Source organism: Acinetobacter baylyi DSM 14961 = CIP 107474 (assembly GCF_000368685.1).
GTDB lineage: Bacteria > Pseudomonadota > Gammaproteobacteria > Pseudomonadales > Moraxellaceae > Acinetobacter > Acinetobacter baylyi.
On sequence record NZ_KB849627.1, the window covers coordinates 313,319 to 370,989 of the forward strand.

The following is a 57,671-nucleotide window of genomic DNA, read 5'->3' on the forward strand; positions in this document are numbered from 1 at the left end:
TAAACGTAACTTAATATCACTTGCCTGCGGTAACAACCATGCCAGTACATGATAGGTTTTGTCGTCTAAATCTTCACTGTCAACTGCATAGGTTTCAGTCACCTGAATAGGTGTAGCAAGGCGTTTTTCAGGCTTAGAATATAAAGTTGTGCCTTTTTCAAATTTGGACAGTGCCAGCTTTTCAAATTGCTCCTGCAAATCATAAGCATTTTGATTGCCAAAAGTCATAAACACAGCATTACTGGGATGATAATGCGACTTATAAAAATCAACCAATTGTTCATAACTTAGGTCTGGAATATCTTTCGGATCACCACCAGAGTTATAGTGATAAGTCGTTTCTGGAAATAAATGATACGCCAACTGATGATACAGCTGATCTGAAGGTGCACTCATGGCACCTTTCATCTCATTAAATACCACACCTTTATATACAGGCTCGCCATTTTCAAGCTCAATGCGAATTCCTTCTTGAGCGAAATCAAGCGGATTCAAATTGGCAGCAAAAGCAGCATCCAAATAAACAGACAATAGATTCTGAAAATCTTTTTTATTTTGTGTTGCAAATGGATAAGCAGTCCAGTCTGCCGATGTGAACGCATTCATGAAGGTATTGAGTGAGCGGCGGATCATCAAAAAGAATGGATCACGCACTGGAAACTTTTCTGAGCCACACAGCGCAGTGTGCTCAAGAATATGGGCCGTGCCTTTTGAGTCCATAGGTTGTGTACGAAATGCAACCAAAAAGACATTTTCATCGTGAGATGTAGCCAAGTGATAATGCACAGCACCCGTCACTTTGTGAGCATATTCAGAGACCAAAATATCTAAGGCCTCAACATGGTGTTGACGTACCAACTGAAACGCAGGATGGACAGTTTGATTAATGGTTTCAGTGACATCGACAGTCATGTGATCTCCTACAATTTTCTAAATTTTAACTTGATGCCATTATAGCCTTAGTCTTTATACGAATTGCTATTTTTAATCCGACTCAATTGCTTTGTTTTGATTTTTTTTGTGCAAATTTAATAAAGACTATACAAATAGATCGCGATTAGCGGCTTTTTATAATGACTGTATTCATTGAATAACGCCTGATATCCTATTTTTGAATCAAACTGTACATCAAACTCTGAGATGAATTTAATTCATCAATATACTGCTATTGTGAGCAATAGTGTAAAATTCGCGTTTTTAAATTTAGATGTGAATATAACATGGCAACTGTTGATCTTTTTGCAATTGGTAATGCGCTTATTGACCAAGAATTTAAAGTGACTGATCAATTTCTTGGTGAAGCAGGTTTGCAAAAAGGCACCATGCAATTGACAGATGGTGAAACACAGGCAGCGCTGTACGAAAAATTACAAGCCACACAAGACTATAAGGGTCAGGCAAGCGGCGGTTCGGCTGCAAATACCACGGTCGCCTTCAGCTCACTCGGTGGCTCAGCATTTTATGGATGTCGTGTTGGAAATGATGAACTTGGCGCAATTTATCTCAATGGTTTGAATGATGCAGATATCGTAACGTCTGAAAAATCACTAACTACAGGCACCACTGGAACGTGTATGGTGCTGATCAGTCCTGATACCGAACGAACCATGCATACCTATCTTGGTATTACCACTGAATTATCAGAACAGCAAATCGACTATACATCACTAAAAACTGCTCAATGGCTTTATATCGAAGGTTATCTTTCAACCAGTCCTACGGCCCGTCAAGCTGTGAAACAAGCGCGTAAAATCGCGCGTGAACATGGTGTAAAAATCGCACTTTCACTCTCAGATCCAGCTATGGTTCAATACGCACGCGAGGGTTTGGATGAAATGATCGATGATGGTGTCGATGTATTATTCTGTAATGAGCAAGAAGCCTTGATGTACACCGAAACTCAAACACTCGATGAAGCTTTTAGTCGTTTAAAACAAAAAAATCATACTGTGGTTGTTACACAAAGTGCAAAAGGTGCATCTGTTTCAAATCCACATACACATTTTCATTTGAGTGGTCGCCGTGTTACTGCAATCGATGCCAATGGAGCAGGCGATGCGTTTGCGGGTGCGTTCTTGTTTGCCTTGAATCATGGCATGTCTCTTGAAGATGCTACTCAGCTTTCTATTCTGATTTCAAGTGAAGTTGTTTCGCAGTATGGTCCACGTTTGGCAGTTGAAAGTTATGCTACACTGCTCAGAAACTTTCTAACTGAATGTGCTTAAAATGGAAAAGATTTGCATGACGGAAGACATTCCAGAACGTGAAGCGCGTGCATTTGATCATGTACACGGAGAAACCTTTTTTATTACTCAGCGTGATGGCATGTTTTATGCCTATCAGAATGTATGCCCACATCTTCATGTCGAACTTGAATTCCTTGAAAATCAGTTTTTAGATCAAGATCAAGAATTTATTCAATGTTCGACTCATGGTGCATTATTTGATGTTGAAACGGGTCAATGTATTTCAGGCCCATGTTTGGGAGAAGCTTTAACCAAAGTCAATATTAAGGTACATTCTGACGGCGGTATATATCTGGCAGAATAAAAGGATTTTCGGTCATGATTGAGTTTTTGCTGAATTATTATTTCATGCCTTTTAATTTGAGTGTGATTGCTCTTCTCATCCTCAGCATGGCCGAGACGATTGGAATTTATATTGGATTAAGACCCAGTACTTTTCTTAAAAAATTTTTACCCCGATGGCTATCTAACTCGCCTTTAGTCAATGTTAAATTTTCAAAAGTTCTCATTCTGGTTTTTTTTCTCATCAACTTTAGTTTTGCAGGTTACTTTTTACAACTGTGTGTATTCGCTCAACAGCAGTTTTTTATTTCACCTTTTTACCTGATTATTCCTGCGCTCATTATTGGAATTTTTTTTACTGTATTTATGATTCACTGTCTGGATCAAGTGATCAAGCCTCAGGTTGAGCATCAATACAGCAGCTTGCTTGGTCGTTTGGCTACGATCTCAAGTGGCAGTGCTCGTCCTGGTTTTTCGGCACAAGCCCGTGTACGCGATGAGTTTGGACAATTACATTATGTACAGGTAGAACCTGAGTTTGGAGAGCTAGAATTACAGTCTCAGGTGATTCTGATTCGTTTTAGACAGACGCACTATATTGCCAAAAGAATCTCTGCTTCTAATCACCTGTTTACTCCAGAATAATAATTTCAGATATGATGTGAAGAAACAGCAATCCATTCATATCTTTAAAATTGTCAACTCTCTGTTTGAATTAAGAAATATTCATAATAAAAAAGGAATACCAAAGTATTCCTTTTTTATTAATCTGTTTTATTTAGCGTTTGGGCAAAGGAATATACTGTGAATCCTGATTTTGCGTCTTGCGCTCACCTACTTTTACACGCAGATTTTCACGTTTACTATTACGCTCGACTTCAAGTGTAATCATACTTGCTGGCTGCTGTAGAGCAACATAATTAATAAGATGAGAAACTGACGTGATTTGCTCATCATTCACTTTAAGAATCTTATCACCAATTTTCACGCCACCTTGTGCCGCTGGTCCATTTTGTAGAACATCAGCTACCACCACACCCGCCTGTTTCGGTGCTAAAACGTCGTCTTGTGTAGGTGCAACCAGACTAATTCCTAGCCAGCCACGTATCACACGACCATCTTTCAAAATTGAATTTAATACCTGTTGGCAAACACGAGCTGGAATAGCAAATCCGATACCCAGTGAACCACCAGATTGTGAGAAAATCGCCGTATTGATCCCTACCAAATTTCCGGCAACATCAATCAAAGCGCCACCAGAGTTGCCTGGATTAATTGCAGCATCAGTCTGGATAAAGTCTTCATACGTATTAATGCCCAGATCTGATCGCCCTGTTGCCGAAATGATACCTTGTGTGACAGTTTGTCCGACACCAAAAGGATTCCCAATCGCAAGTACTACATCCCCAACTTCATTTCCGCTCAATTTGAATGGCAAGACTGGTAGCTTGTCCAAGTCAATCTTGATGACAGCCAAGTCTGTATCTGGGTCTGTACCAATCACTTTTGCTTCGGCACGTCTACCATCATAAAGCGCCACAACAATTTGATCGGCCTGAGCAATCACGTGATTATTTGTTAGGATATAACCATCTGCACGCACAATCACACCAGAACCCAAACTATTTTCATTTTTTTGGTCAAGCTGATTTGGAACTTGATTGCCAAAGAACTCACGAAACGTTGGATCGTTCAATAAAGGATGATCGAGCTTCTTCACTTTCTGTGTGGTAAAAATATTCACGACAGCAGGTGCAGCAACTTTTACAGCCGCACTGTAAGACACCACTCCTCCCGACCTTGAAGTATCCACCAGCGATTCAACCTTTTCGGCTGGCATCTTTACGCCATCAGCCGCAATGGTAGGTTTTGGCTGCTGTGATTTTTGCCATGCAATGAAGCTCAAAATCACAATGATGAGCAACACCCAAGGTAACCATATAAAAGTACGACGCACGTATACATCCTCTAAATATTTTAATGTGTTGAAGGAAATATATTTTTCGTTATTTTAAAGCATATCATCTAGGATGGTTTAAACACCTAAAAAAGATTTGTCTAGCTTTAGTTACATTTGAAAATATGCTGTTATAAGATTTGGTTTAGGTTAAATATCAGATTAAGGTTAGTTTCATGGCCCATCTTAATGAAATCGTACAATGGTGCGATCAGACACTCAGTTCAAATCAGTTTAAAGACTATGCTCCAAATGGTCTTCAAATTGAAGGTGCCAGTGAGGTCAATCATATCTTATGTGCTGTGACTGCATCAGATGCTGCTATTGACGCGGCAATTGAAGCAGGTGCCAATGTATTGCTTGTCCATCATGGTTATTTCTGGAAAGGCGAACCTTACCCCATTACTGGCATGCGTGGTCGACGCATCAAAAAACTGATTCAACATAATATTTCCCTACTCGCCTATCATTTGCCCTTAGATGCCCATCCATCTTTAGGCAATAATGCAGCCATTGCAGACTTACTCGAACTTAAACATATTGAGGCACTAGATCCAAACGAAAAATTTCCAATTGGCAATATTGGTGATCTAAAACAAGCACTTTCCCCAGAAGCATTCAAAGCAAAATTACAAGACGTATTTGATTTCAATATCATCCACTTACCTGCACAAGTTGAATCGATACAGAAAGTGGGTTTTTGTACGGGTGGCGCTCAGGATTTTATTCATCAGGCAGCCGTGCAAGGTTGCGATGCCTATATTTCTGGTGAAGTCAGTGAGCGTACTTTCTATGAAGCGCAAGAATTAAATGTTCATTACTATGCCTGTGGCCATCACGCAACTGAACGTTACGGCGTGCAACGCCTTGGAAAAGCTTTAAGCGAACACTTTTCACTCGAATACACTTATTTTGAGTTGAATAATCCCATTTAAGACGTATTTATTACAGGTAAAGCTTTATACGTATTAATTCGAGCTTTATTGTGTATTGTTATTTAAATCGATGCCCTATTGCATAAATAATCATTTACAATAGAGCCACTAAATCAAGGGACTGTGAGCTTTTTGCTCAAAAAATACTTTATTAAGAAAAGTATCAGCAGTTCCTTAAATACCCAGCTAACGCAAGGAAATTAGACATGACAACCATTACTTTACCTGCATTACCTTATGCTTACGATGCGCTTGAGCCACACATTTCTAAAGAAACTTTAGAATATCATCACGATAAGCATCATCAAACTTATGTGACTAACCTCAACAACCTGATCAAAGGTACAGAGCTTGAAGGTCAGGAACTTGAAGACATCATTAAAGCAAGTGCAGGTGATTCATCTAAAGCAGGTATTTTCAACAATGCTGCACAAGTATGGAACCACACGTTCTACTGGAACTCGATTGCTCCAAACGGTGGTGGTAAACCAACTGGCGCACTTGCTGCAAAAATTGATGAAGCGTTTGGTTCATATGAAAAATTTGCAGAAGAATTCACCACTGCTGCAACCACTCAATTTGGTTCAGGCTGGGCTTGGTTAGTCGCTGACGAAATCAATGGTAAACTTTCAATTACTAAAACGTCTAACGCAGATACTCCACTTGCACATGGTCAAGTTGCTGTATTAACGATTGATGTATGGGAACATGCTTACTATATCGATTACCGTAATGCACGTCCTAAATACATTTCGACTTTCCTTGAAAGCCTAGTCAACTGGGATTATGCGAATGCTAAACTTGCAGGCCAACCTGCTGGTGTAGAAAAATAATTTTATTATTTTTCAAAAAGACCACTCTTTATTGAGTGGTTTTTTTACATCAGAAAAACAAAAGATGGATAATAAAACACCACAACCCACTGTTTTGTTTATAATTAAGTCAATCAACAACATAAATTAAAACATTTGCTTGACCAAGTAAAAGCTTCTGCATAAAATGCGCATCAGATTCTCCAATAGCTCAGTCGGTAGAGCGACGGACTGTTAATCCGCAGGTCCCTGGTTCGAGCCCAGGTTGGAGAGCCACTGCTAATCTCCCATAGCTCAGTCGGTAGAGCGACGGACTGTTAATCCGCAGGTCCCTGGTTCGAGCCCAGGTGGGAGAGCCAGATTCAAAACCCTCATATTGATTCAATATGAGGGTTTTTTAATGCTCTTTTTCCTACATAAAAAAGCAGCGCGTTAGACACTGCTTCCTTGTCTCTCGTTTAGGATTAAACGACATAACGATCTGGGCGATGATTTAGCGTTAAAATCAGATTTAAAATCACAGCTCCCAATATTGAAATCAATAATAACGGAAAACTAATGAATGCCATCGAAGCCACTAGAATACAAATATCTAACCCCATCTGAATTTTTCCAGCAGGAATTTTGTAGCGTTCTTGAAGAAATAAAACCAATAAATTAAAACCACCCAAGCTAGAACGATGCCGAAACAAAATCAAGAAACCCAAGCCCATAAAAACATTTGCCAAAATAGTGGCATATAGAGGAGATAATGCATCAAGATGAATAAATAGAGGATGCACTTCAGTTAAAATGGATAACAATCCAACAGCCAAAAAGGTTTTAATGACCATCGGTGTACCAAGTCGCTTGAAAGCAAGATAATAAAATGGAATATTGATCGTAAAAAAGACCAATCCAAATTTTATTCCAGTCATGTAATGAATCAAAAGTGATAATCCAGCAGTTCCCCCTGTCATGGCTCCTGCTTTTTGCATCAACATCATGCCAAATGAAATAATAAAGGTCGCAATGACCATCGCCAGCATATCTTCAATCGATGAATGCGATTTTTTAGGAATAGTCACTAGAAAATCATTGGGTTTAGCCATGTGTGTCATTTGACTTTCCTGTATTCATCATCTGATGATTTTCTTTAATACGCTCTAATACAATAGAGGTATTAAAGTTCCCAATACTAATATTGAGTGACATTAACTGATTGATTAACTGACTCATCTGATTCAAATCTTCTACCGTCACTTTGAGTACATAGTCATAACTTCCCGTCAGCTTATACACCTCACGAATCATTGATTCATTTTTCACAAAATCCAAAAATTTTTCTAAAGTTTCCAAACTATAATGCTGTAATTTAATCTCGATCATCCCCATAATGGGTTGTTTCTCTGCTTGTGGATGAACCTGCGCAAAATAACCAATAATCATGCCCTTTTGCTCAAGTGCAATCCGACGACGCGAACATTGTGATGTTGATAAACCAATAATCTCTGAAAGTTCCTGATTACTCAAACGCCCATTGCTTTGCAAATGCCGTAAGATTTTATAATCGTAATCATCCAAACCTTGACTCATTTAAACTACCTCAAATTAACTGATCAGTGATTTATTGATCCAATACAGACTCAGTCATCTTACTGGCTGGTGCCTTAAAACGATAAAAAATATAAAGAATTCCTAGCCACACAGGAACCAAAAATACAGCGATACGCATCTCTGAGGTGTAGCTCATGATCAGTAGAATAAAAAATACAAATGCAATTGTAATATAATTGGTAAATGGTGCACCCAAACTTCTAAAAATTGGTTTACGGCCTGCTTCTAGCATGTATTGACGAAATTTAAGATGAGTAATCGAAATCATGAGCCAATTAATCACCAGAGCAGCAACTACCAGCATCATGAGAAGATTAAAAGCTTTCTCAGGCATTACATAATTCAACAATACGCAAAGCGCCGTTACCATTACTGATGCATACACTGCATACACTGGAATACCTCGCGCATTCACGCGCTTTAACAGCTTAGGTGCATTGCCCTGTTCGGCCAACCCCAAAAGCATACGACTATTACTATATACACAACTGTTATACACCGATATTGCGGCAATCAGTACAACCATATTCAAGACATGTGCCACGCCCGTATTATTTAAAGACTGGAAAATCATCACAAAAGGACTTCCCCCTTGTGCCACTTGATTCCAAGGATAAAGACTCAACAATATAGCAATTGCACCGATATAAAAGATCAGAATCCGATAAACAATTTGATTGGTTGCTTTCGGAATAGTTTGCGTTGGATTTTTCGTTTCTGCTGCTGCTATACCCACCAATTCCAGGCCACCAAAAGCAAACATGATGAATGCCATAGCAATGATTAGCCCTGTCCAACCATTGGGCATAAATCCACCATGTTGCCACAAGTTTGCAATTCCAGCATGAGCCCCTGCTGTTCCACTCAGTAGTAAATACGCACCAAATCCAATCATGCTAATAATCGCAATAATCTTAATGCACGAAAACCAGAACTCAAGCTCACCAAAAAATCGAACATTAATAAGATTGATAGCATTGATTAAGACAAAGAAGACCAATGCTGTCAGCCAAGTCGGAATTTGCGGCCACCAAAATTGCACAAAAATACCAATTGCGCTCAGCTCCGCCATACTTACCAATACATACAGCACCCAATAATTCCAACCAGACATGAAGCCTGCCATAGAGCTCCAATATTTATGTGCAAAATAACTAAATGATCCACTTACAGGCTCTTCTACCACCATCTCCCCTAACTGTCGCATAATTAAAAATGCAATCATCCCCGCAATCGCATACCCCAACAGAACAGCAGGTCCAGCCAACTGAATCGTATGTGAAATACCTAAAAATAATCCTGTACCTATAGCACCACCAAGTGCAATCAACTGGACATGTCTATTTGATAGTCCTTTCTTTAATTCATGCGCATGCTGATCTGTCATTCAAATTTACCCTAATTATAGCAATGCAATAAATTTGCAATTTATGTGCCATATCAGGATGTATACTCATTAAAAATACATATTAGCAATAATTTTGCAAAAACATTAACAATTACAAAATTCGTGCATCAAAATAACGCATCCGTATTTCTATCCTGCACCCAATATACCCAATCACATGCAAATTAAGGTTTGCGAATAATTTTGCTTATTTTTAAGGCATTCAAATGTTTTTTTGAATTATTTCATTATTATGGGTTGACCAATGTTAGCTAGCCCCCTAGAATGCGTTCCAGATTCTCCCATAGCTCAGTCGGTAGAGCGACGGACTGTTAATCCGCAGGTCCCTGGTTCGAGCCCAGGTGGGAGAGCCAAGATTTTGAAAACCCACTCATTTGCGAGTGGGTTTTTCTTTTGGGTGATATCAATACGGTGTTTGGTCTGGTTCAAATATTCTTTATTATTGTTGGTTGTCTAACCACGCTTGCGCTTGTTTTACTTGTTCTAAAGTCTGTTCTTTTTAGAAAAAAACAATTTTTTGCTCGTCCCGTAATTACAACATTTGAATCTAAAATGTTTTTCCAGCTCAAACAAGCTTTTCCTCAACATCATGTTTTAGCACAAGTCGCATTTAGCGCACTTATCACCAGCGATCAATACAAAGTCAGGCAGCAATTCAATCGCAAGGTCACTGATTTTGTGATCCTCAACGAAAAACTGATTGTTATCGCTATTATTGAGTTAGATGATCCGAGTCATCTAGATAAGGTAGAACAAGACCGATTACGTGACCAGATGCTGAATGAAGCAGGCTATCGTGTACTCCGCTATACAGAGATCCCATCGATACGCCAATTATCTAAAGACCTCTCAAAATAACCTCATGGCTGGGTTATTGTGAGTCAGATTGCTTTTTCTGTGCATGTCGCTGAGCAATTTCTTCATGTTGCTGCTTGTAACGTTTCTGGTTTTCTGCATCACTTTTTGCAGCCAAAAATGCCAGAGCAATGATCGCAATAGGAATCAATAACCCCAGTCCCATTAATAGCCATGGCACTTGCTTTTTTTTAGAAATGGTTTGATTTGTATTCATCAAGCCTGTATCGCCCTATTACTCAATATAAACCCAACCAATATAACAAACTCTTTCTTCAATAGAAGCTATCCTGCCCAAAAAAGGCTGATATCAAATACAAAAAAGCCTGCTTATGCAGGCTCTCTATTATCGTGACTTAATCACACAACGATAATTTCAATTTATGAATGACCTGTCGTACTCACAGGCACGATGTCATCTACGATATGCGCATCTTCAATCACTTCATCATGCTCATGTGCTTCAGTTTTAGCAACTACTGCTGTCGCAATACTGTTTCCAATCACATTGGTTGCAGAGCGGCCCATATCCAAGAACTGATCAATTGCCAAGATCAATAAAATACCAGCTTCTGGTAGCTTAAACATAGTCAAGGTCGCTGCGATGACAACAATCGAAGCACGAGATACACCTGCAATTCCTTTACTGGTAATCATTAAAGTCAGTAGGATCATAATTTGCTGTGTAAAACTCAAATCAATATTGTAGGCCTGTGCAATAAATAATACTGCAAAGGACATATACATCATCGACCCATCAAGATTGAACGAATATCCTAAAGGAAGCACAAAGCTCGAGATTCGTTTAGGTACACCAAACTTGTTTAAACCTGCAATTATTTTTGGATAAGCAGATTCGCTGCTTGATGTCGCAAAAGCAAGAGCAGCGGGTTCACGCATAATTCCCAATAAACGAAATACATCTTTTTTCAGGAAAATATAACCCACTGAAATCAAAACCAACCACAACAATGCCAGACCCGTATAAAACTGACCAATAAATACACTGTAATCAATAATTAACATTGGACCTTTAACCGCGATTGCAGCAGCAATTGCAGCAAACACAGCCACTGGAGCAAAAGCCATGACATAGTCAGTAATCTTGAACATAATTCTGGCGAGCTCATCAATCAGGCGCGCAATCACCGTACCTTCTTTGGTTTGATGGTTGACATAAGCCAATGCTGCACCAAAGAAAATAGAAAATACGAGAATCTGCAAAATTTCATTGTTTGCCATAGCTTCTGCAAAACTACGCGGGAAAATATGCGTAATGAAATTCTGTAATGTCAAATTGGCTGTGGTTACACCAATATCCACATGCTCAACAGGAATGGCAAGATTCATCCCTGCGCCTGGCTGAAAGAAGTTTGCCAAGCCCATACCCAGTAACAAGGAAATAAGAGAAGCACCGATGAACCAGCTCATGGCTTTTAATGTCACTGAGCCTAAAGATGAAGATTTACCCATTGAAATCAGACCAGATACAATGGTTGCAAAAACCAATGGACCGATGATCATTTTAATTAATCTTAAAAATACATCTGTCACAATTTTAAAGTACGATGCGATTTCTGCAGTTTGAGTTTCATTTAATGCACTGTGACATGCCCACCCAACAAGAATCCCTGAGACCATTGCAATCAAAATATATTTGAGCAATTTTTTCTGATTCATACATTATTTCCTTTTAGCAATCACTTTTCATCGAAGAATCTAAAGATATTGCATAACTTTCTTCGATGAACATTCCATGTTTATCAAACCACGTAATCACTTTTAAATTGCTTACGAAATATTCGATATCACCTATTTTTCGCAAGTTTTACCTCTTTTGAATTAAAAGAAAAATGCAAAAAACAATTTATCTATGCAAAAAATGCATAGTTGATTATTAAATGTATATTTAAAATGCTATATGAATGACAAATTTTTAAATTTTGAGCTTGGTAGTCTTATAAAAATAGAATTATATTTTTTATAGGTTTTTAGTAAAGCATTTAAAAACAAACTGAAATACTAAAGCAGTGTTTTTTAAGTCCAAACACTATCTAAACAAACACATTGATTTATCACACAACTTTTCAACAATTTTCTAAAAACTCAATACATAATGGGCTTACCATTTTTTATTGAACGACATAAAAAAACCCACCATAATTATGGTGGGTTTTTATGCCATTTAACTCTGGCTAGAGTAGATAAAGTTAAGATTTACTTTACCTTTATATGGTGGGGGCGAAGAGACTCGAACTCTTACACCTTGCGGCGCTGGAACCTAAATCCAGTGCGTCTACCAATTTCGCCACGCCCCCAAAACTGGGTTTTACAACAATATCTGGCAGAGGATCAAGGACTCGAACCTTGACGAACGGTTTTGGAGACCGTCATGCTACCATTACACCAATCCTCTATCACTTTGATCTTATTCAGATCTTTAAAGCATATATTTTGCTTTAAAATTGGTGGGGGCGAAGAGACTCGAACTCTTACACCTTGCGGCGCTGGAACCTAAATCCAGTGCGTCTACCAATTTCGCCACGCCCCCGATGGCTGTGTATATTATTGATAAAGCTTCCTCATGACAAGTCTTTTTTTGAAAAAAACATTTGGTTGTTTAAATAAAAAACAAATCAAGGGTTTATGTTTATTATATCGACAATTTAAGCTGTTCAAAGCTTATTTTTGCCTGTTTGACTGTCGCGCAACGTTGCTCTTTTTGCTTTGCAAGCAAGATTTTAAATAATGGAAGAAGATGCTGATATCGCTCAGGTAACACGGGATAAAATTTCTGACAATGCAAATATGCCCAATCCCGATAACCTTTTGCATAAAGACGTGTTTCGCTGAGCCATTCATACAAAATAATGCCAAATGCATAAAGATCACTCTGTATCGTCTTATAACTTCCATGAAATAATTCTGGAGCCATCAAACGAGGCGTTGCCGTCATTTCTTGCAATGCAATATGACATGACGGATAAATTGCCTGTTCAAAATCAATTAAACATACGCTTCCATTAAATTTAACGAAATGCTCTGCTTTAAGATCACCATGAATACAATTTATACCTTCAAATTCAGCCAGAGCGCCTAACATCTTATCTATAGTTGTATAAATTTCTTTTAAACTTAGTTCAGAAGCAGGTAGATGAAATACGGGTTCTGCATGTGGTAAAACAATGGCGTAAGGTTCTATAGGCTCGCTATGTTCGATCTGGGTCTTATCAATGATTTGAACAGGTAAAATATGCGTGAGGTATTGCTCTGCCCATTGATAAAAAGACAGTTCGTTATAAAACGAGCGTTGAGTCGAACTCTCTCCCCGACTACATTGCAACTTTAACCAATATAGTTGATTCTGACGTTCGAATGTATATAAGCGGCGCCCAAGTGCATAACGCCGAGCTTTTGTTGTTAAAGTCAAATTTTGTAATACAAACATAAATTAAGCACTGGCTTTTTCAGCTTGTATATATCGATTTTTTTGATAATCCAGTACCTCGATACAGTGCTGAATCGTTTTACCAATCCGAGCATGTGTTTCAATGGCAGAAATTTTTGGCCATGTGGCACGCTCTCCCTGCTGTTGAAGTAACTTAAATAAGTGTGGTCGAGGGTTTTGCAGCATATATGCATACTGCCGCAGATTGAACGGCGCAATGATATTGACGTCACCATAATACCTCTGCCCCACTATGCCATAACCATGATCAAGCAAGCGTCTGACTGGCGGAACATTGCCTAATCGTTCACGGGTAAAATCCATGATGCCTAATGAAATCACTTTACCTTGACGACGTAAAATACGTTGCGGCCAACTCAGAATATCCTTTCGATAGCGTGATGCATCGCTCTGCATAAAAGGAACCACATGCGGATTGACTTGACTGGCAATCGTATAATTCAAATTATATAAACGCGCCATTTTTTCCTGTGGAAAATCACTTCTAACGCTGCCATCTACCCATTTAGTATTGGCCATATAAGGCGTATGGCTACCGTCACGTTTTTTACTGGTCAGACGTACAGGCGGAAATAAAACAGGCACTGCACATGAAGCCAACACAGCACTCCAGACCAAAAGATTAGGTGCAGTGTACGCATTTAAGATTCTTGCATTTTGCGAGCCATCATAAGGAGCAACAGCAACATTAATATGCAATCCAGATCTTTCATACGCTTCTGAAAAGGTTAAGTCGCCCAGATTTTCAATCAAAAACTTTTTCAGATATTTCACATCCGCAAAACCGCCATTTCCTTTAAGCAGGTCTCTGACACCACGAAAATGAAAAGCCTCACTAAAAAAGTTTTCGCCTAATAAAATTTTCTGAAATTCTGATGCAGTTGAAGTACCAAGCATACCAGCCATAATCGCACCAGCACTTGAGCCTGATAACACTCTCGGCATCAAATCTTGCTGGATCAGAGTTTTACATACTCCACTATGAAACAAACCCAAAGTAGCACCACCTGAAAACATGAGTGCTGGCTGTCCATAGGTCTTTTGACAATTTTTAAAGAATTTGAGTTTCTCTGCCACCGTTAAGGTCTGACATTGACTTGCCGCAATAAATGCGAGTGATAAAGATACTTCCTCAATATAGTCCTCGATAATTTGCTTGGTTCCAACATAAGTGGCTGCAAAAAGCATTGGATGTCCAATGTTGGCAATATCATGCGTTAATCCCTCCTGTAACAGATATACAGAATCCATGACGCGCTGTTGCAGGCGATATTTACGTAATAAATTGAGTCGGTATGAGATCAGCTCAGCATCAAAATAGGCAGAACAGTTATCATATTTCCATTCTTGCAAACCCGTTTCTTCATCGAGTTGCAATGCGGTAGATTTCCACTCTTCATAGCTTTCGGCATTTTCAAGCTGGTATTTTAATTTTTTTATGCGATGAGCTTGATAAGGATTCATATCTGACTTTTTTATGCCTAACATACGTTGTCCTATGTTGGTTTCCGTTGTAGAAACTATGCAATGCTTAAAGACCGAGATCAATTGCGAAAATGTTCTGATCTTCTCTGATTTAAGATAGCCCTTCCAACAAATGATGAGTACATATACTCTATAGCTTATCTTTTGTATTGTTGTGAATGTGAAGACACATGGCTAGCTTAGATTTACCTGATCATTTAATCCACACCTTATCACAAGTTTTAAATCAGCTACATGAGGTTCTACCAAAGATTCGTCAAGAACCTGATTTCTCAGCACCTGCATTTAAATGGCAAGATAAACAACTTAAGCCCATTTTTGACCCCAAAAAATTTGATTTGGATGATTTAAAAGGGATCGAAACACAAAAGAAAAAAATTATTCAGAATACCTTACAGTTTTTACAGGGTCTGCCAGCTAACGATATTTTACTTACTGGATCACGCGGAACAGGCAAATCAACCATTGTTCGAGCACTTTTGAACACGTACCAACATCAGGGATTAAGGCTGATTGAAATTGAGCGTGATGATTTACGTGACCTCCCCCTCATTCAGAACATTATTGCAGATCGCGCTGAAAAATTTATTGTGTATTGTGATGACTTGGCATTCAATGCCGAAGATGAAAACTATCGTAGTTTAAAAAGCGTACTGGATGGCTCACTACAATCTGGTTCCAGTAATTTTATTATTTATGCAACAAGTAACCGTCGTCATCTTTTGCCAGAATTTATGCACGAAAATACCCCAGTTACCAAGGTAGATGTCCCTCAATATAAAGAATTACATCCACAAGAAGCGATTGAAGAAAAAATTTCTCTTTCAGACCGATTTGGTATGTGGCTGTCTTTTTATCCAATGGATCAGGCACTTTATCTTGAAATTGTGGAGCACTATATTACACAAGCCAATCTGATTTTTAATGACGAAGTACGCGCAGAAAGTTTGCGCTGGAGCCTAGGACGTGGCCAACGTTCTGGACGTGCAGCCTATCAATTTTCAAAACACTGGATTGGATCACAGCTTTTAAACAAAGAATTGTCAGACAATCAAAGTTAAAATACGTCCTGTTTTGACCAAAAACTGACTCAATTCACCCTGTAGCCTATCTTATAAAACTCATTACACTGAGAAGTATAATTTATAACAAGATAGGCTTTAAGCTATGAATATTTTTCCTCCTCCCAAGTTTTCATCCAAGGCAGAATGGTTAGCAAAAACTATTCATCATTTGGCACCGTTATTGAATCAGGCCTCTACGCTCACACCTCAATCTTTTCAACATGATCATATACTTCGTTTTCATACAGAAGACGAATTTTACTCCTACACACACTATCGATTTTGTTTTCCAGATTTGCCAGAACCGCTTGACTACCTAAACATTAATGTGGTTCTAGGAACTGCAGGTTTTTTATGTTTTGATCAGAATGATTTATCTGGCAACGAACCACGCAAAAATGCAACGCTATGCTGTAGCTCAGGTTTGTCTGAACATCATCATTTAAAAGCTTACCTTCTCGATCATCAACAAGTCATTTTAACTCATGACAAAATACTAATGGGACAAGAACTTTTAATTCAAGGGAGTTATCCCTATTTTGTAGTTAAGGGTGAATTTCCAAACATGCAATTCGAGCTCAAGCTTCATATAAGTAAACAAGCGTCTTGGTATGCAAAGACAATGGTCTATGATCATCTGAGTTTATTGATGCAATATGAAGGACAAATCAGTACTGATGGAGAAGTACGGTCTATTTCAGGATTAGGATCTTTTGAATTTGCTCGCAGTGCCACCCCACATTCTTTATACAGCCAGCATTTAGAAATTCTGGATAAACTGCCGATTCACTTTGCCACGCATCAGGTGATCAATTTAGACGATCAAACACAATTGCTGTTAGATCGTGTCGACCTGGCAGGAAAACCTTTACTTTATTGTGCTCATATTCGACATTCAGGCGGATTTTGTGAAACATATTCAGATGTCGCATTCAACATAATCAAATATCAACAGCACCCCACGCTGTCGCCTTTTGGACAATATACGCTACTTCCCGAACAATTCGAATGGTTAATCTATGACAATAATGGTGATGTACATCTCAAACTCATGGCCGAAATACATGAAAATCCTAAATTTGGACATGGATTAGGCTATAGCGCTGGATTTAGCTATCAAGGAGAATATGCAGGCACATTGATTTCGGGAAAAGGCTATCTTGAATATGTTGATGTCGTAGATCAGAACGAGATTCTGGAAAAATTTTGTATAGAGTCATCACAAGGCCTTCTAACTCCACCAAGCACACAGACATCATCGACAATCATACATTAAATCAATCCTGACGAAGCTGTGGATCAACTTCGTCAAACATGTTTTGATTTATTCGATTATCTCTGCTGGACGACTCAATTCAGTCATTGGCCAGCGCGGTGTGGTAGTGACCACCAAATCATCACATTGCCCAGCCTTTAAACGTTGATAGCCTGCAAATGCAATCATTGCACCATTATCTGTACATAATGCAGGTTCAGCATAATAAACTTGTGACTTGATTTTTGATAATGAATGCTCAAGGCGCTCACGTAATCGCTGATTGGCACTCACACCACCCGCAATCACTAGACGTTTTAAACCTGTCTGCTTTAAAGCCTTCACAGATTTCTTCACCAATGTATCGACAATCGCCTCTTGGAAAGAAGCCGCAATATCAGCATCACGATTTTCTTCACCCAATTTTTTGAGCTGAACAGAAACTGACGTTTTTAGGCCGCTAAAAGAAAAGTCTAAGCCTTGATGAAGCATGGGGCGAGGAAATTCAAATGTTTCTGGGTTCCCCTGCAAAGCTAATTTTGCAATATTTGGTCCACCCGGATAAGGTAATCCCATCATTTTAGCGACTTTATCGAATGCCTCACCCGCAGCATCATCAATAGACTCACCAAGCAACTCATATTGACCGATACCATAAGCAGCCATGAGTTGAGTGTGACCACCCGATACCAATAAGGCAACAAATGGAAATTCTGGTGGCGTTGCAGAAAGTAGCGGTGCAAGCATGTGACCTTCCATATGATGAACACCAATGGCAGGTTTATTGAGTGCAAATGCCAGAGTTCGGCCAAATAAAGCACCTGTCATGAGGGCGCCCATCAGACCAGGCCCGCGCGTGTACGCCACTGCATCAATCTGAGATTTTTTTACTTGGCTGTCGTTTAAAAGCTGATCAAGAAGTGGAATCATTTTTCTGACATGATCACGAGACGCAAGCTCGGGAACTACACCACCATATTCAGCATGCAGTTTAATCTGACTGTAGAGTACTTGTCCGAGCAAGCCCTTTTCACTGTCATAAAGCGCCAGACCTGTTTCATCACACGATGTTTCAAGACCCAAAACAATCATTCAACCGCCTATTTGATGCTACTAAAATTGTGTCAACGCTATTATAGACTTGTGATATCAGTTGTAAATGAGTAAAATACTGACCTTCACTTGTCATCTAGCGCAATGGTGCGTTAGATGTTATCCATAATCTAGAGGATTTTACATGCCACAAGTTAAGTTGAAAGAAGGCGAACCAGTTGACGTAGCTATCCGTCGTTTCAAGCGTTCATGCGAAAAAGCAGGCGTTTTAGCTGACGTTCGTAAGCGCGAGTTCTACGAAAAACCGACTCAAGAACGTAAACGCAAAAAAGCTGCTGCTGTTAAACGCTACCAAAAGAAATTGGCTCGCGAATCTGTACGCACTACTCGCCTTTACTAATTAATTTGTGATTGACTGCCTAAAAAAGATGACGACGATGACTTTAAAAAACCAGATTACTGACGTATTAAAAACTTCAATGCGTGCCAAAGAAATGGCTGTAGTAACGGTGATTCGTGGTCTTCAGGCAGCAATTAAGCAAATCGAAGTCGATGAGCGCAAAGAGCTTGACGACGCGCAAGTTCTTGCGGTCATCGAAAAGCAAATTAAACAGCGTAAAGAATCGATCAAAGCCTTTGAAGGCGCTGGTCGTGATGATTTAGCTAGTAAAGAGCAAGCCGAGATTGAGGTTATTTCTCAATTTCTACCAGAAGCTATGACTGAGGAAGCGCTTGACTCTCTCATTGAGCAAACGATTTCTGCTCAAGGTGCTACTAGCATGAAAGATATGGGTAAGGTGATGAATTCTCTACGTCCGATCATAGCCGGGCGTGCCGATCCTGCTCAAGTATCTTCGAAAATTAAAGCCAAGCTTAGCTGATTTTATTGATAATCAGTTCTTTTCAGATTTTAATTCATATTAAATGAACTAAAAGTTACATTGAATATTATATTTCTTTAAGATCTGCATTTCTTTAGACATCATGACTTGTTGTACGAGTGATTCTTTTGTCATATTTGCATATGACAATGGTAACTCTGAGCGATATTGATTCGTTACCTCATATAAATCCTGTACATAACGATTTACGATTGAACAGTATTGTTGCTGCTGTTGTAAAGAAAATTGCGTTTGTCTTGGGTTTAATGTACTTAAAAAATTACGCATTTGGGAATTATAATTTTCAGATATTTTTTCTACCGAACGCACATACCGCTCAGGTACAGCCGCATGCAATAATGATACAAACAAACCGCAAAGTATCAGCAGCACAATCATCTTTTTATTCATTTCATATAGGTTAAAATTTTAATCTCTGTCATTTATACAACGCTATTCTATTTTTCTCAATCTTTATATGTATACAGGCCTAGATTTTCATCGTGTAATCTGATTGCATCTGCTTTAAGCGACTATCAATTCTGGCAGATAAGGACTCATTTCCTTTAGCAAGGCGCTGCGCATGCAATAATGATTTAATTGCATTTTCCTCATTGCCCGACCAAAACTGCACTTCCGCACGGTATCTAAGTGTATTAACTGTCTGTACAGGAGATATCCGATCAATTGAAGAAGCCTGTTGCATTAATTGCCACCCTTCTAAATCTCTCGGATTTCGATTAACAAAGGGTTGTATTAACTGCAAAGTATCTCCTGCTTTACCTTGTAAAATCATGACCTCTGCAAGTTTATAGGCCAATGCTCGACTTTCTGGCATTGCACGTTGAATGTTAACAATAGACGAATATGCCTGATCCAATTCATTTTGTCCCAAATAAATATTGGTCTGTATTAAACAATAAAGAGTATTCTCATTAAACTGAGATTTTATATCATCTAATTGCTTCTGCGCTTTTACGAAATCACCTTGCCCAACATAATAAGCACCTAGCGCCAACTGCGCCTCTTTATTGCCTTGTTTAACTACATTTTCTAATATTTTTTCTGAAGATGGATCTGAGACTGCCAGCGTATACCATTTTAATAATTGGAAATTCGGGTCATAAAGCTTAGTTTCAACTTTTGGAAGCTGATTGGCGCGTAAACGGGCCTCGCTCATACGTTCAGTTGTGAGAGGATGAGTCATCCAGAAATCAGGCATGAAGCTTGAGCCTACACGTGACCGCTGCATTGTTTCAAAAAAGTCTGCCATACTTTGAGGGTTGTAACCCGCCGCATACATATATTGCATACCAATACGATCAGCTTCACGTTCCTGATTACGGCTGTAGGTCAGTTGTCGATCCATAAGTGCAGCCTGAGTGCCTAACATCACCGCAGAACCAACATCAGCATTTGATGTTGTCGCAACAGCAGCGCCCACCAGTATACCGGCTAAAGCGAGTAAACCTTGTCCCTTAAAGGCTTCTTGTGAACGACTGTAATGACGTTGTGTAACATGAGCTACTTCATGCGCCATTACCCCAGCCACCTCATCAATATTTCGTGCATTTGCGATTAAACCTGTATTTAAGGCAAATAACCCACCTGGAACAGCAAATGCATTAATTTGAGGATCTTTAATAATGACCAATCCTACTGGCTGAGTAATTGAAGTTTGAGCTAAAACTCTTAAAAATATCTGGGAATATTGCTCTTGAAGCCACGGATCATGCACAACAGGCATCTGCTTTTGTATTTCTCGAAATACTTTTTCGCCGATTTGTCGTTCTTTTTGCTGATCAATCAGACCAACACCACCTCCAATTTCAGGTACATGAAACTGGCTATCCACATTGCGAACATCAAAATCAGAGTGAGCTGATACAGTTAACATCATACAGCTCATAGCACATGCCAAAAGGCTTCGTTTCAATATCGCACTCTATCTAGCTGAATTTCAAATACTATAACATTCCAGAATTTTCAAATTCGAAATAAAGTGTTATGAAATTTTAAAGTATCCCAATACTTTCTAAAAATAAAAACCTTAGCGCTTAAAGATGATTAAAAATCTGGATTAACTAAATAACGAGGCGTTTTACCTTCTAAGGCATCAACCAGATTTTTATAGGCCAGTTGTGACATCTTCAATCGTGTCTCTGCTGTAGCGGAGCCTACATGTGGCAATGTCACCACATTATCCAGATCAAACAATTCAGATGCTTGCAACGGCTCTTTTTGATATACATCCAAACCAGCAGCAAAAATTTGCTTTTGCTTAAGCGCCTCAATCAATGCGCTTTCATCAACCACAGAGCCTCTTGAAATATTTACAAATACAGCATGTGACTGCATCTGCTCAAATTCTTGAGTACCAATCAGTGCTTGAGATTCAGTATTTAAATCTACCGCAACCACGATAAAATCTGAACGTTGAAGTAAATCTTGCATTGAACAGTATTCAGCGTTTAAAGGCTGAGCCAGCACCAGTTTTTCATGACGGTTATGATATAAAATATTCATATTGAAGCCATACAAACCACGTCGAGCAATTGCCGCACCAATATTACCCAGACCAATGATACCAAGTGTTTTACCAAAAATATCCTGCCCAAATTGAGCTGCACCTACCGTTCTTTTCCATTCGCCAGCTTTGGTCCATGCATCAAGTTGCGGAACTTTTCTTGCAGCACTCACGAGCAAAGTAAAAGCAAGGTCTGCTGTAGTCTCAGTTAATACATGAGGAGTATGTGCCAACCAGATTTTTTTCTGATTAAGATACTGCACATCGTAGTTGTCATAGCCAACGCTGACTGTAGAAACAATTTTAAGATGCTGTGCAGGAGCAAGGTTGTTTTCATTGAGTAAACGCCCTGCACCAATCATGCCATCTGCATCAACTACTTCTTGACAGATCTGTTCATTGATATCACCTTTTTTAGGATCCAGAACAACAACCTGATATTGCTGCTTTAATTGCTCTAAAATACGCGGATCTATCTGACTAAATACAACAACCTTTTTTTTCATCATCTTCCCTTTAAGCGGACTGCATCAATGTCCATAACCGTTTTTTCAGTCTTGGCTGCTCGAGCATTTCTGCCAAGCTTGCAAGCGGCATCAATTGCGCATGTCTAACAAATTCTATTTGCCCTAAACATAGTATTTTTTTATCTAATGTTAATGCATCTAAAAACCCTTGCACATAAGCACCAACGCCACGATTATCTCTAAAATTTAATAATGGAAATGGCCAGTTTAATTCCGCATAGGTGCCAGAAAGTGCAGATTGAATATTCGTCCATAACTTACGCTCGGCATCACTCAATGTAGTGGTTTCGACCAGTAAAACACTCTGTCTTAACACAAAAGCTTCCAGACGAAATTGGCTTAAAGTGATAGATATCTCTAAATCAATCGTCTTATGTTGTTTAGTTACTGGATTCTGTATGGGTTGTTGAACAATTTCAATAACATCTGGTTGCACTAAAATAGGTTCAGAAGAAGAATCTTTTGGAGTATGTTCAACACTCTCTTTAGCTGAAATAGGAATTAAAGGCTGATCATACTGCTCTACGCTCTGATCTCGCCATAATGAACTCTTTGTATTTTTCTGGACAGCAACATGACGTGGGATCCATACATCCACACCCATGGTTGCTAAAATATTTCTCCGCTGTCCAATCATGATTTACTTGTCTACCACTTAAATTCCAAGCCATTTTAGCCTGTCTGTTCACATTTTGCAGTCTTTTATATGCTCACAACAGCGACTGCATTTTAAATAATCATAAGACTGTTTTTCTTTTGCATTTGCTCCACAATATTGTCACTTTCGAAGCCAAAACGCCAGTAAAGCAGTTCAAGCACATCCATTTCATCCTGAGTAATAATACGATCACCCCATAAACACATTTCTGCTACGCCCAAAATACTTAAACGATCACGTAATAGTAAGCCAGCAATATCATTAAGTATTTCAGCCAGATCAATTGGCTCATCTGAAATTTCGCTATATTGCTGGATTTCCTGCATGGTTAAAATACTTTGTAAAATTCGCTCCCGAACTTCAAGCTGATTCGGACTATTAATTTGTTGGACATGTAATAAAGCATCAATCAAACGTACAATTTGCGGCTTAACATCCTCCAAAGCAGAAGGCGTATGCATTGGCATCAGATTCAGCTCGTATTTAACCCGCTCTAACAACAACGCATCGAGCAAACCAATTTCACCATCCTCTTGAATAATTAAAGCCAATCTTGTTAAAAATTGGCGTGCAATGCTGGCTGGCATATTACCAATATTGCCACATGCCTCATGGAAAATTTGCACGTGAACACGACCATCCATATTCAGTAAAGCATCTATAATTGCCTGACTCACTGCTGCATCTGGCGGGATAAACTCTCGGTACTGGCGAATCATTAGAATCGCAACCATCACTTCACGAGAACCCGTAGCGGTCTGCAATGCTCTTTGTACTAATTCTGGACGAGAAATATTATGCCGAATTTCTGGATTTAACGGCTTAATTGCATCATTGAGCGCAAAACTAATTGGAGACAATCTCAATAATGGTAGAGGTTGTGGTGAAGTCCAACTTACATGAAATTCATCTTCATACTCATCCATTGGCATAAACAAATTAAATAAGTCACGACTTTGCAATTTCTTTAAATTTTCAAGCTGTGAGTCCTGTAAAATTAAAGGATTCAAGCGATGAATACGATCTTCAATATTTGGATGAATATTCATCCAGCTTTGAGGGCTCAAAGAATTGGCAAAGCACATATGCGCAATTGCTTCTGAGTAAACACTATGAATTTGTGACCCCGCATGGTGTACATAGATGCGCAATAATGTCTGGAGATTGGCATGACTATCAATCAGTTGCATCGTTTTTAAGTCATTACGAAATGTGCGACGGCTTAAGGTGAGATATTTTATAAAGCGGGTGATCAAAATGCCCATACTTCCTGTGAGCCAGATCACACCACCAATTGCCACCAAAATTGTTTCAAATTTATGCCGTTTATTTTTTTGATACGGCTTAAAACCTAGTTTGGCAATTTTACTTCCCCATTGGCTAAATGTAGTTAACCCACTATATAGAATCTTGAGTTTAGTATTTTCGATAGCTTCACCCGAGAGTATCTGGTTAAACTCATGTGCCATTAAACCATGTAGCTCCAACTCATCCAGATTCTGCAAAGCTCCCCATGTCAAAATAATCACAATATCTTTGGAGTGAAACCCTGCGGTTAAAGCATTTACACCCACTTCATCAGGTAATACATAAAGCGATGGTGTTTGCAAAGCAAATTTTTCTGCCAATTGATCTGTAATTTTTAAAGCAGCACTTTCTTCTGGTGTACTTTCCAATAGCAACAGTTTACGAGCATTGAGCTGTTTTGCCAATGAATGCCCACCCTCACGAAATACATAAAACTCGTAAGCCGCAGATCCACCAATAATGAGTAACAACAATATCAATAAATATGGACTTAAAACATGCCAAAGAATTGATTGAGTATAATCAAAAAAATGAACAGCCAAACCTAGCGTAACATTGAGAATAAAAATGGTTAGTGTCATAGCCAATAAGCACATGCTGATTGACCACATCATATTTTTATTTTCAATCAAATAATGACGAACTTCTCTCAAAGTCAAACAATCCTAGTGATATTGTTTTGTCCAATCATAAAATAAAAAAGCGGGAAAAACCCGCTTTTTCATCAACAAATCTTATAGCTCTCGAATTCCAGTCAAATCCACAGAAGCAGCATCGATATTCACATCAATATAACTATCCGCTGCATTTTTGGCAGTATCGTTGCGCTTCTTCTCAAGGTTTTCAAGATAAGCCTTATCAATCCCACCTGCCACATACACTCCATCAAAAACAGAACTATCAAACTCTGTCAGATCAGGTACTTTGGTGGTACGTACAGCACTTTTTAGATCATCCAGGTCTTGGAAAACCAAACGGTCTGCACCGATAATTTCACGAATCTCTTCAACACTACGTTGCGAAGCAATCAGTTCTGTCTTGGCAGGCATATCAATACCATAGACATTTGGATACTTCACCATAGGTGCAGCAGAGGCAAAATATACCTTTTTAGCACCAGAATCACGCGCCATTTGAATAATTTCATTACAGGTGGTACCGCGAACGATTGAATCGTCTACAAGCAATACATTTTTACCTTTAAATTCAAGCTCAACTGGGTTCAGCTTTTGACGTACCGATTTTTTACGTTGTTGCTGCCCTGGCATAATAAAGGTACGTCCGATATAACGGTTTTTCATAAAACCTTCACGGAATTTCACACCTAGAATATTCGCCAGTTCAAGTGCTGATGTACGACTTGTATCTGGAATTGGAATTACGACATCAATTCCGTGATCTTCACCCCACTCGCGCAAGATTTTATTTGCCAGCTTCTCACCCATCTTTAAACGGGCTTTATACACAGAAATACCATCAATAATGGCATCTGGACGCGCAAAATAAACATATTCAAAGATACATGGGCGATGCTGTGGATTTGTAGCACATTGCTTTGTAAACAATTCACCCTGATCATTGATGAAAATTGCTTCGCCTGGCTGAATATCGCGTTCAATTTTGAATCCGAGTGCTGTAATTGCAACAGACTCAGAGGCAATAATATATTCAACGCCCTTTTCAGTTTCACGCGAACCATAAATTAATGGTCGAATCCCATTTGGATCACGGAAACCAACAAGACCATGTCCAGTGATCATCGCAACTACGCCATAAGCACCCTTGCAGCGCTCATGCACACGAGAAACCGCATGGAATACATCTTCTGATGTAGGCGATAACTTGCCGCTCTTTTGCAATTCGTGCGCAAACACGTTAAGCAAAACTTCGGAATCGGAATCTGTATTCATATGACGCAAATCTGTTTTAAACAGATCATCGTGAATTTCTTCAGCGTTGGTCAGATTACCATTGTGTGCAAGCGTAATTCCATAGGGTGAATTCACATAAAAAGGTTGTGCCTCAGCACTACTTGAGGAACCCGCAGTTGGATAGCGCACATGACCAATACCGTAATTACCGATCAAAGCACGCATATGACGAGTATGGAATACATCACGCACCATTCCATTGTCTTTTCTGAGAAATAAACGGCCATCATGGCAGGTTACAATCCCAGCTGCATCTTGCCCCCGATGCTGCAACATCGTTAATGCATCAAACAACATTTGGTTAACTGGCGCTTTACCGGCTATACCAACTACTCCACACATAGCAACCTCGCAGACAAGCTAGGATTAATAAAAAGGGTTTTGCGTCGAGTGATCCGAATGATCTTTTTCATGATCAGATTCGGCCACTTCATTTGAGGATCGATGAAAAAAACGACCTTCGGATGTTACTTCTCGTATGGCTTCATTGGCGACGTCTTTCGATAATTCTGTAGCCAATGGTGCATAAGGCAATAAAATTTGAATAAATTTAGATTGTTTCCAGTGAGGAGAGCTTTCAACCCAGGGACCCACGCCTTGCATGGTGATCAAAACGATCATCAGACCTTTTAAAGTACCAAATGCCCCACCAGCCAAACGATTAACTGGACCTAGCTTGATACTTCTAAGTAACATGTCCAACAGGGCAGTCACAATCCAAGTCAGAACAATAATTAATAAAACGATAAATGCAAATGCAGCAATTTTTTGCACAACAGGATCATGACTCAACATCATCATACTTGGTGCCAACACATTGGCGTATTTTGCGGCTACAATGAGAGCAAATATCCAGCCAATCAAGTTCGCAAAGGCTTTAATAAATCCTTGTCGCAAACCGTTGAGCCCTCCAATGAGCAAAAATATCAGAATGATGATATCAAGCGTATTCATCGTTTAAGTAATAGCACTCACGCATTCTTTGATTAAATCTGGTCCAGTATATATGAGGCCACTATAGATTTGTACAAGGCTGGCTCCTGCATCTTTTTTAGCTACAGCATGCTCACCTTGAGTAATACCGCCAACACCAATTAATGGAATCTGATCATTTAAAACTTTTGCAAAGCTACGTAAACATTCGGTACTTTTTTCAAAAACAGGAGCGCCTGACAAACCACCCGCTTCATTACCAAAAGGCAAATTTTCTACACCTTCACGAGACAAAGTCGTATTGGTCACAATCAGACCATCAATTTTAAAAGTCAGTAACTGCTCAGAGATAAACTGAATATCTTCATGGGTTAAATCTGGTGCAACCTTGAGAACTAAAGGCACATAATGATGATATTGCTCGGCAAGTTCTAACTGACGTTTCTTCAGCGTTTCAAGTAACTCCGTTAGAGCATCACCACTTTGTAAGCTACGGAGGTTTTTGGTATTTGGAGATGAAATATTAACAGTGATATAGGAAGCGTAGTTATATACTTTTTCCAGACAAATCAGATAATCATCAACTGCATTTTCGACAGGTGTATCGGCATTTTTACCAATATTGATCCCTAAAATACCTCTGAATTTTGCAGCTTTGACATTTTCAACCAGCTGATCAACCCCCTCATTATTAAACCCCATGCGGTTGATGATTGCTTTTGCTTCTGGGATTCTAAATAATCTTGGTTTTGGATTACCCGATTGAGGACGAGGAGTAATCGTGCCTATTTCAATAAAACCAAAGCCTAATCCAGCTAGAGCGTCAATATATGCGCCATTTTTATCTAGACCCGCTGCTAAACCTACTGGATTTGGGAATTCAATCCCCATACAAGTGACAGGCTTTGGTTGAATAGTCTGGCGTAACATTCCCATTTTATGGGCTGTTTTTAACATAGACAAAGTTAATTCATGTGCACGCTCGGGTGCCAAAGAAAACAACATAGGGCGAGCAAGCGAATATAACATAGTCGATCAAAGTCTTTAGCTTTTGAGGTGCACCTATTATAGGCACAGGTCTCATAAAACACCATGCTTGTGAACGCTTTATTTTAAAGACTTAATGTACTGTCGCCGTTAATTTAATCTGATTATTTGCAGAAACTAATTCCATCTTTTCAACACTTAACCCCATTTGGCTGAGCTGCATTAAAAAATTTGCCAAGACTGCATAGCTCTGATGTTCAGCAACGATTTGTAACTGTTCTCCAACCTGTTGAGAAGAAACACTCAATCCTTGCTGCTGTGATATGCGCTGAACTTTTTCAGCCACACTCAATTGCCCCTCTCCTTGCGGCTTCATGGTGACTGCATTGCTCTGCATCCAGACCATTTGATCTTTTAAATCAGTTAATCTTTTTTGCTGTTCATCGGCGAGTCGATGCATACTCCATAATGCCCACCCAACCCCAACGACAACCACAAAAACTGTGGTAAATACCACCATATACCGCTCACGCACCGACATTCTTTCTAGTGCTTCATTCAAACGCTCAAGTTTCTGGTCCAGTGTGAGCTGAAAACGATTTAATCTATTATTCATTATTGTACTTTCACCATCCCAATCGAGCCTGCTCCATTGGCCTGAACTTGCCCCAACTCTGCTTTAAATCCTTGCTGATTAAGTTGCTGCGTCAAACTTTGTAAACTGTCTGACGAATTTGCTTTTAATTGCATGGTTAAAATATTGGCTTCATAATTGACTTGCTGCGCTGTGACTTGTCGCTGCATCAAAATCGGCCCAATCCGGCTTAACAGATTTAGAGCATTTGTGTCTCCAGCCTGATTCATTCTTAATTGGCTTTGAAACATACTTTTAATATTTTGCTCAGTCACTCGGCTGTTTTCCCCAAACCAGTCTTTATATTGACTAATTGATTGAGCCACCGTTTGGTCTGCCACTTTCTTGAGTTGGATCCATCTTAAAAGATCATAACTAAACTGAACCATTAATAACAATACAAAAACTACAGCACAAACTTTCCAGTAACTAGAAACAGCCAAATCTTTCTTAGGTTTTGGTAAAACATTAAAGGGATGCTGCTTGGCTTTTACTGTCGGCTGAAACTGATAATCATAATTTTCACACTGCTCTTCTGTCGTGATCAACTTCAGCGCATCCAGTTGAAGTGACGTCAGGTTACTGTAGCGATAAAATTCAGCGACTGGATTCAACTCTAAATATACAGCAAGATCATCCGTACTTGTGCCTCCCCATTCATCAAATCGAATTAAGGTCTGATGCTGAATATGAGCAATCACGGTCTGATTTTTAACAGGGACAGGCAACAACAAAAAGTCTGGTAATAATGCAATCAATTTAATTGGAAGTAAGCTAAGCGACTGCTGCCACATCGTAATTGTCGACTGTGACACGCCCAATACTGTAAGCCGATCTGGCGAATGAAAATGATGCATGACATGCACTTGATCAATAGGTAATGTCATGTATTCTTCGAGCAAATACCGAATACCCTCTTGCCCAAGCTGTTTATAATGCGCTTTGGAGATTTTTTGTTGTATCAACTGTATATAACGACTTGAAAAATAAACAGTGGTTTCATGGCCTTGATATGGTTGAATATCGTGTATTAACTGTTCGATACTAACCGCAGCCACCCAGTTTTCACCTGCTGACCAATACCAGACTCCGTCTGTCTCAGGCATCCATAAATACAGCATAAATCTGACACTACCGTTTTGATTTTATTTATATGGTGGGTATAAAACTTTTTTCTTGAGTTGACAAGCCATTTGCAATAACAGATTGTGTATAAATACGCGCCTCAGCCAAAGCAAACGGATTAAAATTTTCATGCGTGAGTTGTTCTGCGATATGACCAACCACATTCATATGACACACCACTACTACAGAGTCAAAAGGAAGCTGTGATAACCAATCAATGGCTTCTTTTGCATCATCCTCTGGTTTAATTTTGTCACAGAGTAATACAGGAACGTCAGGGAAAAACTTCTGGATATGTCCGAGCGTCTCTTGTGCACGTAACAATGGACTCACCACAAATACATCTGGCACAATCAATTCTTTTAGATACTCGGCCGTTTGTTTTGCCTGAGCATGACCTCTTGCTGTTAATGGTCTTTTGGTATCATTTCCATCAATCGCTGGTGAAGCCTCACCATGACGAACAAGCGTAAGTTGCATAAAATTTCCTTGTTTAATATCGATTGATTATAACGATAGTTTGTTACATTTATCCGTCAAACTTGATGATGTGGCAATACAAATTCCACATCACTGCGATGCCCATTTTTCATCAATGCCAGTGCAATATTGAGCGGTGGTGCGCCCTCAAAAATAACTTCATACAATGCATTGGTAATTGGCATATACACATCTAGTTCGATTGCTCTCGTCCGTACTTGAACAATGGTATTAATCCCCTCAGCCGTTTGACCTAAAGCTTTAATGGCCTGATCAAGTGTTTTGCCAGAACCCAATGCATATCCAATTTGATAGTTACGACTCAAAGGACTATTACAGGTTGCAAACAGATCACCGACACCTGACAAACCTAAAAAGGTCAATGGGTTAGCACCCAACTTAACTGCGAAACGGCTCATTTCTGCCAAAGCCCGTGTAATAATCATACTTTTGGTATTTTCACCAATATTATAAGCGGCTGCCATGCCCATCGCGATCGCGTAGATATTTTTAAGCGCTCCACCCAGCTCAACACCATGTACATCATCACTGCCAAATACACGGAATAAAGCACTGTGTAGCGCATGCTGAACAGCATAACGAACCAGCTCAGAATCACTTGCAATAACCGTACCCGAAGGCATACCTGCCACAATTTCCTTAGCCAAATTTGGGCCAGACAGCACACCGTAAGGCACTTCAGGCAATTCTTCGCGAATAATATCGCTCATAAAACTAAACGTATTTGCCTCAATACCTTTAGTCAGTGAAACAATAGTCTGTGCCGTGATATAAGGTGAAATCTGTTTCACCACCTCACGAAATGAATGACTCGGAATAGCCACAAAAATAATATCGCGATCACGTACAGCCAATTCGAGATCACTCACCGCCTTTAATTCTGGCTCTAAATTAAAATCGGGTAAATAGCGCTGATTAAAATGCGTTTGATTAATTTCGTCTGCCATTTTCTGATCACGTATCCAGATCATGGTATTACAACCATTACGTGTTGCCAGATTAGCCATAGCAGTGCCAAAACTACCACCGCCCAGCACAGTAACACGCAATGCTGTCTTTTTATCAATTACGACAGGTTCAACGAGATCAGTAAATTTTAAATCGGTCATTCTTGTTCCTAAGTGTTCTGGCAATTTATTTTATTGTGCTGACCATTGTTTTACAAAATTATGTAGATCAATTTCTGTACGGGGTGCAATTGCTTTGGCAGCCGTACCAACATAAATAATTCCAGAAATAATATCCCTTTCATTGAGACCGAAGTGCTGCTTAAACCATGAAGATTCAATGACTGCACCTGAGCGCCACATGGTCGCAAAACCCTGAGCCTGTAAAGACAATAAAAAATTCTGTATCGCTGCACCAGTACTTAAAATCTGCTCAAAAAATGGAACTTTAGGATGATCTTGTAACTGAGTTGCCGCAACCACTAAAAGTGGAGCACGAAATGGATGATGCTTGACTCGATCAAGCTGTACAGGATCTGTTTCTCCCAAATCTTTCAATGCCCCAGTCAACACTTCTCCAAACGCAGCGCGTTGATCGGCGCCTATTACAAAGAAACGAGTCGGTTTTAAACGATGATGATCGGGCGCGGTCAATGCAGCAGAAAAAGCCTGATCTAGTTGTTGTATAGAAGGTGCTGGCTCAATGAGCTGCCCTATCGATTGACGTTGATAAATCACTTGATGGACAAGACTTGCATCTAATTCTGGCATTGGCATTATTAATCTAAATCAAAAACTCACTCAAGTTAGATTAGCATATTCCTGTTTATTTCCAACACATCCAATTACAGGTTTTCATAAGTTTTAAAATGACACTGACTTACAGATGCATAACCCCATCAAAATCTATACAACTTAGCCTATCTGCACCTGAGTAACTATGATCAAATAAAAATCTATCTTAAAACAAACAGGTGGATAATGAACTATAAATTATCAGCAAGTGTAATGGGTATAATGATGTTGACTTTGGCTGGATGTGCCTCAAACCCTACTTCGACTAATGCAATCCAGCTCGAAAATAATCAATTTGAGGTCACTGGCTTAGGTAAAACTAATGTAATTTCAAAAAATAATGCAATTACTGCTGCTAATAAAACCTGTGGTCGCAATACACCTGTCGTAACTAATGAAAAGACAGACTACAACGGTGTATTAAAAGGTGTGGTAGATGAACAAACAGGAAGAATGGTCGAAGCTGCTGCGGGGGTGATTGGCACATTTACAGGTAAGAATGCATCTTTAGCGAAAGATGATGACTACCACACGACTCTCACCTTCTACTGCAAGTAAATTGACTAATTACCCAGATACAAAAAAGATCCCTAAAATGGGATCTTTTTCATAATTAACGAAGATTAACAGTAACCTTCCAAACGCGTTAAAGGAAGTTTTTTCCCAATCGCTTTTTCAATTTCAGGCAAGTAAAACGCATCATCTTCAGACAAAAAGCTAATACTAACGCCTTGTGTACCTGCACGCCCAGTACGACCAATCCGATGCACATAATCATCTGACTGTTCTGGCAAAGTAAAATTCACAACATGCGAAACGCCGTCTACATGAATGCCACGACCAGCAACATCGGTCGCGATCATGATGTTGTTTTTACCCTGCTTAAACTGCTCAAGCATTTTAAGTCGTTTATCTTGTGCAATTTCACCAGATAACATTCCTACTTTATAACCATCTTTTTTCAAATGATCATAAAGACGACGAACCTGATCGCGACGATTCGCAAAAATCATCACCTTATCAATCGGTTCATCTCTAAGAATGTCTTGTAAAAGACGATATTTGTCTTGTTTTGCAACCATGTACACACGCTGCTCAACGTCATTGTTGGTTTTTTGCTCTGGTTCGATTTCAACCGTTACTGGCTCAAACAACCATTGTCTTGCCAAGTTAAGCACATCATAACTAAATGTAGCAGAAAACATGAGCGTCTGACGTTGTTCTTTGCGCGGTGAAAACCGAACAATTCGTTTTACTGAGGGAATAAATCCCATATCGAGCAAACGGTCTGCTTCGTCAATGACCAGAAACTCAATTTGATCTAACCAGACTTCTTTCTGCTCAACAAAATCAATCAGACGTCCAGGTGTTGCAACCAAAATGTCGATAAACTTTTCATTCAGCGGTTTTTTCTGTTTATCAAAATCTACTCCACCCACAAGTGTTAACACATTAAGATCTGTAAATCGAGTTAACTCTCGTGCATCACTCTCAATTTGTAGAGCCAACTCTCTTGTAGGTGCTAAAATCAGCGCACGCACTTCACCACGATAGCGTTGTTCTTGAATAGGATTATTGAGTAAATCATTGATTACGCTAATGAGGAAGGCTGCTGTTTTACCTGTTCCGGTTTGTGCTCGCCCAATCGCGTCATGTCCTGCGAGTGTATATTTTAAAACCTTTTGCTGAATTGGGGTCATTTGTGTAAACCCTAATGCATCAATCGCTTGTTTAAGTTGCGGATGTAAATTCAAGGTTCCAAAACCAGATGCCATAAACTGTTGCTCTAACGTTAACCACTCAGATGTGGACTATAGTATAAAACAAAAACGCTCCAATTTAAAAAATTGGAGCGTTTCTCAATCTAAAAGATTGATTAGTCTAAAGGCTGAACGTTTTCAGCCTGAAAACCTTTTTGACCTTGAACAACACTGAATTCAACGCGTTGACCGTCACGAAGTGAACGGTGACCGTCACCCATGATTGCACGGAAATGAACAAATACGTCATCACCACCGTTACGTTGAATAAAGCCAAAGCCCTTGGTATCGTTAAACCACTTTACTACACCTTGTTCACGAGCTGTCATAAGTCAATCCTCAGAAGTTAAATTAAAGGACCTTCCGGTGTTGCAAACAGCATAGCAAACAAGATTCGAAATTCTTTGTTATTTCAAAGCTTGTAATCATTCTGTAAAACTATCAACAATTTCCCGGTTACATCCATTTGTTATAGGGTTAATAACAATTATTTTTGATAACGCAATAAATCCTAAAACCATTCGAGATTAACATGGGTTGATGACAATTAATAGAATTATTTTTGCTAATTTACTTGGTTTTTCGACTATTTTTTGCTGTTTAGTTTGACTTAAAAATCTTTCTTAGCGAGTTTATGTTTTGCGTTTAATTTTTTTTTGGTAGGATATCTTTTTTATATGCAACGTAGTCCTTGAATTGAATGAATGAGCAACCTTACTCAACTTCAACAGATGTCGTTGAAATCGACGCAATGGGTCAACCCTGCCCTATGCCGCTTCTTATGTTGAAACGTCAACTAAAAAAATCAACCAGTGCTCAGATGTTTTGTCTTAAGTCATCAGATCCGCATAGCGAGATTGATGTCACACGCTATTGTCAAATTCACGATTTAAAGTGTACATTCAGCAAATTATCTGAACATGAATTTCATTATTTGATTGAATCTTAATTATTTATTGCTAAAATTAAAGATTGGATCGCTTATAAAACTTTACATTTCTCTACCCAATTTTTCTTAATTATGAAGATGCTTCACATTAAGATGTTTATATTGGTTATACCATCCTACAAGGAGAACTCATGAGTGACAGCAGCAATCAGTTGATGCCCCTGTCCTTATCTGCGCCCGGTGTAAATCTTGGTGCCTATATCAGCACCGTTAATCAAATTCCGATTTTAACGGCTGAGCAAGAGAAAGAGCTTGCTGAGCGTTATTATTATGATCAGGATCTTGATGCAGCCAAAATGCTGGTCATGTCTCATCTTCGATTTGTAGTGCACATTGCGCGTAGTTATGCAGGTTATGGTTTACCTCAAGGCGACCTGATTCAGGAAGGCAATCTCGGCTTGATGAAAGCCGTAAAACGTTTCGATCCAAATATGGGCGTGCGTCTGGTTTCCTTCGCAGTTCACTGGATTAAGGCTGAAATTCACGAATACGTGATTCGCAACTGGCGTATTGTCAAAATTGCGACCACCAAAGCTCAACGTAAATTGTTTTTCAATTTGCGTAGTCTAAAGAAATCAAGTAAAAAGCTGACTTTAGAAGAAGCACAATCGATTGCAAATGATTTAAACGTAACCCCTGAACAAGTTCTGGAAATGGAAGGCCGCTTAACCGCTTATGATGCAGCCTTTGAAACGCAAGGTGATGACGACGATGACTCATCAACACATGTTGCACCAGCATTGTATCTTGAAGATAATCGTTATGATCCAGCGCGTTTGGCTGAAAATGACGATTATGAAGAGCAAAGTTCAACAGCTCTGCATGAGGCTATGAATCAACTTGATGATCGTTCGAGAAATATTTTACAGCGTCGCTGGCTAGATGATGACAAATCAACATTACATGAGCTCGCTGCGGAATATAACGTTTCTGCCGAACGTATTCGACAGCTTGAAAAAAATGCCATGGAAAAAATCAAAGTTGCGATGTCCGCAGGCTAAATTATTTCGTTTAAGTCATATAGAAACTTAAGGGCATCATGCCCTTTTGTTTTGTTTAACTATTTTTAGCCAACCTGATTTGTGCTAATGTTCTAGCGTCTTTTTTAACGATCATTGCGCTTATGTGGATCGCAGTTTCAGCCGTTAATCTGGCCCTGGCCGTTATATTGGGTGCATTTGGTGCTCATGGTTTAAAAGCATATGCTTCGCCTGCAAAACTGGCCTGGTGGCAAACAGCTACAGATTATTTTTTCTATCATGCATTAGGATTACTCGTTCTTGGAGTAATTTCTAAAACCTATACTGTACTTCCAATCAAAAGCTCTTTTATCCTCATTCAAATTGGAATTCTGTTTTTCTGTGGTTCTTTATATTTGATGGCGCTGGGTTTGCCTCGTGGATTTGGTGCAATTACACCGATTGGTGGTGCATTCATGATTCTAGGATGGATCGTCTTGGCTTGGAACGCGGTAAAATACGCAAAATAATCAGGAACAGGAATGCAGATTTATTTGAACGGCGAGCTGATCGAAACAGCTTGTCAAAATCTTTTGGAACTTACTCAAAACCTTACACTTGAGGGAAAACGTTTTGCGGTAGAGCAAAATGAACAAATTATTCCCAAAAGTCGGTTAGCACTCACCCCTATTTCCGATCAAGATCGTATCGAAATTATTCATGCTGTCGGTGGCGGCTAAAACGGAGTTTTTCATGCAAGATTCACCTTTAATTATCGGTTCACGTCAGTTTCAATCTCGCCTTTTAGTCGGTACAGGCAAATATAAAGACCTTAATGAAACTGATCTTGCAATTCAGGCGAGTGGTGCTGAAATCGTGACTGTCGCCATACGTCGCGTCAATATTGGACAACATGCAGATCAACCTAATCTTCTTTCTGTAATTCCACCAGAAAAATATACGATTTTGCCAAATACTGCAGGTTGTTTTGATGCAGATAGTGCAATCCGAACTTGTATGCTGGCACGTGAACTACTCGATGGCCATAATTTAGTCAAGCTTGAAGTATTGGGTGATCAAGACACGCTTTATCCGAATATCACGGAAACATTAAAAGCAGCACGTACACTGATTGATGATGGTTTTGAGATCATGGTATATACATCAGATGACCCAATTGTTGCCAAAGAGCTCGAAAGTATGGGATGTGTTGCCATCATGCCTTTGGGCAGTCTGATTGGTTCTGGTTTAGGTATTTTAAATCCACATACCATTTCGATTATTAAGGAAAATGCCAAAGTTCCCGTGTTAGTTGATGCAGGCGTAGGAACTGCTAGCGATGCTGCAATCGCAATGGAACTCGGCTGCGATGGCGTGCTGATGAATACAGCAATTGCAGCAGCTCAACATCCAGTTTTGATGGCATCTGCCATGAAAAAAGCGATTGAAGCAGGCCGAGAAGCCTTTTTAGCGGGTCGTATGCCACGCAAACGAATGGCGAATGCCAGCTCTCCAGAAACAGGCTATTTCTTTAAATAACGCATACTATTATTATATTGAAAAGTTTCAAAGGATTCTTCGGAATCCTTTTTCATAAAAACAATGAGAGCAAGCGCAAATGCGAAAAATAATGATTGGTCTTTTAGGTGTAAGTTTTACAACAGTTGCTTTTGCTAATTCTGATCAAAAAAACTATCAACAATTTGTACCTAAAAACTGGAAAATCATCGAAACAGCTCACGGTGATTTAAATCATGATGGCATGCAAGATCTCGTCTTGGTGATTGAGGAAAATAATCGCAAAAATGTAATTACCAATGATGGACTTGGAAACCCTAAACTCAATACCAATCCCAGAGCTTTGTTGGTGTTATTCAAAACAGCTCAGGGTTATCAATTGATCAGCAAAAACGAAAAACTTCCTAGTGAAAATGATGCAGACTCGCGTTGTCTTGCCGACCCACTCGAAGATGGTGCTGTGACGATTGCAAAAGGTATTTTAAAAATCAATCTACATTATTGGCTCAGTTGCGGCTCGTGGTATGTGACCAACAATACGTTTAGCTTTCGCTACCAAAATCAAAGTTTCAAATTAATTGGTTTTGATCAAATGAGTTTTCATCGGGCTTCTGGTGAGAAAAGTTCATTGAGCATTAATTTTTCAACTGGAAAAGTGAAAGAAATCACAGGTAAAAATGAGTTTGAGGAGAGTACTCAACCTGCAAAAACTGAATGGAAAAATCTAAAAAAACAATATGATTTAAAATTGCAATCTATCAATTTTAAAGAACCACCAGAATTTGAATAGAAAAATACCTCAATTACTTGAGGCATTTTTTCTGCGTGAAGTTATGCAATCAAGCCTTCATCGCGCATTGCAATTTGGACAGATTGACGTGCTGCAACCTTATCACGGATCGCATTGATATTTTGATAAGGACTCAAATCATGCCCAATACTTTTTGACCAATTGGTAAGCACAAACAGATAAGCATCTGCTGGACCAAAATTATCGTCTACAAGATATTCATTTTCAGACTCACCAATCGCCCGATTGATATAGTTCAGCAAGCGGTCTACTTCTTTATAGGCTTTTTCTTTTGCTTCACCTTCTAACGGCGCACCAAAGAAAACAGCATAAGCATCATGCAACTCAGAATTAAGATATCCCAACCATTCTAAAACTTTGGCACGCCCCATGCCCGATGGTGGAATCAAATCCTGTTTTGGATCATGCTGTGCCAGAAAAGGCAGAATCGCAACATTTTCAGTGAGGATCAACCCTGGATTAATTTCAAGTGCTGGTACATAGCCTTTCGGATTGACTTCATAGTAATCTGCGCCTTTTTCTGTTTTATGTGTTTTAAGATCAACTTTTTCTAGATCAAAATCGACATTAATTTCATTGAGAATGATATGTGCTGCCAATGAACATGCGCCTGGTGAGTAATACAACTTCATATTGGATCCTTGTTATCAAACTATTTTATGTTCTAAAACGCTTCTAGGTAACATGCAAGGATTATATAAACTTCCTTACAAAAGTAAAGCCAAGATAATCTTTATCACTCTACTATTAATAAAAAAGAATTTCCCTTGCAAGTGATATTCCTGTGTATTTGTTCAAAATATGAATGAACACACTCAAAATTTGTTAAAAACTCAAGTACGGGTAAAAAGTTGAGCAATCCAGTCTAACAGTTGCTGAATAAAATTCAGTACGCCGCCTTGCTGCGCACTTTCTTTCAAGTCCAGATCGACGATTACTGGGTCATGGTCAGATGAGCGATAAGCATCATCTGCATAAAATAATGTTTTTTGCTCGTCCGTTTTATATTCTTCATTATAATCAAGTGCGGTAGGCTCATCTGCATTGATATGCCACACAAATGCACGTTTTACAAAACGATACAGATTTGAATCTGCAATTGCATGATCAATATTGCCTGCACCACCATAGCCTAACGCATTACTGGAAACACCAAATACGTAGCTATATGCCTGTTTACCCTGACCGATTTTTTCATCGTTTAATAAAACTTTATAATTGGCTTTTTCAAAAGCTAAAATTGGATCTTCTTTGGCATAACTATTCATATCACCCAGAAATAGAATATTTGGCTGCTGAACGCGTGTTGGATTTTTTGCTGCCCACTGAATCAATTGTTCAACTGCTTTAACCCGTGTTGGGTTCCAGCATCCTTGGCCATCCAACTGATCTGCATCAGTTGAGGCTGTATCCTCAGGACAGCTCCCTTTAGATTTCAAATGGTTTGGAATGACGGTAAAGAACTTACCACCATGAATCGGTTGAAATGTCTGTGCCATGGTCACACGATTTTTTTGACTCTGATCATCAAAAACAACCGCCGCATTAACGGGTTTGACACGTTTGGCGTTATATAATATTCCAACAGCGATGACATCTGAACCCAGTCGATTCATATTAGGTGGAGTAATATATTTCCAGTCTGGGCCAAGAGATTTGGTCAGATAAGCAATTGCACTTTTTTCATCATAACCATTGTTTGCTATTTCCATTAATCCGTATACATCAGCATTAATTGCTTTTAATGCAGTGACAATTTTCTGATGTTGACGACTAAATTCTGTTGCTGTTGTTGCACCACGATCCGTTGGAAAACCCTTTTCTGCTCCATTGTCATAATTGAGTACATTAAATGCCGCAACACGAATATTCTGGCCATTTTTTGCTGCTATAGTTTGACGAGGGTTTGTATCTTCAACAATTTGAATATTATGTTGGTTTGGAATGGGCTGAATGCGCCAACTGTTAAATCGGTATTCCAGAATCCCTTCTACATTTTTCAGTTGATAACCCGATCTAAGTGTATGTGCAGCACTAAAATTTTGAGGCAACCAAGGCGTTCTATTTTGATTATTATAGCCATCGTCCAGAATAATCCTGGAGAGCAGGTTTTTCTGTGCTAATGCTTTTGCATCACTTGAGTTTGCAGGGTATAAATTGGTTGGAATATATAAGCGGCCCAAGCTTAGAGATAATTCTCCAAATCGACCATAATTATAATTTTCACTCACTGTCAAATTCTGTGCAAACTTGACGAGCATCCCCTGATAACGCTGAGGAACATGACCTTCGTTTCCTGTTAAAGCTGTAAAAGGCAACTGAATGATCTGTGGCTGGATTTGGTTTTGGGCAGCAGTATTACAGGTCTTGATATCTTGCGAGAGCTGATCAATCTGTTTTTGATTTTGATACGTCGTTAAACGTCCTCGAAGAATCACCTCCTGACCAACCTCACCACCTTTGATCTGACTACTTGCAGGAATATAGACAAAGATCGCATTACTTAAACCAGCTTTGGCTTGACTATCTGGTGTTTGAATATAAAAGCCAGAAAAACCGTTACTGTAACGATAATCGGCTGTGATAATACCTCGAACAGTGTAATACTGATTTTGTGCCGCGCTTTGAAGATCTGCAATAGGAGTGTCTTGGCTAGAACAACTCACAGCTTCAGTGGCAGGTGGCGTTGCGGTGGTTTGAATATTAGAAAAATCATTACGATTTGACCAAGCTGCCCATGACTGGTCTAGATCAAAAGCGGCGGTAGCATCAATACTTAACGCAGAATTTTCAGTCTGAATTCGTTTAAAACTATTACCGATACTTGAAACTGCATTACCCCACCCTTTTTCAGGACGTTCTCCAATCCGACCAAAACGGTCGACCGCAACACCTCGATACAACAGTACAATCGCATCATCACCATTAAAAGATAATCCTGCAACCTGATTTACCTTTGCCCCAAGCTCTGCCTGTAATTCTGAACGGCCAATCACAAATTTTTGTTTACTTGCCAGATTTCCCTGCAAACTCACAGTTAAAGATTTGGCTGTACCTCCATTATTAAATTGCTGTACTTCATAATCTGACAAATTAACAGAACTATTGTCAGGATTATAAATCTCAAGACCTTTTCGATTACTGCTGCCATCAATATATTGGCTAAACATCAACTGCGCATAAATAGAAGATGACGTAGACAATGCCCCAACACATAACAGGGATAGACTTAATAAATTCAGTTTAGAAACCTTCATAGTTTTTAGCCTTTTATTTAATTTTTATCTAGAGTAGATAATCAAAATGACAAGCACATGAAGAAAAAATGAAAGTTGATCTATATGACTGCATCAGAAAAGATGGTCTAAATGATTATTCAGAATAGGTTTGACATCATTTCTCAAGTATTTACAATACGGCATCTGGATTTTTGAGTCATACCAAAATTATGTCGACTGATCAGTTAGAAACGCAGATTACTGAACTGGATAATTTGCCTGAACACCGCGAAATTGTGACATTTATGCGTCGCTCTGCGCCGCTTAATACCTCGCAGCGTTCCGCTTTAGAGCAATATCAAGATTTAATTTTGGAATATCCCGTTGGTGATTTACGCCAGCACTTTGAACACCCTGAACACCCATTAACGGTTGAAATCGGTTTTGGTATGGGCCGTTCTTTAGTTTTGATGGCCAAAGCTCATCCTGAACGTAATTTTGTAGGAATTGAAGTACATGTTCCTGGAATTGCACAATGTGTTTATGAAGCAGGCATGGCTGGCCTAAAAAATTTACGTGTACTGGATGCCGACGCTATTCAGGTACTTCGTGAAATGCCAGACAACAGCATCAACTGCGTACAACTTTATTTTCCAGATCCGTGGCAGAAAAAACGTCATTTTAAACGCCGTTTCGTTATTCATGAACGTATGCAACTGGTCGAGCAAAAATTAGAACTTGGCGGAACTTTTCACGCAGCGACCGACTGGGAACCTTATGCAGAATGGATGCTTGATGTCCTAGATAATCGCCCTGCTTTAGAAAACCTGGCAGGTAAAGGCAATAGTTACCCTCGCCCAGAATGGCGTCCACAAACTAAATTCGAACGTCGTGGTATCGAATCTGGTCACAAGATCAATGATTTTATTTTTAAGAAAATTGGATCATAAGCTGATTAACACCTAGCTGATACCATATTTAATCGCATTAAATATTAACTGTTTAATGCGATTTTTATTTTTTTACAGCGTGGTGATTTTCTACGCTTAATCAACTTTCCTCATCTACATGCAGATTTGCAACTCGCTGATCAAGATGTCCAACACTGCTAAACGATTCTATTGTGATCTATTCCATCTAAATTTAAATGAATATTCTGAACCAGTATCTCAATCATACGCTGTTTCGCCTCTTCGCTTGCCCATGCGATATGCGGTGTAAGCAATATATTGGGTAATCCACTCTTTAAAAGTGGATTATCTCTAGGAGGAGGTTCTTGGGTCATGGCATCTGCTCCATAGCCCGCAATGCGGCCTGTACGAAGTGCAATGAGTAAATCGTGCTCATTTACTAACCCACCTCGACTGACGTTTATAATAAAACTATTCGGTTTCATTAAATTTAGTGTTTCTTGATTAAGCATATGCCGATTGTCAGCGTTTAGTGAACAATGCAATGACAGCACATCTGCAATTTGAAGTGCTGTCTGAAATGGAATATATCCCTCTCTACAGCCTTCTTGATTCGGGCGTTCAGAAAAAAATACCTGCATTCCAAACGCTTGTGCTTTTAATGCCAAGGATTGTCCTATTTCACCTCGACCTACAATCACCAATGTTTTGTCTTTAAGATCATAAATTGGAAAGTGATGATCTTGATAGCAAAAACAATTGCTGTCACTCCATAATCCTGAAACAACTGAATTCTGATAAAACTGCAAATTTTTAACCAAATTCAGCATGAGTAAAAAAGCATGTTCGGCGACGGTATCGCCTGCATATCCCTTAATATTACACACTTTTATATTTCTCTGTTTTGCTAACCCAATATCGACATGATCAAAACCAGTCGAACAGAGTGCAATCAATTGAAGCTCTGGATTGTTATCCATCACTTGCTGATCAACTTTTAAATCATTTACGATTAAAACATGCTGATCCTTCACTTGATCATAAAATTGCTGTTGGGTTAACTTTTCAAATTCGGTGTAGTTCACAGGAAAATTAAATCTGAACGTTTGATTCCCCAAATACTGTTTTTCAGTACATGTTATTCTGACGTGCTGCATATCACTCATCTCAATTTTAATAATTTAAAACATCAGTTAAATGATCAATACTGATCGCTAACGGATGATTTTTTTAAGCCACGCTTGGTATAGATCGCGTTTTTTTAATTGAAGAAGTTAAAGTGAAACTGCATGAAGCATGATCATGATAATACTCACAAATAAAATCTTTACAGTAGCTCATAAATTTTTCTGTAACTTCATTCGAATTGACACTGGAGATTGTGGCAATTCCTATACTTACTGGTGCATGATCTCCTTCTAACATTATGCGAATGAGTTTTTTACCATTTAATGTATGCTCAAGCTTATGTCGTAAATTGGTCATGCTGTAACCCCATCCATCAGCCACCATGGTTCGTACTAGATCATAGTTTTTGTAGGTATCTTTGATATGTGGCACCAAGTTATGCTGTGTAAATAAATCAGTGCAATAATCTTTATAATAGGGAGAGTCGTGCAAAATCATCGGAAACTGAGTTAAATCTTCTAAGCGAACACTTTTCATTTTTGCCAATGGATGATGTTCACTCACCAACACATGAGGAGGCAAACTCACTATCGGCTCAAAACAAATAAGGTTATGATCAATCTGTAAATTTGTGGTGATTGCCATGTCTACTTTATTTGAGAGTAAAGCATTCATGAGTTCGTCATGGCTACCATCCACTAAGCGAATATCATCTTGTTGATGTAAAAGATTAAAATCATGCACAATATCTGAATAAATCAACGGCGTTAAAACATGATGACAACCCACTTGTAAGGCTCGTTGTGTCAAACCGCGATATTCAGAAGCAAGTGCATAAAGTGCATAGGTTTGCCCCAAAATAAACAAACATTCTTTAAGAATTTTTTCACCGATATTGGTCAAGGATAAGCCACGCGCGTGTTGACGAATAAATAATTTCACTTTTAATTCTGATTCAATATGGGAAATTGCAGCAGAAATTGAAGGTGGAGAAACATGTATTTTCTCCGATGCCACAATAATACTGCCATGCTGTGCAGTTGAAACAAAATATTCCATTTGTCTGAAAGATATGCGATTCAACACTGTTGTTTTCTCCATATTTTTAAGAGCAAACATAAATAGAAAATTCAACTCATAAGAAAATAAAGTAATCTACTATTTATGCTTCATTTAAAACGCCAAGATGATTGACCTTAACTACAATCAATTTTCATCATAGAAAATATGTCTTCCTCTACCATGCTTTTAAAGTAAGGTCATTGATATTTACCTATGTAACTCGCTAAAAACTTTATTTCTTCATGACATTTGGCAAAATACATAACATTTCAAACAAGAGATTGGCACCGAGCAAGGAGGTATTTCCTGTAGTGTCATAAGGTGGAGAAATCTCGACCAAATCGCCACCTATAATATCCAGCCCCTCACATCCACGAATAATTTCCAGCGCTTGAATAGTAGTCAGCCCACCAATCTCTGGCGTTCCTGTGCCTGGTGCCCAAGCAGGATCGATCCCATCGATATCGAAAGATAAATAAACAGGCCCGCCACCTACTTTTTCTCTGACTTCAGCCATGAGTGGCGCTAAAGATTGATGCCAGCATTCTTCCGCCTGTACCACCCTAAATCCCTGACGACGACTCCAGTTAAAGTCATCGGCACTATAACCCTGTGCTCTTAGGCCAATCTGTACGACACGATCACAATCCAGAAGATCTTCTTCTACTGCGCGGCGAAAGGTGGTTCCATGCGCAATTTTTTCACCAAACATGTGGTCATTGACGTCTGCATGGGCATCGATATGTACCAAACCGACTTTGCCATGTTTTTTCTTAAGTGCCCGTAGAATCGGTAATGTTAAAGTATGGTCGCCACCCAGTGTTAAGGGAATAATTCCATATGACAAAATGCGGTCATATTCTTGTTCAATAATTTCAACAGCATGCAGTAAGTTAAATGTATTGATTGCAATATCACCAATATCCGCCACATTAATACAATCAAACGGTGCCGCGCCGGTTGCCATGTTATACGGTCTGATCATGACGGATTCTGCGCGAATCTGACGCGGTCCAAAGCGTGTTCCAGATCTAAGGGACGTTCCAATATCCAAAGGAATACCCACAAATGCAGCATCCAATTTAGCCAACTCCTCAGGCGTTTCAATAACGGGTAAACGCATCATGGATGCGATACCACCAAAACGCGGCATTTCGTTTCCACCAAGAGGTTGATGTAAATTTTTGGCCATTTGTATACCTATATCTGTTTGTTTTCATTATTTATCTAATAAAAACACCTTAGCTTAAATAGTATTTATTAAATAATTAGTTTTGATATTTATAAACTAATTAAAAGCAGGATATGACCTAACGCTACATTTGAAGATCTCACTCTAGAATGTGATCTATGAATACGTTCTTTTAAATGACCATAGGATTAGGGAGGTTTGAAATTTAGCTGAGATTAAAAGTCAAACTGCTTCAGATCAGGATAATGTAGATCTGAAGTAGTCTGGTTTGATAAGAAGAGCGTGACTTAATTTGATAGGTTTGAATAACTAAATCCTAATATAGTCATATATTTGTTTAGGGATTTATTCTTGTTTTACCCCCACATAGAGTGAAATGATATCTTCAATCTTTAGATATGTAAGGCTCAGCCCTCTGATTTGACTTGCATAAACTCATGTACCCGACTGAACGAAGCAGATGAAGAACAACGAATATCATCAGGTGATGCATCACACTGCACCACACCATGTTCCATCATAATCACCCGATCTGAAATAGATAATGCGAAATCCATCTCATGTGTCACAATCAGCATGGTCATGCCTTCACTGGCAAGAGATTGAATCACCTTGAGAACTTCGCCAACCAGTTCTGGATCAAGTGCAGAGGTCGGTTCATCAAACAGCATGATATCGGGCTTGAGCGCCAATGCTCTTGCAATTGCAACACGTTGCTGCTGCCCACCAGAAAGCTGATGTGGATATTTATCAATATGTGCAAGTAAGCCAACCCGATCGAGTAAATACAGTGCCTGTTCTTTAACCACAGTATGATCAAATAGCTTGTGATACATCGGGGCAAGCATCACATTATCTAAAACAGTGCGGTGTGGAAATAAATTGAACCCTTGAAATACCATGCCGATACGACGAACTCCAGCACGCATCTTCTGTTTATCGATTACTGCACCGCCTTTGATATAACTCTCACCATACAATACAATTTCGCCATCATCGACACTTTCAAGTGCATTGATGGTTCGAATAAGTGTGGTTTTACCAGAACCTGATGGCCCAATAATACTTAACACTTCACCATTTTTTACCTTTAGATTAATTCCCTTTAAAACCTGATGCTGCCCCCATGATTTATAAATATCTCGCAAATCTAATGCAACAGGGCTTCCAGCAATTAATTCTTTGGTATTCAGGTTAGATGCAGGAGCATTCAAACTTTGTCTTAATGCCATGCATTCACTCTCTTTAAGTGTTTGCGGTGATCTACGTTGTAGATTAAGGAAATTCTCAAGCCATTTAAATAACCAGGTAAATAATGTCACAATCGTCACATAATAAACCGCTACAGCAAGCAGCGTTTCCATGACAAGAAAATTATCTGCATATAAACGCTGACCTGTCAGTAATAATTCAGGTAGTGAAATAACCGATAAGATCGAACTCAATTTAATGACAGTAATAAATTCATTAATTAATGTAGGTAATGCAATTCGAAATGCCTGCGGAATCACAATCAAACGCTGAATGCCAAAAAAACCAAAGCTTAACGCATGTCCAGCTTCATTTTGTCCTTTGGTCACAGACAATAAACCACCCCGATGAATCTCTGCCATATATGCTGCTTCAGTAACTGTCATTGAGATCAGACCTGCAATAAATGGCACACCCAATAAAGGCTGAGTGATTGGAAACATCTGTGGCAAATTATATACAAAAACCAGCAGTACCATTAAAGGGATACTACGGAAAAACCAGATATAGAGTTCGACGGGAATTTTAATCCAGCGTGGGGCGGATACCTTTGCACACGCCAAAACAAATCCCAATACCATCCCAATAAACCAAGATAACGAACTGATTACAATGACAGTTACGCAGGCCTTCCAAAACTCTGCAAAGCCAAATAAAGAGAAGAAATATTCCCAATCGAATTCCATACTGACTCCCAATCTCAAACAATTAATGAACAGGCTCTAAATTATATTTTTTGATCAGCGCGCTATATTGACCATTGGCCTTGGCTTTCGCGAGCGATGATTTAATGGCTGAGACAAGTGCGGTATTTCCTTTGGTGACATAGATCCCGAGTGGCAATGGATAGACCAGACGTGAAGAACTCACTACAAGACGACCACGACTTTTCTCAACGAGAATTTTTGCCGCTGGCGCAATTTCCAGTTGTGCACTTACGTTTCTTGACATCAATGCCTGAGAGACTTCAGGAGCTGTTGGAAACTCCATCACCTGAATGGCGGGTTTTCCATTTTTAATACAATAAGCCTCTGAATGTTTCTTAAGACTGGCCACCCATGCAGTTCCTTGCTGCAAACCTACTTTTACACCGCACAAATCATTTTCAGTCTTTGGTAAAATGTTGCTATTTTTAAGCGCAATAATTGAAGCACCCGTCATGGCATAAGGAATGGCATCTGCTTGTTTTAGACGCTCTGGAGTGACATATAACCCTGAAATAACCGCATCATACTTTTTACCCAGACCCAAAATCAGGCTGGTAAACTTGGTATCAATCAGTTGAGGTTTAGCATTTAAATCTTTGGCAATCAACGCAGCAAAATCTGGATCAAGACCAACGATATTTTTATTGCTGTCATAAGATTCAAACGGTGGATAAGTTGCCTCTAAACCGACTTTAAACACGCCATTGGTGAGTAATGGTGCAGCATGGCTCATTGATGAAAAGCATGTGACTGCGGCGACAGATAAAGCCATCCGACATGAAAAATTTTTAAAGGTCTGTTTCATAAATCAATCCTCACAAATTGCTAGTGGTTTTTTGCTTTGCTTGTTGTTTCAGGTGACCAAAAGTATGGGTTGCTCTCGCCCTTTCTGATAATTGCAACTCACCCTTGGCAACTTTTTCACGTAAGTAACGATAGGTTTGTAATGCCTGACTCCACATATGTTCACCAATACTTAGCTCTTTATATTGATCTGCCTCGTTTGCTTTTAAGAAATGCGGTAATGGGCGAATTAGCGTGTGATAATCACAAGCAAAGAACAGTGGAAATGAATAACGCTCTTGGGGTACTTTGCGAACGCGGTGTGCAGTAGCAATAAAGGTGCCAGCACTCAAGACCTCCAGCATGTCACCAATATTAATGACAAAAGCTTCTTCACCATTGATATCTTTAGATGGCGGCGCATCAATCCAGACTCTATCTTCATTGAGCACTTCTAAACCTGGCTGGTCTGCAAGCAATAGTGTGAAACATTCATAATCAGTATGTGCACCAATGCCTGGTTTATCTTCCGCTGTTGCGTCAAAAGGATAGTGAATCAGACGTAGTTTTGATGGCGGGCAAGTCACCATTGACTTGAAATAACCTTCTGGCAAACCAAGTGCCAGTGCAAAAGCATCAAATAAACGATGTCCTAAAGCAAAAACTGCCTGATAATAATCCAAAACTTGTGACTTAAATTCTGCAAGTTCTGGCCATTCATTTGCACCAATCAGAGGGGTTTTGGACACGACAAAAGGATGATCCTCTGGAGCCTGAAAGCCGACATCAAATGCCTCTTTTAAATCTGGTTTTCCAGAACCATAAATCTCTTCACCTTCGGGAACATAACCCTTATGACTTTTCGATTGGCCAATGTAGTAATTCATTTTTTCTTGCATTGGCAAAGCGAAGAATTTTTTTGCTGCTGCCCGCACACCTGCGATCAACTCTGGTGCAATACCATGACCAGTGATATAGAAAAATCCAACCTTTCGCGATGCCTGTCCAATGGCATCTGCAACGGCTTGTCGCTCGGCAAGATTTTCGCTATTTAAGCCCTGTATATTAATCACGGGTAGTTCAGTAAAAGCGCCTTTAACCTTGGTCATTTAGTTGCCCTCCTTTTTCATTGAAGATAAAAATTCGTTAAAATGCTGTTGTTCCTCATGCAACATCCATGCATTAAGCGACCACAAATCAGCCACAGGTACATTGGTAAATGGTAAGTGGTGTAAATAACCATCAGCACCAAATTCAGGCGTAAGTGTAGTTTGCTGATAACCACGACGATGCTGCGACTGCCAGATTTTCTGCCAGAAATCTTGCTGAAACTTGAGAGCAGTTTGGTATTCTGGAGCGGCTGGATGCGGAACCTGAGGTCCTTGGTCGTATCCAACCCGAGCCTGAATATGATGAACACGATCAATAAATGCAGTGAAATCATCACACGGATCATTTAACAGACGTTCACTAACAACAATCCAGTGGCTAATATCAGCAGTAAATTGTAGTTGTGGAAGCTGCTGTATAATTTCTAATGTCAGCCAAGGACTATAAAGCGACGTTGCTCGATGCGTTTCAAAACTACAATTCAGCTCAAAACACTTTGCCAGCTCATGTGCTTTTCCTAGAAAATCAACTTGCTGTGCCAGAGGCCAACGATCATTTCCTGCAAGTAAATTGACAAATAATGGCTGCAATTGCTTGGCTGCATCGAAGCGTTGTTTTAAACGTTCAAGATGCTGTTCTGGTGTTTCTTTCTGCTTGGGTATGACATCGCCACCACTGAATACAATCGCAATATATTCAAGTTCTGCCGCTCGAATATCTGATGCCAACGCTTGCTGTTCATCTAAAGTTAACGGCACACGTGCTTCAATTCCAGAACAACCCGCTGTCTTTAATTCACAAAGTGTCTGTTGCCAAGAGGAGTTAACCCCCCATAAGGTACGAAATGTTTTAAGTTGCATGCCACGTCCCTGAGATGTGACATCTTCAATAGGTACGATTTCATTTCTATGCCGAGATGGATCAAGATGCTGATTCATTTTTAGATCTGTATCTAGCTGTTTTATTGATGTTATCTCTTAAAGCTACAGTGTGTTAAATAGCAATTTCTAAATAATTAGTTTTGAATTTTCTAAACTAAATAAATGAGCTTTAGATTATTTGATTGCTCTATACCTGCTTAAATATGGAAAATTGAGATCAACTACTCTTAGCTTATTCGAACTTGATTCTTGTGATTAAATAGATGTATATAGACATCACCTTAATCTCAAAAAATATTAGGCGTTAGAAAAGCAAAGCATCTGAAATTAAAATAATTATTATTTATATTTGTACCTGTAAGCATGATATAGGTGTGGCGAAGAAATCATACGTATATGCCAAATCGTTTTATTCAATTCATATTTAGTTTTGACATTTCTAAACTAAATAATCTATTTTAAAGATAACTTCTATGGGCAGTTATGTTATGGATCTTCAACATTTTCCTGACCTTAAGCTCCTGCGTATTTTTGAAACTGTTGTTAAAAATCAAGGTTTTGCAAACTCACAACAGGAACTTAATTTATCAACATCCGCCATCAGTACCTACATGAGTCAGCTTGAGTCCAATGTTGGGATGAAGCTATGTGAACGTGGTCGTGGGGGGTTTTCACTCACCTATAAAGGCGAACTTTATTATCAGGAGACGGTGAAACTCCTTCAGGAAATTGATAAGTTTGCGTTATACAGTGCTCAAGTCAAAGGTGAGTTAAACGGGATACTCAAAATTGGCATTTTAGACTCAATTGTGACTGAAAAGCATTTTCCAATTGATCAGATTATTGGGCAATTTTCTCAGGAAAATCCTTATATTTATATACAGCTTCAGGTTCACAGTCCATATGAACTCCAAATGGGGGTTTTAGAAAATTGTTATGATTTGGCGGTGGGTGCTTTCTTTTTAAAAATGAATGGTATTACTTATCACCCTCTGCACAAAGAGCAACATTGGTTATTTTGTAGTGACAAACATCATTTATTTGAACAACGTCATTTGACTGAAAACATGATTACGCAGGAGAAAATGGTTCGTAGGGGTTACTGGAGTCATAGTGAATTGGCTAAACATGGATTCAATAACTCATCTGCATCTGTAGAATCCATGGAAGCACAATTAATTTTGATTTTATCTGGACAATATATTGGTTATTTACCTGAACATTTTGCTCAATCATGGGTAGACCAAAAACGGCTCAAAGTGTTATTGCCATCTACCTTCGGTTATCAAGCGCCATTTTCTCTCATTATGCGACGCGGTCGCAGCAAAGATCCAATCATTCAGAAATTCCGCAATATTATGTCGAAATATATTTAGCAGCTAACGACAAAAATCTGCTTTATCTTTTTCAATCAATGATAAAGCAGCATGCCACGCATCCCAAATAATTCCCTCAGCATCATCCTGCTCAAACTGAGAAGCTGTAAATTCACATAGAGCTTCGGAAGGATAAATTAAGTTGTGTGCTGATAAAGCTTTTACCTGAATCTGACAAGCGCGCTCCAAAAAATAGATTTCATGAAATGCATGTGCGACAGACGGCCCTGCTGCTAATAAACCATGGTTCCTGAGTATCATGGCTTTGTTATTACCTAAGTCATTGACCAGTCGTTCTCGCTCTTCGAGTGATAACGCAATTCCTTCATAGCTGTGATAAGACAAACGGCGATAAAATTTGAGCGCATGTTGTGATATAGGTAATAACCCATCTTGCTGCGCAGATACAGCAATACCGTCTGCGGTATGCGTATGAATGACACAATCTAAATGCGGTTTAGCATGATGAATAGCAGAATGAATGACAAAACCCGCGACATTCACTTTCTTGCCTTGATCATAGTTTTCGACAATTTTTCCATCATGATCAATCTTGACCAAATCTGATGCGCACATATGATCAAACAAAACGCCATAACGATTAATCAAAAAATGATGAGGTTCATCTGGCACGCGTAAGCTGATATGCGTGTCAATCAAATCGGTCATTTTATAATATGCGATTAAGCGATAAAGGGCTGCCAGTTGACAGCGTGCCTCCCATTCAACTGGATTAATGGCGAAATGTTGATTCATTCAATGCTCTCTTACTCAAAATATTTAGTACTCGATTTTTAAAAACCCGATCTCATACTTATCATCGTTGATTTTTTACTTCTGCTGATTCGTATTTACTGAATCTCATTCAAAAATTCAGAATTTAATTTATAAAAAATATTATGTATAAGATGTTAAAGCACTTGCGAAAGTTAAAAATTGAACAGCGCTGAGTTTTGATGTTTTAATTTTATCAAATATTAAAGCGTTTAATAAATTATTTTGCCAAGAGAGCTACCACTATTCGTTACTTATAAATTTTCAAAAAATCATTTGGGTTTTTAAAAGATTTTAGGCAAATGTAAATGAAAAAAGCTAAATTCACCAGTATCGATCAAATGACTACAGATGAGTGGCAAATAATTGAAGCATTTGAAATGCAGGAAATTAAGAAATTACCTGAAATGATTATCGAACAATTAAAGTTATTAGGCAAAGGACATCATCAGCCATATTTAATTGATCGATTACAACATTCTTTGCAAACAGCCACTCGTGCTTACAAGGATAATGCCTCTGAAGAGATGGTTATCGCAGCCTTAATTCATGATATTGGTGATAATTTGGCGGCTTATAATCATGCAAGCTTTGCAGCAGCCCTAATACAACCTTATGTCACTGAGAAGACTTATTGGATCGTAAAGCACCATGACATTTTTCAAGGATATTATTACTGGGATGTTTTAGGTTTAGATAAAAATTCTCGAGATAAATTCAAAAGTCATCCTTATTTTGATGAGTGTGATTACTTTTGTCGAGAATGGGATCGTCCCTCATTTGACCCAGACTATGAAACTATGTCATTGGAAGACTTCACCCCCATGATTGAAAGAATTTTCACAAGAAAACCATATTCAGTTTATTAATTTACCAACGGTTTATACGTCAGTTTTTTCACAAGTACCTCGTTTAATTGATGTGCAAAACGAGATTGAGATTTTATTTTTTAAGCAATAGGGGACTAAAATTATGCAATATCGTACATTTAAATGTTCACTAACATTTTTGGCTTTTTGGAGTTTTGCTCAAGCTGGCTATTCTGCCGATCTGAGTATTGGAGATGCAAAATCAGTTGAAGGTGAGCTCAAGCTTTCTGGTTTTCTAAGAGCAAAATATGAGGACAAAAGCTGGTCTAAAAACGATCAAAAACTGACTTTTGATGCCGCAAAAATCAATATCGACTATCAATCATCTTTAATGTTTGGACATATCGAATATCGTTGTTATCAATACGATAAACTTTGTGATTTCTCTGCACTTGTAGATGGTTACTTAGGCTATAAGATCAATGAAACTGACAAAGTTACGGTTGGTTTACAAAACATGCCATTTGGCCCAGGTCGCTTCTGGGAAAGCAATAATTATGGAGGCATTGTTACTCAAGTCGGACTTGAAGATGTGCATAATGTCGGGATTAATTATCGTACCAATCTTTTTTCAAATACAGATGTAGATCTAGGTTTCTTCCCAATTGATGGCGGTCACTATCATGGAAAAAGTGTAGATTCAGCACGTTATTCGTCTAACTTTGTCAAACCTGATCCAAACAGTGAAATTCAAACTTATCTCAAAGAAGAAAACATGTGGATAGCGCGGGTCAATCATAAATTTAAATTTGATGATCCAGCTTTCTCTGCTTCATTAGGGGGTTCATATTGGTTTTCAGACATTAAAAATAAAACCTATAATGACACGGGTCGTCACAAAGCTTGGGCGTTATTTAGCCAGTTAGGTTATCAGGATTTTCAAGTTACCTTAACAGGTGGTCATCATAAAATTGACAACAAAGATCCATTAAATCCGAATGTATCCGTAGCAGGTTCATTTGATTATTATAATTACTTGGCAAATGAAGGTCATTTCTATACAGCCGATATCAGCTATACATTTAAGGATGTCGGAAAAATTGGAAAAATTACACCTTATGCAATGTATAGTGCTTATGACAAAACAGGCAGCTATAAAACCTCAACACGTAATATTATTGGAGTATCAGTCGACCACAAAAATCTTGGATTTACGGCTGAATACATTATGGGTAAAAATGACCTATTAATTGGTGGAGATGAGTACTCTTTGGTGCAAGGTAATGATAATAAAACCCAGCATTTATTGAAAATGACTGCTGCTTATTTCTTTTAATATTTTAGAGTTTAATCCGCACTATTAATTATCATCCATACTGATAAATTAAACATGATTGATTTGTTTTAATAAAAACTAAATCTTTATTAACTCATTCAAATCCTGTTCAAGCCGATGTTGCCACATATGGACATCGGCTTGTTTCAACATCAAATACCAATTTTATATAAAATAAAACGATAAATCGATGTTGTAACTGGAATCCCTTTTTTTATTCAATTCTGATCTAAAGAATGAGGTATCACCGAATCGAGTGCTCTTAATAGAGCGAACCATTCATTCCCAAAATACCAATATAGCGTTTATTTGCTCATTTCTTGCAAAATCAGCCCAGCTCTTAACCCTTTTGCTACATTGACATTAGGAAATAGAATTCTTACTTCATGCTCATGTGCAATGTAATTTTGACTTTGTTGTGTAGCAATAACATCCCCTTGATGAAAAAGAGAAAAATTGGGCGCAGAAGACTTTAGATTTAATTGAAAATCATCATCTTTTTTCAAAATTGATTCTATGACTTTAAATCGACGAATTGGGGTTTTGTGTCTTGAGGGCAAAGCTTCATCTGCAATTAGAACCCGTAATACACGATCAATTGCCACAAACTGACTTAAGTCATTTTGACCGAAGGGCTTTGCCTGTCCCAATTCCAAAGTAGCACTGGCTGCCTGACAATACGCCCCACTAAAATGGCTAAAGGTTTTTCCAGCAGTATTATGAAAAACCACAGCGTCTAAATCGGCTGCATTTAAGCTATTTAAAAGTAGCGGATCATGGACATGTTCAAGATGAGGCAATAGCGCAAAAGTAGGTAACAACGATGCTCTTATAGCTGTATGTAAGTCATAGTGATAGCGCTTGGCAGTAGAACAACCTTGTTCAAAAAAAATCTGAACGTGCTGTTCTAGCCTCTCAGCACGCTGGGTCTCCACAGATGGCTCTAGCTGCTGATATCCACCACAAAACATCCGATTCATATCATATTCGATATAGCGTTGACCCGTGCGTATCGCGTTAGGATTGCCCAGTACCAAAAGCAAGCGAACATTTAGGGTGAGGCTTGCTTGAAATACATCCTGATAGATGTGTTCAAGCAGCTCAATGGGCGCAGTTTCATTACCGTGTATTCCTGCTGATAGAACGATGCTTTTTTCATAGCCATGATGGGGCGTTAAACAAATAACGCCCTCATCTTGCCATTGCCATGAAAAATTATGGTTTTCACCTTGTAATGCGTGAGGAAATTGCTGGCTCAATACTGAATGAAGAAAATGTGTCATTGGCTCATGCTTCCCATTCTATTGTTGAAAATGATAGACCGAGCCCAGATTTAAAATTTGGGTCAATTCATCCAATGCACTACGACTTTCGATCAATAATGCAGGATCTGCCAAATCTTGATGTGAGAGCTGATCACGATAACGCCGATCAACCCAAGTATTTAGACGTGCAAACAATGCATCGTTCATCAGTACATTGTGATTAATCGCATTGAACTCTGCGTCATTCACTGCGACACGTAAACGTAAACATGCAGGTCCACCACCATTACGCATACTTTCACGCAAATCAAAAACTTTGATCTGATCGACAGGTGTTCCCATCTGAATCATGTCATTCAGATATGACCATACCGCAAGGTTTTGACGAGATTCTTCTGGTACAACAATAGTCATACCACCATCAGGACGCGTAATCAATTGACTATTAAATAAATAAGTCGATACCGCATCTCCGACACTGACCCGTTGATCTGGCACTTCAATGGCAATCAAGTCTTGTTCTAACAGTGCCATTTTTTCACGAATTTCATTAAGCGCCTGAGCTTGATTGAAAAAAGCTTTTTGATGATGAAATAAAACTTGCTGGTTACTTACTGCAATCACATCGTTATGAAATACACCTTCATCAATCACATCAGGATTTTGCTGAACAAATACAGTGCGATTTGAGTCAAGTTGGTGTAATCGTGCAACGGCCTGACAGGCTTCTAGAGACTGACGCGCTGGATAACGCTTGGGTGCAACTTGACCACCTAGAAATTGTTGACCATATACAAACACCTGAACAGCAGCAGAATCGTAAGGACCACCTAAACGATTATGATTGGCAGCGCCTTCATCACCGAATAAAGCGACTGGCGGTAACGCTAAGTGATGCGCAAAATAGCGCTCATCACGAAAAATCGCAGCCAGAATTTGACTCGTTGTTTCATGTTCGATTGAACGATGAAATTTGTTATTCAAATTTGCGGCAGTAAAATGAACACGACCATCAGCACTATCTGCCGAAGGTGAAACGGTTGCAGCATTTGCAGTCCACATACATGAAGCTGAACTCAAAGCCGATAGTAACTCTGGCGAAGTGCGCATGGCTTGAGTAATGACAGCGTGATCATCTCCACCAAAGCCCAGCTTACGTAAGCTGGGTACATGCGGACGCTCCTGTGGCGCTAGAACGCCCTGCTTCATGCCCATATCTGCCAATGCTTTCATCTTTAGCAGTCCTTGTTTGGCTGCAAGCTTAGGATTAGAAAGATGATTACGGTTTTTGGTCGATGCTTCATTGCCAAACGACAAACCTGCATAGTGATGTGTCGGGCCAACTAAACCATCAAAATTAATTTCATAACCAGACATTTTTAACTCCATTTCTGTTGACTCACTACAGCACAATGCCTGGTGATAATTTTTCTGGCAGACTCAACTGCTCACTCTCTAAAGAAGCCATCGGCCACGCACAATAATCCGCAGCATAAAAAGCATTCGCACGATGGTTTCCAGATGCTCCGACACCACCAAAAGGTGCGGCACTAGACGCACCTGTTAAAGGCTTGTTCCAATTGACAATTCCTGCACGTGCCTCGATCAACATACGCTCAAATAATGCTCGTTTTGGTGAAACCAAACCAACAGATAAGCCAAAACGTGTGCTATTGGCCAGTTTCAATGCTTCATCAAAA

Annotated in this window: 59 protein-coding genes and 6 tRNA genes (2 of these 65 running past the window's edge); 24 read left to right on the forward strand and 41 right to left on the reverse strand. The window is 39.1% G+C overall.

What is annotated here, in order from left to right; all coding sequences use genetic code 11:
• Positions 1-912: the 5' end (the start) of an insulinase family protein gene (locus F952_RS08515; RefSeq protein WP_004925725.1), read on the reverse strand. 2,028 nt of this gene lie to the left of the window's left edge; 912 of the gene's 2,940 nt are visible here — the first part of the coding sequence; its start codon is at positions 910-912; its stop codon lies off the left edge, out of view.
• 308 nt (positions 913-1,220) lie between these two features.
• On the opposite strand from F952_RS08515, the gene F952_RS08520 reads away from it, so the two are divergent.
• From F952_RS08520 to F952_RS08530, 3 genes are read left to right on the forward strand one after another with little or no spacing between them, the layout of a single operon-like run.
• A complete protein-coding gene (locus tag F952_RS08520) occupies positions 1,221-2,225 on the forward strand; it encodes an adenosine kinase (protein WP_004925728.1) in 1,005 nt (334 codons plus the stop codon).
• 16 nt (positions 2,226-2,241) lie between these two features.
• Positions 2,242-2,550, forward strand: a complete 309-nt coding sequence (locus F952_RS08525; protein WP_004925731.1) for a Rieske (2Fe-2S) protein — start codon at positions 2,242-2,244, stop codon at positions 2,548-2,550.
• Between the two features lie 14 nt (positions 2,551-2,564).
• On the forward strand, positions 2,565-3,173 hold the full coding sequence (locus F952_RS08530) for an OB-fold-containig protein (protein WP_004925734.1): 609 nt from the start codon (positions 2,565-2,567) through the stop codon (positions 3,171-3,173).
• A 133-nt stretch (positions 3,174-3,306) separates the two neighbouring features.
• Here the strand turns inward: F952_RS08530 and F952_RS08535 are convergent, their stop codons facing one another.
• Positions 3,307-4,485, reverse strand: coding sequence for a trypsin-like peptidase domain-containing protein (locus tag F952_RS08535; RefSeq protein WP_004925737.1), 1,179 nt, complete (start codon positions 4,483-4,485; stop codon positions 3,307-3,309).
• A 176-nt stretch (positions 4,486-4,661) separates the two neighbouring features.
• Here F952_RS08535 and F952_RS08540 point away from each other — a divergent pair, with 176 nt between their 5' ends.
• The 4 genes from F952_RS08540 to F952_RS08555 all read left to right on the forward strand — a co-directional run bounded on the left by F952_RS08540 (position 4,662) and on the right by F952_RS08555 (position 6,591).
• Complete coding sequence (locus F952_RS08540; protein WP_004925739.1) at positions 4,662-5,420, forward strand: Nif3-like dinuclear metal center hexameric protein; 759 nt, start codon at positions 4,662-4,664, stop codon at positions 5,418-5,420.
• 206 nt (positions 5,421-5,626) lie between these two features.
• Positions 5,627-6,253: a superoxide dismutase gene (locus tag F952_RS08545; RefSeq protein WP_004925742.1), complete on the forward strand. Its 627-nt coding sequence runs from the start codon at positions 5,627-5,629 to the stop codon at positions 6,251-6,253.
• Positions 6,254-6,432: 179 nt separating this feature from the next.
• Positions 6,433-6,508 (forward strand) — tRNA-Asn (locus F952_RS08550).
• A 7-nt stretch (positions 6,509-6,515) separates the two neighbouring features.
• Positions 6,516-6,591: transfer RNA gene (locus F952_RS08555), tRNA-Asn, on the forward strand.
• A gap of 105 nt (positions 6,592-6,696) precedes the next feature.
• On the opposite strand, the gene F952_RS08560 is transcribed toward F952_RS08555, so the two are convergent.
• Genes F952_RS08560 through F952_RS08570 form a run of 3 tightly spaced genes read right to left on the reverse strand, consistent with a single transcriptional unit; the run spans position 6,697 to position 9,215 of the window.
• On the reverse strand, positions 6,697-7,332 hold the full coding sequence (locus tag F952_RS08560) for a YitT family protein (protein ID WP_004925744.1): 636 nt from the start codon (positions 7,330-7,332) through the stop codon (positions 6,697-6,699).
• Positions 7,316-7,807: an Lrp/AsnC family transcriptional regulator gene (locus tag F952_RS08565; RefSeq protein WP_004925747.1), complete on the reverse strand. Its 492-nt coding sequence runs from the start codon at positions 7,805-7,807 to the stop codon at positions 7,316-7,318. The genes F952_RS08560 and F952_RS08565 overlap by 17 nt, the downstream gene beginning before the upstream one ends.
• A gap of 31 nt (positions 7,808-7,838) precedes the next feature.
• A complete protein-coding gene (locus tag F952_RS08570; RefSeq protein ID WP_004925749.1) occupies positions 7,839-9,215 on the reverse strand; it encodes an amino acid permease in 1,377 nt (458 codons plus the stop codon).
• Positions 9,216-9,513: 298 nt separating this feature from the next.
• Here F952_RS08570 and F952_RS08575 point away from each other — a divergent pair.
• Both F952_RS08575 and F952_RS08580 read left to right on the forward strand, forming a co-directional pair.
• Positions 9,514-9,589 (forward strand) — tRNA-Asn (locus F952_RS08575).
• Positions 9,590-9,629: 40 nt separating this feature from the next.
• Positions 9,630-10,094: a DUF2726 domain-containing protein gene (locus F952_RS08580; protein ID WP_004925754.1), complete on the forward strand. Its 465-nt coding sequence runs from the start codon at positions 9,630-9,632 to the stop codon at positions 10,092-10,094.
• A gap of 13 nt (positions 10,095-10,107) precedes the next feature.
• Here F952_RS08580 and F952_RS08585 read toward each other — a convergent pair whose 3' ends face one another.
• The 7 genes from F952_RS08585 to F952_RS08615 form a co-directional block, all read right to left on the reverse strand.
• A complete protein-coding gene (locus F952_RS08585) occupies positions 10,108-10,308 on the reverse strand; it encodes a hypothetical protein (RefSeq protein WP_004925756.1) in 201 nt (66 codons plus the stop codon).
• Between the two features lie 164 nt (positions 10,309-10,472).
• Positions 10,473-11,771, reverse strand: a complete 1,299-nt coding sequence (locus F952_RS08590) for a dicarboxylate/amino acid:cation symporter (protein ID WP_004925759.1) — start codon at positions 11,769-11,771, stop codon at positions 10,473-10,475.
• A gap of 553 nt (positions 11,772-12,324) precedes the next feature.
• Positions 12,325-12,409, reverse strand: a tRNA-Leu gene (locus F952_RS08595).
• Positions 12,410-12,433: 24 nt separating this feature from the next.
• Positions 12,434-12,507: transfer RNA gene (locus F952_RS08600), tRNA-Trp, on the reverse strand.
• Between the two features lie 50 nt (positions 12,508-12,557).
• Positions 12,558-12,642 (reverse strand) — tRNA-Leu (locus F952_RS08605).
• 102 nt (positions 12,643-12,744) lie between these two features.
• Positions 12,745-13,539, reverse strand: a complete 795-nt coding sequence (locus F952_RS08610) for a protein kinase domain-containing protein (protein WP_004925763.1) — start codon at positions 13,537-13,539, stop codon at positions 12,745-12,747.
• A gap of 3 nt (positions 13,540-13,542) precedes the next feature.
• Positions 13,543-15,048 (reverse strand): DUF3336 domain-containing protein, encoded by a 1,506-nt coding sequence (locus F952_RS08615; protein ID WP_004925766.1) that lies wholly within the window; start codon positions 15,046-15,048, stop codon positions 13,543-13,545.
• A gap of 167 nt (positions 15,049-15,215) precedes the next feature.
• Here F952_RS08615 and F952_RS08620 point away from each other — a divergent pair, with 167 nt between their 5' ends.
• Both F952_RS08620 and F952_RS08625 read left to right on the forward strand, forming a co-directional pair.
• The gene (locus F952_RS08620) at positions 15,216-16,106 is read left to right on the forward strand and encodes an ATP-binding protein (protein WP_004925770.1); all 891 of its coding nucleotides are present in this window, start codon (positions 15,216-15,218) and stop codon (positions 16,104-16,106) included.
• Between the two features lie 106 nt (positions 16,107-16,212).
• The gene (locus F952_RS08625) at positions 16,213-17,385 is read left to right on the forward strand and encodes a DUF6670 family protein (protein ID WP_004925772.1); all 1,173 of its coding nucleotides are present in this window, start codon (positions 16,213-16,215) and stop codon (positions 17,383-17,385) included.
• 48 nt (positions 17,386-17,433) lie between these two features.
• Here the strand turns inward: F952_RS08625 and tsaD are convergent, their stop codons facing one another.
• Positions 17,434-18,456: a tRNA (adenosine(37)-N6)-threonylcarbamoyltransferase complex transferase subunit TsaD gene (gene tsaD / locus F952_RS08630; protein ID WP_004925776.1), complete on the reverse strand. Its 1,023-nt coding sequence runs from the start codon at positions 18,454-18,456 to the stop codon at positions 17,434-17,436.
• Between the two features lie 145 nt (positions 18,457-18,601).
• On the opposite strand from tsaD, the gene rpsU reads away from it, so the two are divergent.
• On the forward strand, positions 18,602-18,817 hold the full coding sequence (gene rpsU, locus F952_RS08635; protein ID WP_001136722.1) for a 30S ribosomal protein S21: 216 nt from the start codon (positions 18,602-18,604) through the stop codon (positions 18,815-18,817).
• A 37-nt stretch (positions 18,818-18,854) separates the two neighbouring features.
• Positions 18,855-19,298, forward strand: coding sequence for a GatB/YqeY domain-containing protein (locus tag F952_RS08640; protein WP_004925780.1), 444 nt, complete (start codon positions 18,855-18,857; stop codon positions 19,296-19,298).
• Between the two features lie 48 nt (positions 19,299-19,346).
• Here F952_RS08640 and F952_RS08645 read toward each other — a convergent pair whose 3' ends face one another.
• The 13 genes from F952_RS08645 to F952_RS08705 form a co-directional block, all read right to left on the reverse strand.
• Positions 19,347-19,697 carry a hypothetical protein gene (locus F952_RS08645; RefSeq protein ID WP_011182264.1) on the reverse strand — a complete coding sequence of 117 codons (351 nt, stop codon included), beginning with the start codon at positions 19,695-19,697 and terminating at the stop codon, positions 19,347-19,349.
• Positions 19,698-19,788: 91 nt separating this feature from the next.
• A complete protein-coding gene (locus F952_RS08650) occupies positions 19,789-21,198 on the reverse strand; it encodes a M48 family metalloprotease (protein ID WP_457921492.1) in 1,410 nt (469 codons plus the stop codon).
• A 167-nt stretch (positions 21,199-21,365) separates the two neighbouring features.
• A complete protein-coding gene (locus F952_RS08655) occupies positions 21,366-22,331 on the reverse strand; it encodes a 2-hydroxyacid dehydrogenase (RefSeq protein ID WP_004925787.1) in 966 nt (321 codons plus the stop codon).
• Between the two features lie 10 nt (positions 22,332-22,341).
• Positions 22,342-22,989, reverse strand: coding sequence for a hypothetical protein (locus F952_RS08660; protein ID WP_004925790.1), 648 nt, complete (start codon positions 22,987-22,989; stop codon positions 22,342-22,344).
• A gap of 92 nt (positions 22,990-23,081) precedes the next feature.
• Entirely contained in the window at positions 23,082-24,971 is a 1,890-nt protein-coding gene (locus tag F952_RS08665; RefSeq protein WP_004925791.1) for a M48 family metalloprotease, read from the reverse strand.
• A gap of 81 nt (positions 24,972-25,052) precedes the next feature.
• Entirely contained in the window at positions 25,053-26,591 is a 1,539-nt protein-coding gene (purF, locus tag F952_RS08670) for an amidophosphoribosyltransferase (protein ID WP_004925794.1), read from the reverse strand.
• Positions 26,592-26,615: 24 nt separating this feature from the next.
• Positions 26,616-27,203 carry a CvpA family protein gene (locus tag F952_RS08675; protein ID WP_004925797.1) on the reverse strand — a complete coding sequence of 196 codons (588 nt, stop codon included), beginning with the start codon at positions 27,201-27,203 and terminating at the stop codon, positions 26,616-26,618.
• Positions 27,204-27,206: 3 nt separating this feature from the next.
• A complete protein-coding gene (locus F952_RS08680; RefSeq protein ID WP_004925799.1) occupies positions 27,207-28,211 on the reverse strand; it encodes a quinone-dependent dihydroorotate dehydrogenase in 1,005 nt (334 codons plus the stop codon).
• Between the two features lie 91 nt (positions 28,212-28,302).
• Positions 28,303-28,785: a type II secretion system protein GspM gene (gene gspM, locus F952_RS08685; RefSeq protein WP_004925802.1), complete on the reverse strand. Its 483-nt coding sequence runs from the start codon at positions 28,783-28,785 to the stop codon at positions 28,303-28,305.
• Positions 28,785-29,924 carry a type II secretion system protein GspL gene (gspL, locus tag F952_RS08690; RefSeq protein WP_004925805.1) on the reverse strand — a complete coding sequence of 380 codons (1,140 nt, stop codon included), beginning with the start codon at positions 29,922-29,924 and terminating at the stop codon, positions 28,785-28,787. Before gspL ends, gspM begins: the two co-directional genes overlap by 1 nt.
• A 28-nt stretch (positions 29,925-29,952) precedes the next feature.
• Entirely contained in the window at positions 29,953-30,408 is a 456-nt protein-coding gene (locus F952_RS08695) for a SixA phosphatase family protein (protein WP_004925808.1), read from the reverse strand.
• Between the two features lie 56 nt (positions 30,409-30,464).
• Positions 30,465-31,538 carry an NAD(P)H-dependent glycerol-3-phosphate dehydrogenase gene (locus F952_RS08700; RefSeq protein WP_004925812.1) on the reverse strand — a complete coding sequence of 358 codons (1,074 nt, stop codon included), beginning with the start codon at positions 31,536-31,538 and terminating at the stop codon, positions 30,465-30,467.
• A 30-nt stretch (positions 31,539-31,568) separates the two neighbouring features.
• Positions 31,569-32,147 (reverse strand): nitroreductase family protein, encoded by a 579-nt coding sequence (locus tag F952_RS08705; RefSeq protein WP_004925814.1) that lies wholly within the window; start codon positions 32,145-32,147, stop codon positions 31,569-31,571.
• Between the two features lie 210 nt (positions 32,148-32,357).
• On the opposite strand from F952_RS08705, the gene F952_RS08710 reads away from it, so the two are divergent.
• Positions 32,358-32,729 (forward strand): hypothetical protein, encoded by a 372-nt coding sequence (locus F952_RS08710; protein ID WP_004925817.1) that lies wholly within the window; start codon positions 32,358-32,360, stop codon positions 32,727-32,729.
• Positions 32,730-32,794: 65 nt separating this feature from the next.
• Here F952_RS08710 and rhlB read toward each other — a convergent pair whose 3' ends face one another.
• Positions 32,795-33,946, reverse strand: a complete 1,152-nt coding sequence (gene rhlB, locus F952_RS08715) for an ATP-dependent RNA helicase RhlB (RefSeq protein WP_004925820.1) — start codon at positions 33,944-33,946, stop codon at positions 32,795-32,797.
• A gap of 101 nt (positions 33,947-34,047) precedes the next feature.
• A complete protein-coding gene (locus F952_RS08720) occupies positions 34,048-34,260 on the reverse strand; it encodes a cold-shock protein (protein ID WP_004653893.1) in 213 nt (70 codons plus the stop codon).
• A gap of 371 nt (positions 34,261-34,631) precedes the next feature.
• On the opposite strand from F952_RS08720, the gene F952_RS08725 reads away from it, so the two are divergent.
• The 6 genes from F952_RS08725 (at position 34,632) to F952_RS08750 (ending at position 38,147) form a co-directional block, all read left to right on the forward strand.
• Positions 34,632-34,880 carry a sulfurtransferase TusA family protein gene (locus tag F952_RS08725; protein WP_004925822.1) on the forward strand — a complete coding sequence of 83 codons (249 nt, stop codon included), beginning with the start codon at positions 34,632-34,634 and terminating at the stop codon, positions 34,878-34,880.
• 131 nt (positions 34,881-35,011) lie between these two features.
• Positions 35,012-35,881, forward strand: coding sequence for an RNA polymerase sigma factor RpoH (gene rpoH / locus F952_RS08730; protein WP_004925824.1), 870 nt, complete (start codon positions 35,012-35,014; stop codon positions 35,879-35,881).
• Between the two features lie 122 nt (positions 35,882-36,003).
• Positions 36,004-36,369, forward strand: coding sequence for a DUF423 domain-containing protein (locus F952_RS08735; protein ID WP_004925826.1), 366 nt, complete (start codon positions 36,004-36,006; stop codon positions 36,367-36,369).
• A gap of 12 nt (positions 36,370-36,381) precedes the next feature.
• Complete coding sequence (thiS, locus tag F952_RS08740) at positions 36,382-36,579, forward strand: sulfur carrier protein ThiS (protein WP_004925828.1); 198 nt, start codon at positions 36,382-36,384, stop codon at positions 36,577-36,579.
• A gap of 13 nt (positions 36,580-36,592) precedes the next feature.
• Positions 36,593-37,378: a thiazole synthase gene (locus F952_RS08745; protein WP_004925831.1), complete on the forward strand. Its 786-nt coding sequence runs from the start codon at positions 36,593-36,595 to the stop codon at positions 37,376-37,378.
• A gap of 79 nt (positions 37,379-37,457) precedes the next feature.
• Complete coding sequence (locus tag F952_RS08750; protein WP_004925833.1) at positions 37,458-38,147, forward strand: hypothetical protein; 690 nt, start codon at positions 37,458-37,460, stop codon at positions 38,145-38,147.
• Positions 38,148-38,188: 41 nt separating this feature from the next.
• Here F952_RS08750 and F952_RS08755 read toward each other — a convergent pair whose 3' ends face one another.
• The gene (locus F952_RS08755) at positions 38,189-38,800 is read right to left on the reverse strand and encodes a glutathione binding-like protein (protein WP_004925836.1); all 612 of its coding nucleotides are present in this window, start codon (positions 38,798-38,800) and stop codon (positions 38,189-38,191) included.
• 201 nt (positions 38,801-39,001) lie between these two features.
• Positions 39,002-41,425 (reverse strand): ExeM/NucH family extracellular endonuclease, encoded by a 2,424-nt coding sequence (locus tag F952_RS08760; RefSeq protein WP_004925838.1) that lies wholly within the window; start codon positions 41,423-41,425, stop codon positions 39,002-39,004.
• Positions 41,426-41,616: 191 nt separating this feature from the next.
• Here F952_RS08760 and trmB point away from each other — a divergent pair, with 191 nt between their 5' ends.
• Positions 41,617-42,336 carry a tRNA (guanosine(46)-N7)-methyltransferase TrmB gene (gene trmB, locus F952_RS08765; protein WP_004925841.1) on the forward strand — a complete coding sequence of 240 codons (720 nt, stop codon included), beginning with the start codon at positions 41,617-41,619 and terminating at the stop codon, positions 42,334-42,336.
• Positions 42,337-42,494: 158 nt separating this feature from the next.
• Here the strand turns inward: trmB and F952_RS08770 are convergent, their stop codons facing one another.
• The 7 genes from F952_RS08770 to F952_RS08800 all read right to left on the reverse strand — a co-directional run bounded on the left by F952_RS08770 (position 42,495) and on the right by F952_RS08800 (position 50,468).
• Positions 42,495-43,454, reverse strand: coding sequence for a D-2-hydroxyacid dehydrogenase (locus F952_RS08770; RefSeq protein WP_004925843.1), 960 nt, complete (start codon positions 43,452-43,454; stop codon positions 42,495-42,497).
• Positions 43,455-43,527: 73 nt separating this feature from the next.
• Positions 43,528-44,511: a LysR family transcriptional regulator gene (locus F952_RS08775; RefSeq protein WP_034709579.1), complete on the reverse strand. Its 984-nt coding sequence runs from the start codon at positions 44,509-44,511 to the stop codon at positions 43,528-43,530.
• A 208-nt stretch (positions 44,512-44,719) separates the two neighbouring features.
• On the reverse strand, positions 44,720-45,679 hold the full coding sequence (speB, locus tag F952_RS08780) for an agmatinase (protein WP_004925848.1): 960 nt from the start codon (positions 45,677-45,679) through the stop codon (positions 44,720-44,722).
• Between the two features lie 407 nt (positions 45,680-46,086).
• Entirely contained in the window at positions 46,087-47,616 is a 1,530-nt protein-coding gene (locus tag F952_RS08785) for an amino acid ABC transporter permease/ATP-binding protein (protein ID WP_004925849.1), read from the reverse strand.
• A gap of 22 nt (positions 47,617-47,638) precedes the next feature.
• Positions 47,639-48,442, reverse strand: coding sequence for an ABC transporter substrate-binding protein (locus F952_RS08790; protein ID WP_004925850.1), 804 nt, complete (start codon positions 48,440-48,442; stop codon positions 47,639-47,641).
• A gap of 10 nt (positions 48,443-48,452) precedes the next feature.
• Positions 48,453-49,529, reverse strand: a complete 1,077-nt coding sequence (locus F952_RS08795) for an isopenicillin N synthase family dioxygenase (RefSeq protein WP_004925851.1) — start codon at positions 49,527-49,529, stop codon at positions 48,453-48,455.
• Positions 49,530-50,468: a sugar phosphate isomerase/epimerase family protein gene (locus tag F952_RS08800; RefSeq protein WP_004925852.1), complete on the reverse strand. Its 939-nt coding sequence runs from the start codon at positions 50,466-50,468 to the stop codon at positions 49,530-49,532. It lies immediately after the preceding gene.
• Positions 50,469-50,899: 431 nt separating this feature from the next.
• Between F952_RS08800 and F952_RS08805 the strand changes: the two genes are divergently transcribed.
• Positions 50,900-51,787, forward strand: a complete 888-nt coding sequence (locus F952_RS08805) for a LysR family transcriptional regulator (RefSeq protein WP_011182252.1) — start codon at positions 50,900-50,902, stop codon at positions 51,785-51,787.
• Between the two features lie 3 nt (positions 51,788-51,790).
• Here the strand turns inward: F952_RS08805 and F952_RS08810 are convergent, their stop codons facing one another.
• Positions 51,791-52,543: a class II aldolase/adducin family protein gene (locus F952_RS08810; RefSeq protein WP_004925854.1), complete on the reverse strand. Its 753-nt coding sequence runs from the start codon at positions 52,541-52,543 to the stop codon at positions 51,791-51,793.
• Between the two features lie 326 nt (positions 52,544-52,869).
• On the opposite strand from F952_RS08810, the gene F952_RS08815 reads away from it, so the two are divergent.
• Positions 52,870-53,430, forward strand: a complete 561-nt coding sequence (locus F952_RS08815) for an HD domain-containing protein (RefSeq protein ID WP_004925861.1) — start codon at positions 52,870-52,872, stop codon at positions 53,428-53,430.
• A gap of 103 nt (positions 53,431-53,533) precedes the next feature.
• The gene (locus tag F952_RS08820; protein WP_004925863.1) at positions 53,534-54,706 is read left to right on the forward strand and encodes a hypothetical protein; all 1,173 of its coding nucleotides are present in this window, start codon (positions 53,534-53,536) and stop codon (positions 54,704-54,706) included.
• A gap of 305 nt (positions 54,707-55,011) precedes the next feature.
• Here the strand turns inward: F952_RS08820 and astE are convergent, their stop codons facing one another.
• The 3 genes in view from astE to astD are tightly spaced (at most 25 nt apart) and all read right to left on the reverse strand, a layout consistent with a single transcriptional unit that may run on beyond the window.
• Complete coding sequence (astE, locus tag F952_RS08825; RefSeq protein ID WP_004925864.1) at positions 55,012-55,989, reverse strand: succinylglutamate desuccinylase; 978 nt, start codon at positions 55,987-55,989, stop codon at positions 55,012-55,014.
• 18 nt (positions 55,990-56,007) lie between these two features.
• Positions 56,008-57,348 (reverse strand): N-succinylarginine dihydrolase, encoded by a 1,341-nt coding sequence (astB, locus tag F952_RS08830; protein ID WP_004925865.1) that lies wholly within the window; start codon positions 57,346-57,348, stop codon positions 56,008-56,010.
• A gap of 25 nt (positions 57,349-57,373) precedes the next feature.
• A protein-coding gene (astD, locus tag F952_RS08835) for a succinylglutamate-semialdehyde dehydrogenase (RefSeq protein WP_004925866.1) crosses the window boundary here: on the reverse strand, positions 57,374-57,671 show its final stretch. Its footprint extends 1,172 nt past the window's final position; the window shows 298 of its 1,470 coding nt (coding positions 1,173-1,470); its start codon lies beyond the right edge, outside the window; its stop codon occupies positions 57,374-57,376.

Coding starts and splice junctions, on each gene's coding strand:
- F952_RS08770 (WP_004925843.1), bottom strand. CDS start 43,454: ATGCAGCACGTCAGAATAACATGTACTGAAAAACAGTATTTGGGGAAT.
- F952_RS08815 (WP_004925861.1), top strand. CDS start 52,870: ATGAAAAAAGCTAAATTCACCAGTATCGATCAAATGACTACAGATGAG.
- F952_RS08625 (WP_004925772.1), top strand. CDS start 16,213: ATGAATATTTTTCCTCCTCCCAAGTTTTCATCCAAGGCAGAATGGTTA.
- F952_RS08695 (WP_004925808.1), bottom strand. CDS start 30,408: ATGCAACTTACGCTTGTTCGTCATGGTGAGGCTTCACCAGCGATTGAT.
- F952_RS08795 (WP_004925851.1), bottom strand. CDS start 49,529: ATGACCAAGGTTAAAGGCGCTTTTACTGAACTACCCGTGATTAATATA.
- F952_RS08525 (WP_004925731.1), top strand. CDS start 2,242: ATGACGGAAGACATTCCAGAACGTGAAGCGCGTGCATTTGATCATGTA.
- F952_RS08675 (WP_004925797.1), bottom strand. CDS start 27,203: ATGAATACGCTTGATATCATCATTCTGATATTTTTGCTCATTGGAGGG.
- rpsU (WP_001136722.1), top strand. CDS start 18,602: ATGCCACAAGTTAAGTTGAAAGAAGGCGAACCAGTTGACGTAGCTATC.
- F952_RS08710 (WP_004925817.1), top strand. CDS start 32,358: ATGAACTATAAATTATCAGCAAGTGTAATGGGTATAATGATGTTGACT.
- F952_RS08615 (WP_004925766.1), bottom strand. CDS start 15,048: ATGTTAGGCATAAAAAAGTCAGATATGAATCCTTATCAAGCTCATCGC.
- rpoH (WP_004925824.1), top strand. CDS start 35,012: ATGAGTGACAGCAGCAATCAGTTGATGCCCCTGTCCTTATCTGCGCCC.
- F952_RS08800 (WP_004925852.1), bottom strand. CDS start 50,468: ATGAATCAGCATCTTGATCCATCTCGGCATAGAAATGAAATCGTACCT.
- F952_RS08640 (WP_004925780.1), top strand. CDS start 18,855: ATGACTTTAAAAAACCAGATTACTGACGTATTAAAAACTTCAATGCGT.
- F952_RS08760 (WP_004925838.1), bottom strand. CDS start 41,425: ATGAAGGTTTCTAAACTGAATTTATTAAGTCTATCCCTGTTATGTGTT.
- F952_RS08660 (WP_004925790.1), bottom strand. CDS start 22,989: ATGATTGGACAGCGGAGAAATATTTTAGCAACCATGGGTGTGGATGTA.
- F952_RS08565 (WP_004925747.1), bottom strand. CDS start 7,807: ATGAGTCAAGGTTTGGATGATTACGATTATAAAATCTTACGGCATTTG.
- gspL (WP_004925805.1), bottom strand. CDS start 29,924: ATGCTGTATTTATGGATGCCTGAGACAGACGGAGTCTGGTATTGGTCA.
- F952_RS08820 (WP_004925863.1), top strand. CDS start 53,534: ATGCAATATCGTACATTTAAATGTTCACTAACATTTTTGGCTTTTTGG.
- F952_RS08545 (WP_004925742.1), top strand. CDS start 5,627: ATGACAACCATTACTTTACCTGCATTACCTTATGCTTACGATGCGCTT.
- F952_RS08620 (WP_004925770.1), top strand. CDS start 15,216: ATGGCTAGCTTAGATTTACCTGATCATTTAATCCACACCTTATCACAA.
- F952_RS08805 (WP_011182252.1), top strand. CDS start 50,900: ATGGATCTTCAACATTTTCCTGACCTTAAGCTCCTGCGTATTTTTGAA.
- thiS (WP_004925828.1), top strand. CDS start 36,382: ATGCAGATTTATTTGAACGGCGAGCTGATCGAAACAGCTTGTCAAAAT.
- F952_RS08585 (WP_004925756.1), bottom strand. CDS start 10,308: ATGAATACAAATCAAACCATTTCTAAAAAAAAGCAAGTGCCATGGCTA.
- gspM (WP_004925802.1), bottom strand. CDS start 28,785: ATGAATAATAGATTAAATCGTTTTCAGCTCACACTGGACCAGAAACTT.
- F952_RS08610 (WP_004925763.1), bottom strand. CDS start 13,539: ATGTTTGTATTACAAAATTTGACTTTAACAACAAAAGCTCGGCGTTAT.
- F952_RS08680 (WP_004925799.1), bottom strand. CDS start 28,211: ATGTTATATTCGCTTGCTCGCCCTATGTTGTTTTCTTTGGCACCCGAG.
- F952_RS08645 (WP_011182264.1), bottom strand. CDS start 19,697: ATGATTGTGCTGCTGATACTTTGCGGTTTGTTTGTATCATTATTGCAT.
- F952_RS08590 (WP_004925759.1), bottom strand. CDS start 11,771: ATGAATCAGAAAAAATTGCTCAAATATATTTTGATTGCAATGGTCTCA.
- F952_RS08810 (WP_004925854.1), bottom strand. CDS start 52,543: ATGAATCAACATTTCGCCATTAATCCAGTTGAATGGGAGGCACGCTGT.
- F952_RS08735 (WP_004925826.1), top strand. CDS start 36,004: ATGTGGATCGCAGTTTCAGCCGTTAATCTGGCCCTGGCCGTTATATTG.
- trmB (WP_004925841.1), top strand. CDS start 41,617: ATGTCGACTGATCAGTTAGAAACGCAGATTACTGAACTGGATAATTTG.
- F952_RS08705 (WP_004925814.1), bottom strand. CDS start 32,147: ATGCCAGAATTAGATGCAAGTCTTGTCCATCAAGTGATTTATCAACGT.
- astB (WP_004925865.1), bottom strand. CDS start 57,348: ATGTCTGGTTATGAAATTAATTTTGATGGTTTAGTTGGCCCGACACAT.
- F952_RS08540 (WP_004925739.1), top strand. CDS start 4,662: ATGGCCCATCTTAATGAAATCGTACAATGGTGCGATCAGACACTCAGT.
- F952_RS08750 (WP_004925833.1), top strand. CDS start 37,458: ATGCGAAAAATAATGATTGGTCTTTTAGGTGTAAGTTTTACAACAGTT.
- tsaD (WP_004925776.1), bottom strand. CDS start 18,456: ATGATTGTTTTGGGTCTTGAAACATCGTGTGATGAAACAGGTCTGGCG.
- F952_RS08755 (WP_004925836.1), bottom strand. CDS start 38,800: ATGAAGTTGTATTACTCACCAGGCGCATGTTCATTGGCAGCACATATC.
- F952_RS08530 (WP_004925734.1), top strand. CDS start 2,565: ATGATTGAGTTTTTGCTGAATTATTATTTCATGCCTTTTAATTTGAGT.
- F952_RS08725 (WP_004925822.1), top strand. CDS start 34,632: ATGAATGAGCAACCTTACTCAACTTCAACAGATGTCGTTGAAATCGAC.
- speB (WP_004925848.1), bottom strand. CDS start 45,679: ATGGCCAAAAATTTACATCAACCTCTTGGTGGAAACGAAATGCCGCGT.
- F952_RS08570 (WP_004925749.1), bottom strand. CDS start 9,215: ATGACAGATCAGCATGCGCATGAATTAAAGAAAGGACTATCAAATAGA.
- rhlB (WP_004925820.1), bottom strand. CDS start 33,946: ATGGCATCTGGTTTTGGAACCTTGAATTTACATCCGCAACTTAAACAA.
- F952_RS08650 (WP_457921492.1), bottom strand. CDS start 21,198: ATGATGTTAACTGTATCAGCTCACTCTGATTTTGATGTTCGCAATGTG.
- F952_RS08655 (WP_004925787.1), bottom strand. CDS start 22,331: ATGAAAAAAAAGGTTGTTGTATTTAGTCAGATAGATCCGCGTATTTTA.
- F952_RS08745 (WP_004925831.1), top strand. CDS start 36,593: ATGCAAGATTCACCTTTAATTATCGGTTCACGTCAGTTTCAATCTCGC.
- F952_RS08520 (WP_004925728.1), top strand. CDS start 1,221: ATGGCAACTGTTGATCTTTTTGCAATTGGTAATGCGCTTATTGACCAA.
- F952_RS08785 (WP_004925849.1), bottom strand. CDS start 47,616: ATGGAATTCGATTGGGAATATTTCTTCTCTTTATTTGGCTTTGCAGAG.
- purF (WP_004925794.1), bottom strand. CDS start 26,591: ATGTGTGGAGTAGTTGGTATAGCCGGTAAAGCGCCAGTTAACCAAATG.
- astE (WP_004925864.1), bottom strand. CDS start 55,989: ATGACACATTTTCTTCATTCAGTATTGAGCCAGCAATTTCCTCACGCA.
- F952_RS08790 (WP_004925850.1), bottom strand. CDS start 48,442: ATGAAACAGACCTTTAAAAATTTTTCATGTCGGATGGCTTTATCTGTC.
- F952_RS08700 (WP_004925812.1), bottom strand. CDS start 31,538: ATGACCGATTTAAAATTTACTGATCTCGTTGAACCTGTCGTAATTGAT.
- F952_RS08560 (WP_004925744.1), bottom strand. CDS start 7,332: ATGACACACATGGCTAAACCCAATGATTTTCTAGTGACTATTCCTAAA.
- F952_RS08720 (WP_004653893.1), bottom strand. CDS start 34,260: ATGACAGCTCGTGAACAAGGTGTAGTAAAGTGGTTTAACGATACCAAG.